The sequence below is a fragment of the Limnohabitans sp. WS1 genome, assembly GCF_003063265.1.
GTDB lineage: Bacteria > Pseudomonadota > Gammaproteobacteria > Burkholderiales > Burkholderiaceae_C > Limnohabitans_A.
Window position 1 is genome coordinate 1 of record NZ_NERU01000020.1, and the last position, 57,671, is coordinate 57,671.

27 protein-coding genes (1 of these 27 running past the window's edge) are annotated in these 57,671 nt (G+C 61.4%); 18 read left to right on the forward strand and 9 right to left on the reverse strand.

Annotated elements, in window-relative coordinates:
• Window positions 1–189 precede the first annotated feature (189 nt).
• Window positions 190–1,818, reverse strand: coding sequence for a 3-(methylthio)propionyl-CoA ligase (locus tag B9Z48_RS18515; protein WP_089951741.1), 1,629 nt, complete (start codon window positions 1,816–1,818; stop codon window positions 190–192).
• Window positions 1,819–1,941: 123 nt separating this feature from the next.
• On the opposite strand from B9Z48_RS18515, the gene B9Z48_RS18520 reads away from it, so the two are divergent.
• The 7 genes from B9Z48_RS18520 to B9Z48_RS18550 all read left to right on the forward strand — a co-directional run bounded on the left by B9Z48_RS18520 (window position 1,942) and on the right by B9Z48_RS18550 (window position 9,845).
• On the forward strand, window positions 1,942–3,489 hold the full coding sequence (locus B9Z48_RS18520; RefSeq protein ID WP_108380249.1) for a YdiU family protein: 1,548 nt from the start codon (window positions 1,942–1,944) through the stop codon (window positions 3,487–3,489).
• Window positions 3,483–3,893 carry a peptide-methionine (R)-S-oxide reductase MsrB gene (msrB, locus tag B9Z48_RS18525; RefSeq protein ID WP_194944569.1) on the forward strand — a complete coding sequence of 137 codons (411 nt, stop codon included), beginning with the start codon at window positions 3,483–3,485 and terminating at the stop codon, window positions 3,891–3,893. The genes B9Z48_RS18520 and msrB overlap by 7 nt, the downstream gene beginning before the upstream one ends.
• Window positions 3,894–3,937: 44 nt before the next feature.
• Window positions 3,938–4,480 carry a septation protein A gene (locus B9Z48_RS18530; protein ID WP_089951731.1) on the forward strand — a complete coding sequence of 181 codons (543 nt, stop codon included), beginning with the start codon at window positions 3,938–3,940 and terminating at the stop codon, window positions 4,478–4,480.
• On the forward strand, window positions 4,477–4,749 hold the full coding sequence (locus B9Z48_RS18535) for a BolA family transcriptional regulator (RefSeq protein ID WP_089951728.1): 273 nt from the start codon (window positions 4,477–4,479) through the stop codon (window positions 4,747–4,749). The genes B9Z48_RS18530 and B9Z48_RS18535 overlap by 4 nt, the downstream gene beginning before the upstream one ends.
• 85 nt (window positions 4,750–4,834) lie before the next feature.
• Window positions 4,835–5,608: a peptidylprolyl isomerase gene (locus tag B9Z48_RS18540; RefSeq protein WP_108380250.1), complete on the forward strand. Its 774-nt coding sequence runs from the start codon at window positions 4,835–4,837 to the stop codon at window positions 5,606–5,608.
• A 700-nt stretch (window positions 5,609–6,308) separates the two neighbouring features.
• Window positions 6,309–8,279 carry a U32 family peptidase gene (locus B9Z48_RS18545; RefSeq protein WP_089951721.1) on the forward strand — a complete coding sequence of 657 codons (1,971 nt, stop codon included), beginning with the start codon at window positions 6,309–6,311 and terminating at the stop codon, window positions 8,277–8,279.
• A gap of 120 nt (window positions 8,280–8,399) precedes the next feature.
• Complete coding sequence (locus B9Z48_RS18550; RefSeq protein WP_089951718.1) at window positions 8,400–9,845, forward strand: sensor histidine kinase; 1,446 nt, start codon at window positions 8,400–8,402, stop codon at window positions 9,843–9,845.
• A 329-nt stretch (window positions 9,846–10,174) separates the two neighbouring features.
• On the opposite strand, the gene B9Z48_RS18555 is transcribed toward B9Z48_RS18550, so the two are convergent.
• Entirely contained in the window at window positions 10,175–11,137 is a 963-nt protein-coding gene (locus B9Z48_RS18555) for a site-specific integrase (RefSeq protein WP_089951715.1), read from the reverse strand.
• A gap of 277 nt (window positions 11,138–11,414) precedes the next feature.
• On the opposite strand from B9Z48_RS18555, the gene B9Z48_RS18560 reads away from it, so the two are divergent.
• Genes B9Z48_RS18560 through B9Z48_RS18570 form a run of 3 tightly spaced genes read left to right on the forward strand, consistent with a single transcriptional unit; the run spans window position 11,415 to window position 14,178 of the window.
• Window positions 11,415–12,479: a DNA-binding protein gene (locus B9Z48_RS18560; RefSeq protein ID WP_089951712.1), complete on the forward strand. Its 1,065-nt coding sequence runs from the start codon at window positions 11,415–11,417 to the stop codon at window positions 12,477–12,479.
• Between the two features lie 30 nt (window positions 12,480–12,509).
• Complete coding sequence (trmB, locus tag B9Z48_RS18565) at window positions 12,510–13,259, forward strand: tRNA (guanosine(46)-N7)-methyltransferase TrmB (protein WP_089951710.1); 750 nt, start codon at window positions 12,510–12,512, stop codon at window positions 13,257–13,259.
• 1 nt (window position 13,260) lies between these two features.
• Window positions 13,261–14,178 (forward strand): pseudouridine synthase, encoded by a 918-nt coding sequence (locus B9Z48_RS18570; RefSeq protein WP_089951707.1) that lies wholly within the window; start codon window positions 13,261–13,263, stop codon window positions 14,176–14,178.
• 315 nt (window positions 14,179–14,493) lie between these two features.
• Here the strand turns inward: B9Z48_RS18570 and B9Z48_RS18575 are convergent, their stop codons facing one another.
• The gene (locus B9Z48_RS18575) at window positions 14,494–17,610 is read right to left on the reverse strand and encodes an FAD-binding and (Fe-S)-binding domain-containing protein (protein WP_199233552.1); all 3,117 of its coding nucleotides are present in this window, start codon (window positions 17,608–17,610) and stop codon (window positions 14,494–14,496) included.
• Window positions 17,607–18,332, reverse strand: a complete 726-nt coding sequence (locus tag B9Z48_RS18580) for a GntR family transcriptional regulator (RefSeq protein ID WP_108380251.1) — start codon at window positions 18,330–18,332, stop codon at window positions 17,607–17,609. The genes B9Z48_RS18575 and B9Z48_RS18580 overlap by 4 nt, the downstream gene beginning before the upstream one ends.
• Window positions 18,333–18,449: 117 nt before the next feature.
• Here B9Z48_RS18580 and B9Z48_RS18585 point away from each other — a divergent pair, with 117 nt between their 5' ends.
• From B9Z48_RS18585 to B9Z48_RS18595, 3 genes are all read left to right on the forward strand, one after another.
• Window positions 18,450–19,640, forward strand: a complete 1,191-nt coding sequence (locus B9Z48_RS18585; protein ID WP_108380252.1) for an alanine--glyoxylate aminotransferase family protein — start codon at window positions 18,450–18,452, stop codon at window positions 19,638–19,640.
• A 69-nt stretch (window positions 19,641–19,709) separates the two neighbouring features.
• Window positions 19,710–20,687 carry a tripartite tricarboxylate transporter substrate binding protein gene (locus B9Z48_RS18590; protein ID WP_108380253.1) on the forward strand — a complete coding sequence of 326 codons (978 nt, stop codon included), beginning with the start codon at window positions 19,710–19,712 and terminating at the stop codon, window positions 20,685–20,687.
• Window positions 20,687–21,475 (forward strand): enoyl-CoA hydratase/isomerase family protein, encoded by a 789-nt coding sequence (locus B9Z48_RS18595; RefSeq protein WP_108380254.1) that lies wholly within the window; start codon window positions 20,687–20,689, stop codon window positions 21,473–21,475. Before B9Z48_RS18590 ends, B9Z48_RS18595 begins: the two co-directional genes overlap by 1 nt.
• 877 nt (window positions 21,476–22,352) lie before the next feature.
• Here the strand turns inward: B9Z48_RS18595 and alaS are convergent.
• Both alaS and B9Z48_RS18605 read right to left on the reverse strand, forming a co-directional pair.
• The gene (alaS, locus tag B9Z48_RS18600) at window positions 22,353–25,004 is read right to left on the reverse strand and encodes an alanine--tRNA ligase (RefSeq protein WP_108380255.1); all 2,652 of its coding nucleotides are present in this window, start codon (window positions 25,002–25,004) and stop codon (window positions 22,353–22,355) included.
• 159 nt (window positions 25,005–25,163) lie between these two features.
• Window positions 25,164–48,680: an Ig-like domain-containing protein gene (locus B9Z48_RS18605; RefSeq protein WP_158273315.1), complete on the reverse strand. Its 23,517-nt coding sequence runs from the start codon at window positions 48,678–48,680 to the stop codon at window positions 25,164–25,166.
• A 153-nt stretch (window positions 48,681–48,833) separates the two neighbouring features.
• Here B9Z48_RS18605 and B9Z48_RS18610 point away from each other — a divergent pair, with 153 nt between their 5' ends.
• Entirely contained in the window at window positions 48,834–50,228 is a 1,395-nt protein-coding gene (locus B9Z48_RS18610) for a serine protease (RefSeq protein ID WP_108380257.1), read from the forward strand.
• Window positions 50,229–50,292: 64 nt separating this feature from the next.
• Here B9Z48_RS18610 and B9Z48_RS18615 read toward each other — a convergent pair whose 3' ends face one another.
• Window positions 50,293–50,826 carry a flavodoxin family protein gene (locus B9Z48_RS18615; protein WP_108380268.1) on the reverse strand — a complete coding sequence of 178 codons (534 nt, stop codon included), beginning with the start codon at window positions 50,824–50,826 and terminating at the stop codon, window positions 50,293–50,295.
• Window positions 50,827–50,866: 40 nt separating this feature from the next.
• Window positions 50,867–51,580: a pirin family protein gene (locus B9Z48_RS18620; protein ID WP_108380269.1), complete on the reverse strand. Its 714-nt coding sequence runs from the start codon at window positions 51,578–51,580 to the stop codon at window positions 50,867–50,869.
• Between the two features lie 132 nt (window positions 51,581–51,712).
• Between B9Z48_RS18620 and B9Z48_RS18625 the strand changes: the two genes are divergently transcribed.
• The 4 genes from B9Z48_RS18625 to B9Z48_RS18640 all read left to right on the forward strand — a co-directional run bounded on the left by B9Z48_RS18625 (window position 51,713) and on the right by B9Z48_RS18640 (window position 55,186).
• Window positions 51,713–52,651: a LysR family transcriptional regulator gene (locus tag B9Z48_RS18625; RefSeq protein WP_108380258.1), complete on the forward strand. Its 939-nt coding sequence runs from the start codon at window positions 51,713–51,715 to the stop codon at window positions 52,649–52,651.
• Between the two features lie 77 nt (window positions 52,652–52,728).
• Window positions 52,729–53,775, forward strand: a complete 1,047-nt coding sequence (locus B9Z48_RS18630; protein ID WP_089951674.1) for an NAD(P)/FAD-dependent oxidoreductase — start codon at window positions 52,729–52,731, stop codon at window positions 53,773–53,775.
• Window positions 53,776–53,781: 6 nt separating this feature from the next.
• Window positions 53,782–54,675 (forward strand): tRNA glutamyl-Q(34) synthetase GluQRS, encoded by an 894-nt coding sequence (gene gluQRS, locus B9Z48_RS18635; RefSeq protein WP_108380259.1) that lies wholly within the window; start codon window positions 53,782–53,784, stop codon window positions 54,673–54,675.
• Window positions 54,676–54,706: 31 nt separating this feature from the next.
• Window positions 54,707–55,186: a glycine zipper family protein gene (locus tag B9Z48_RS18640; protein ID WP_146186329.1), complete on the forward strand. Its 480-nt coding sequence runs from the start codon at window positions 54,707–54,709 to the stop codon at window positions 55,184–55,186.
• Window positions 55,187–55,832: 646 nt separating this feature from the next.
• Here the strand turns inward: B9Z48_RS18640 and B9Z48_RS18645 are convergent.
• Window positions 55,833–57,671 carry the 3' portion of a DEAD/DEAH box helicase gene (locus tag B9Z48_RS18645; RefSeq protein WP_108380260.1) on the reverse strand. 1,587 nt of this gene lie beyond the right edge of the window, so only the last 1,839 of its 3,426 coding nucleotides appear in the window; the start codon falls outside the window, past its right edge; the stop codon is at window positions 55,833–55,835.

Here is a 57,671-nt window from a genome sequence, read left to right on the forward strand (position 1 = left end):
TCAGCCTCGTAGTCCCTGAACCACAGTCACTGACCGAGAAGACAAAAGAAACAGAGAAAGCTGAAAAACAACCGGTACCTATTGACAGGTCAATCCATACCAGGAGCCCCGCCCCCGGGGCGATGTGTCGTGGTCTGCGAGGCTGATCGCGACGGGGGCGTCGCTCCTACAAACGGCCCCTGTTTTGCATCAAAGACCCGGCAACACGTAATCGGCCAATTGTTCGCGCAAACGGGTCTTGAGCATCTTGCCGGTGCCGCCCAAAGGAATGGCATCGACAAAGACCACGTCGTCCGGAATCTGCCATTTGGCGGTCTTGCCGTCGTAAAAAGCAATGAGCTCTTCACGGCTGAGCTCCGCGCCCGGTTTCTTGACCACACACACAATCGGCCGCTCGTCCCACTTGGGGTGGCGCATGCCAATGCAAGCGGCCATGGCGACCGCCGGGTGGGCCATGGCGATGTTTTCCACATCGATCGAGCTGATCCACTCGCCGCCGGACTTGATCACGTCTTTGCTGCGGTCGGTGATTTGCATGAAGCCATCGGCGTCGATGGTGGCCACATCGCCTGTGGGGAACCAGCCGTCCACCAAGGGGGTGCCGCCTTCTTGTTTGTAATAAGAGGCAATCACCCAGGGGCCTTTGACCAGCAGGTCGCCTGCGGCCTTGCCATCGTGCGGCAGGGTGTGGCCGTCGGCATCGACGATCTTCATGTCAATGCCAAAAATGCAGCGGCCTTGCTTCATGCGCAGTTTCATCTGCTGCTCGGCGGGCAGGCTCAGGTGCTTGTTTTTCAGCGTGCACACGGTGCCCAGTGGGCTCAGCTCGGTCATGCCCCAGGCGTGCAACACGTCCACTTGATAGTCTTCGCGGAAGGCATCGATCATGGCGGGCGGGCAGGCCGAGCCACCAATCACGGTGCGGTTCAGGCGGCTGAACTTCAGGCCTGCCGGCTTCATGTGGCCCAGCAACATTTGCCACACAGTGGGCACACCGGCGGCAAACGTCACGCCTTCAGATTCGATCAGCTCATACACCGATTTGCCGTCCAGCGCCGGGCCAGGGAACACCAATTTGGACCCCGCCATGGCCGCGCTGTAGGGAATGCCCCAGGCGTTGACGTGGAACATGGGCACCACCGGCAAGATGGCGTCGCGCGCCGAAATGCACATCGAGTCGGGCAAGGCAGCGGCATAGGCGTGCAGCACGGTAGAGCGGTGGCTGTACAAAGCGCCCTTGGGGTTGCCCGTGGTGCCGCTGGTGTAGCACAAGCTGCAGGCGGTGTTTTCGTCGAGCTGCGGCCAGGTGTAGCTGCTGCTTTGCTGGCCCATCCAGGCTTCGTAACTCACCAAATTCGGGATGCCGGTGTCAGCGGGCAGTTTGTCGGCGTCGCACAAAGCCACGTAGTGCGTCACTGTTTTGCAATGCGCGTGCAAGGCCTGCACCAAGGGCAAAAACGTCATGTCAAAGCACAGCACCTGGTCTTCGGCGTGGTTGGCAATCCAGGCCATTTGCTCCGGGTGCAGGCGCGGGTTGAGGGTGTGCAGCACACGGCCCGAGCCGCTCACGCCAAAGTACAACTCCAGGTGGCGGTAGCCGTTCCAGGCCAAAGTGGCCACGCGGGCGCCTTGCGGAATGTTTTGACCGTCCAGGGCATTGGCCACTTGGCGCGAGCGGCGAGCCACTTGGGCCCAATCACTGCGGTGAATGTCACCCTCTACGCGGCGTGACACGATCTCGCTGTCGCCGTGGTGTTTCTCTGCAAATTCGATCAAAGAAGAAATCTGCAGCGATTGTTGTTGCATCAGTCCCAGCATGGGGGGTCTCCTGTCAGGGCGGTGGTTGGGTAAAAAAATCATTGTGCACCGGCGACACAGCGCGCCCCTAGTTAAAACCCGCCAAACAGCGGGTGCTTGTCAAGGGCGTGACAATCGGTCCCCATGTCATCTGCCCCTTTGGAAACCCCCACCAACCCTGCCAGCCCCTTGCCCGTGCTGGACTGGACACACCGCCTGACCCAATTGGGCCCCCGTTTTTGGACCCCCTTGCAGCCCACGCCCGTGGCCGCGCCACGCTGGGCCGCCCGCAACACCGATTTGCTGGCCCAACTGGGCTGGCCCGACGCGTTGTTTGACGACGACCACCTGCAAGCCTTCGCGGGCAATGCGCTCATGGTCGGCTCTCACCCACTGGCCACCGTTTACAGCGGGCACCAATTTGGTCAATGGGCCGGGCAGCTGGGCGACGGGCGGGCCATCTGGCTGGGCGAGGCCCAATCTGTGCAAGGCCCGCAAGAGATTCAGCTCAAAGGCGCGGGCCGCACACCCTACTCGCGCGGCGGCGATGGCCGGGCTGTGCTGCGCTCCAGCATCCGCGAATACCTGTGCAGCGAAGCCATGCACGGCCTGGGCATTGCCACCACCCGGGCGCTGTGCCTGGTGGCTTCGCCCGAACCCGTGCGCCGCGAAACCCTCGAAACCGCCGCCATCGTCTCCCGCGTCGCCCCCAGCTTTTTGCGCTTTGGCCACTTCGAGCATTTTTCAGCCCAAGGCGACACCGACAGCCTGCGCACCCTGGCCGACCACACCATCGCCCACCACCTGCCCGAATGCCTCGAACGCGCCGAGCGCTGGCAAGGCAATGTGTACGCCGCCCTGCTCGATGAAGTGCAAGAGCGCACCGCCCAATTGCTCGCCCAATGGCAGGCGGTGGGCTTTTGCCACGGCGTCATGAACACCGACAACATGAGCCTGCTGGGCTTGACCATCGACTACGGCCCCTTCCAGTTCATGGACAGCTTTGACCCCGGTCACATCTGCAACCACTCGGACCACCAAGGGCGCTACGCCTACGGACGCCAACCCAACGTGGCCTATTGGAATTTGTACTGCCTGGCGCAGGCGCTGGCCCCCTTGATCGATGACCACGACATGACGCTGCAGGTGCTGGAGGGCTATAAAACCCTGTTCCCCCGCTACTTGGGCGATGCCATGCGGGCCAAACTGGGCTTGACCGGCGACTTGGCCCCCGAATCCGAGCGTGAAGCCGACTGGACCCTCGTTGAAGACGTGATGCAGCTCATGGCGGCTGAAAAAGTGGACTTCACCCTGTTTTGGCGGCAACTGAGCCAAGCGGTGGTGCATCAATCGACCGCTTCTGCTTTGAGCGATGCGGGCTGGAGCGCTGTGACCGACCTGGTCCTGGACCGCCCTCGCCTGCTGGCTTGGTTGGCGCGGTACACCGAACGGGCTGGACGTGCGCATTTTTCAGCCATGGGACCACAGATGTTGCGCACCAACCCGAAGTTTGTGCTGCGCAACCACTTGGCCGAGGTGGCCATTCGCCAAGCCCAAGCGGGTGACTTCTCGGAAATCGAGACCCTCTACAACTTGTTAAAGTCCCCCTTCGACGAGCATCCAGGCTGTGAGGCCTATGCCGACCTTCCGCCCGACTGGGCGGCCCAACTGGAAATCAGCTGTTCATCATGAACCAAATCACCAAAACCGACCAAGAGTGGCGCGAACTGCTGGCCGCCAAAGGGGCTGAGCCTGTGGCCTACGCCGTCACTCGCCAAGCCGCCACCGAGCGCCCGTTCACCGGCAAATACGAGGGCCATTGGTCCAGCGGCATTTACCGCTGCATCTGCTGCGACGCCGAGCTGTTCAAGTCGGGCACCAAGTTTGACGCGGGGTGCGGCTGGCCAAGCTTTTACCAAGCGGCCTCCGAAGGGGCCATCGAAGAGCGCGTGGACACCAGCCACGGCATGCGCCGGGTGGAAACCGTGTGCGCCCAATGCGGCGCGCACCTGGGCCATGTGTTCGAAGACGGCCCTGCCCCCACGGGCTTGCGTTACTGCATGAACTCCGCCTCGTTAGACTTCGAGGCTTCCTGACCCAACCGGCTGTGCATGACTGGCACGGCCTTGCGACCCATTTCATGAAATTCATCCTCGACTTTTTCCCCATCCTGCTGTTTTTTGGCGCGTACAAGATGGGCGACATCTACACCGCCACGGCGGTGCTCATGGCAGCCACCGTGCTGCAAACGGCCATCATTTACAAAATGGACGGCAAACTGCAGACCATGCACAAGATCACGCTGGTGCTTGTGCTGGGCTTTGGTGCCCTGACCCTGGGCCTGCACGACGAGCGCTTCATCAAGTGGAAACCCACCTTGTTGTACTCAGGTTTGGCCATTGCCTTGGCTGTGGCGCATTGGTTTTTGAAGAAAAACTTTTTGCACATGCTGCTGGGCGCGCAACTGCAGCTGCCCCATGCCGTGTGGAACCGCCTGAACCTGTCGTGGATGGTGTATTGCGTTTTCATGGCCACCATCAACGCTTACGTGGCGCACTACTTCAGCACCGAAGACTGGGTCAACTTCAAGCTCTGGGGTTACGTGTTCCCGGTGGTCTTTATATTGGGACAAGGCCTGTACATCTCGCGCTACTTGCCCAAAGACGAGGACAAACAGCCATGAACCAGACCACTTTGCCCCTCAGCGCCCAAATCCACGCCCGCCTGACCGAGCGTTTGCAACCTACCGAGTTGCGCGTCACCGACGAGAGCGCTGCACATGCCGGCCACATGGGGGCCAACGACAGTGGCCAAGGTACGCACATGCGGGTGTGCATTGCTTCACCTTTGTTTACAGGCATCAGCCGCGTACAGCGCCATCGCCTTGTGTATGATGCGCTGCAAGATTTCATTGACCAAGGCTTGCACGCTTTGGCCATCGAGCTGATCTGAATCCGGGCCGTCACCCACATCGGTGGCAGCCCCTTTTTTTGAACCCTTCACTTACACCTGACACAACGTCATTGAGGAAAAAACGATGAAAAAGCAAATGCTCAGCGCCGCTTTGGTGGCCTTGCTGGCGACCCCCGTTCTGGCGCAAAACCTGGCAGTCGTCAACGGCAAGCCTGTGCCTTCTTCGCGCGTCAAAGCGCTGCAGCAGCAAGTTGAGGCCTCTGGCCGCCCGGTCACCCCCGAAGTGCTGGCCCAGATCAAAGAAGAGCTGATCGCCCGCGAAGTGTTCATGCAAGAAGCCCGCAAGCGCGGCCTGGACGCCTCTGACGACTACAAAACCCAGCTGGAACTGGCCCGTCAAACCATCTTGATTCGCCAATTGTTTGCCGACTTCCAAAAGAAAAACCCCGTCACCGATGCCGACATCAAGGCTGAATACGACAAGTTTGCTGCGGCCAACGGTGGCAAGGAATACCGTGCACGTCACATTTTGGTCGAGACCGAAGCCGACGCTAAAGCCCTGATCGCCGAAATCAAAAAAGGCGGCAGCTTTGAAGAGTTGGCCAAAAAAGCCTCCAAAGACCCAGGGTCTGGTGCCAACGGTGGTGACCTGGATTGGGCCGCAGCGGGCAGCTACGTGCCTGAGTTTTCCGGTGCCATGACCAAGCTGGAAAAAGGCCAGATGACCGACACGCCTGTCAAGAGTCAGTTTGGCTTTCACATCATCCGTGTGGACGACGTGCGTGAAGCCCAGTTGCCCAAGCTCGACGAGGTCAAACCCCAGATTTCACAGCAGCTGCAACAGCAAAAACTGGCCAAGTTCCAGGAAGACCTGCGCAGCAAAGCCAAGATTCAGTGATCTGAGTTCTTGCTGCTTGCAACCCCAAAACGCGGCTTCGGCCGCGTTTTTTATTCGCTGTTAATCCGGCCTTGTAAGATTTGCAGTGAAGGTGGGTCTTGGGCTTGGCGATCAGTCATTGGACGAGTGTGGGGCCCCTGCCCTCGAGGCGATCGTGTTTTTGTAGGCCCCCCGCCCTCGGGGCGATGGTTGGTGGTCTGCGAGGCTTTTCGCGACGGGGGCGTCGCTCCTACGGGGACACTGCCCTGCATTTTGTAGGAGCCCCACCCTCGGGGCGATTCTTGGTGGTCTGCGAGGCTTTTCGCGACGGGGGCGTCGCTCCTACGGGGACACTGCCCTGGATTTTGTAGGAGCCCCGCCCTCGGGGCGATGGTTGGTGGTCTGCGAGGATTTTCGCGATGGGGGCGTCGCTCCTACAGGGACACTGCCCTGGATTTTGTGGGAGCCCCGCCCTCGAGGCGATTCTTGGTGGTCTGCGAGGCTTTTCGCGACGGGGGCGTCGCTCCTACAGGGACATTGCCCTGGATTTTGTGGGAGCCCCGCCCTCGGGGCGATTCTTGGTGGTCTGCGAGGCTTTTCGCGACGGGGGCGTCGCTCCTACAGGGACATTGCCCTGGATTTTGTGGGAGCCCCGCCCTCGGGGCGATGGTTGAGGGTCTGCCAGCGTTGCCAACTTCACAAGCTGGGATAATCCCAGCCCATGCAGCCTCACCACCTCGAACTCCTTGCCCCCGCCCGCACCTTCGACATCGGCATCGAAGCCATCAACCATGGCGCCGATGCGGTCTACATTGGCGGCCCGTCTTTTGGGGCGCGGTCCACGGCGGACAACAGCATCCAGGATATCGCCAAGCTGGTGCAATACGCGCACCGCTTTCATAGCCGGATTTTTGTCACGCTCAACACCATCTTGCGCGACGACGAGCTGGAAGGGGCCCGCAAGCTGGCCTGGCAGCTCTATGACGCAGGTGTGGACGCGCTGATCGTGCAAGACATGGGTTTGCTGGAGATCGACATGCCGCCGATCCAGCTGCACGCCAGTACCCAAACCGACATCCGCACGCCCGAGAAAGCCAAGTTTTTGCAAGACACGGGTTTGAGCCAGATCGTATTGGCCCGTGAACTCACATTGCCACAGATCAGTGCCATCCGCGATGTGATCGACACCGAACGCACCGTGATCGAATTCTTTGTGCACGGCGCTTTGTGCGTGGCCTACAGCGGCCAATGCTTCATCAGCCATGCCCACACCGGGCGCAGCGCCAATCGGGGCGAGTGCTCACAAGCCTGCCGCCTGCCCTACGAAGTCAAAGACGCACAGGGCCGCATCGTGGCGCACGACAAGCATGTGCTGAGCATGAAGGACAACAACCAGAGCGATAACGTGCGCGATTTGGTGGATGCGGGTATCCGCAGCTTCAAGATCGAAGGCCGTTACAAAGACATGGCCTATGTGAAAAACATCACGGCCCATTACCGCAAGCTGTTTGACGAAGTGCTGGCCGAGCGGCCAGAGCTGGCCCCGTCCTCGCACGGCCGCAGCACTTTCAGCTTCGAGCCCGATCCGAACCAAAACTTCAACCGCGAGTTCACCGACTACTTTGTGCAGGGCCGCAAGGAAGACATCGGCGCGTTTGACACGCCTAAAAACCCCGGTCAGCCCATCGGTTGGGTCAGCAAGGTGACGGCCGAGCACGTCGAAATCACCACCGAAGACCCGGCCACCGAGCTGCACAACGGTGACGGGCTTTGCTACTACGACCTGCAAAAAGAGTTGGTGGGCCTGCAAATCAACCGCGCCGAAGCCGCCAAAGGCAAAGGGGTGTGGAAGCTTTTCCCCAAAGACCCGATGGACGGCTTCAAGGACTTGCGCCAAGGCGTGCAGGTCAACCGCAACCGCGACATGAGCTGGGTGCGCACACTGGACAAAAAGTCTGCCGAGCGCCGCATGGGCGTGTGGATGCAGCTGGCTGAAAACGCCGATGGCTTGCAACTGACGCTGACCGACGAGGTCGGCCACAGCGCCACGGCGCACATGGCCGTCGCCTGGCAAGCCCCCAAAGACTCCGCCCAGGCCGAGGACAAACTCAAAACCGCTTTGGGCAAACTGGGGGACACCCTGTTCGAGCCACTGGACGTGCAGCTCGCCCTGCCCCGCCCCTGGTTTGTGCCGCCTTCCCAGCTCAACGCCTTGCGCCGCGACGCCGTTCAAGCCCTAGAAGATGCCCGTGCCCAAGGCCTGCACCGCCTGCCGCGTGCTGCGCCGGTGGAGCCACCTGTCGCGTACCCCGAAGACACGCTGACCTATTTGGCCAATGTGTTCAACCAAAAAGCCCGTGACTTTTACGCCAAGCACGGCGTCAAGGTGATCGCTGCCGCCTACGAGGCGCAAGAAGAGCTGGGCGAAGTCAGCCTGATGATCACCAAACACTGCGTGCGCTTTAGCCTCAGCCTGTGTCCCAAACAAGCCAAAGGCGTGACGGGCGTGCAAGGGACGGTGAAAGCCGAGCCCATGCAGCTGATCAATGGCAAGGAAAAACTCACCCTGCGATTTGACTGCAAACCCTGTGAAATGCATGTGGTCGGCAAGATCAAAAAGTCGGTACTCAACGCCGTGCCGGAAAGCCCGGTGCAGTTTTACAAGACACGGCCTGTGGTGGGACTGCACTGAACGGCTGAGATCGTTCAGCTCTAGGGGGCAACAAGGCGCATGCCTTGATGGTCGTTTTAAATTTGTTCATTCCATGCTTAAATTGATAAAAATTTTATTTTTATCAATAAATGACCCAGCATGGCTGCCTACAACGTCCAAAGTCTGTTCATCTTCTTTGGCCTGGTTTCCTTGCTTGGGGGTCTGGCGGCGAGTTTGTTTTTTCATCGCCTGGACGCCTCGGCCCGCTATTGGACGGTGGCGGCGTTGCTTTGGGGTGTGACCGGCATACCCACTGTTTTTCGCGATGTTTTGCCTCCGCTGTGGTCTTACAGCATCCCCATCGGTCTCAACAGCGCCAGTTTTGTGTTGATGGGCTTGGGGATCGCACGGCTGTATGACCACTCACCCCAACTACGCCGCTTGATGGCCCTGGCCGCAGGCACGGCGGTGTTCATTGTGCTCATGGAGTGGTGCCGCATCCACCTGGGGCCCAAGGCCAGCTTGTTCTTGTCGGTCATGGCGTTCGGGATTCCCTCTGTGCTGTCGATTTGGCCCGCCCGACAGGTGTACCGCCAAACCAGCAACCCTTTTGCTTGGCACATGCAATGGGTGCTGGGCGGCTTGGGCTTGCTGCATTTTGTTCGGCTTCAGGCCTGGATAGCCCCGTGGCGCATCGAAACCTTCACCCAGGACCATTGGACACTGGCCTTGTGGTCACTGATTTTTGTGTTCGGACTTTTACGCTACGTGATGTATGTGGCCATGCGCATTCAGGAACAAGCCCAAGATTTGTCACAAAAGGCCCTGGAAAGTGCCCGCTTGCAGGCCAACCGCCGCTTGCTTGAAGAGTTGTCACAACACGAACGACAGCGCAGTTTAGGTTTTATTTCGGGTGCCATATGCCACGAATTGAACCAACCCTTGACGGCCATTCAAGGGTACGCGGAGCTGGCGCAGCACCGGGTTCAGACTCAAATGCTGAACGATCCGGCCCTGTCCCAGTGTCTTGAGGGCATTGTCAGTGCCAACCAAAGGGCCAGCGAGATGGTGCGAAGCATTCGCCAATATGCCTCACCGGCGAGCAACACCACAGAGCGCATCAGTTTGCGCGACACGCTGAACAGTGCCTGCACATTGCTTCACATCGAAGCTCAAGAAAATGGCGTCACACTTCAAAAGCCCTTCAACATGCCACAGGCTTGGCTTCAGGCCGATCCGCTGCAGCTGACACTGGTCTGGCAAAACCTGATACGCAACGCCATCACAGCCATGGCGCATTCAACGCAGCGGCAACTGACCATCACTTGGATGCCAGAAGACTCAAATGGGGTTTTGAGCTTTCAAGACACCGGCCCGGGGTTTCCAGCCGACGCTGAAAAATTTGTCATGATGCCCTTCACCAACGATCGGTCCCCGGGCTGGGGCGTGGGACTGTCCGTGGTCCGCCACATCATTGCGGGTGCAGGCGGAAAACTCTGGTTTCACAACCTTCCAGGCGGCGGTGCCTGTGTCAAGGTGCAGCTGCCTTTGTCCGATGCACCCTCTCATGCCCTTGATGATCCTGCCCCGAGGGCGATAAAGTAGCTTTTGCCTTTGTGAGAGTCCCCCTGAGGACGATGACTTTTTGCTTTTGTGGAACCTGCCATCGGTGCGATTGGGCGTAGTCTGCGAGGGTTTTCGCGACGAGGGCGTCGCTCCTACAAGGGAAGGACCTGCATTTTGTAGGAGCCCTGTGCTCGGGGCGATGGCAGTGGTCTGCGATGGTTTTCGCGACGAGGGCGTCGCTCCTACAGGGGAAGGACCTGCATTTTGTGGGAGCCCTGCCGCCTTGGCGATGGGGGTGGCGCACGCCCTGCTTACCTGCGGGCAGAGGATTGGCTGCTGCAAAAAACATCGCTTGGTTTGCAATGTGTTCAGCTGTCTTTTGCCAAAGCGGGCAATGAAGACAGCGACGCTTCAAATTGGGCACGCAAGCTGGCATCGGACACCTCCAGATAACGCATGGCCGATTTGACATCTTTCCAGCCCACATAGGCCATGAGCGCCTTGAGGTCCCAGCCGCTGTCTCGGGCCCAACCGGCAAAGCCCCGGCGCATGGAGTGGCTGCTGTACGCCTCTGAGCCTTCGATGCCCACCTCACAAAACAGACTGCGCAGCAGAGGAATCAAGCTGTCGGCGTTCAAACCCTGCGCGGCAACACGGCCCCAACGGTCAATTTTTCGGTACACCGGCCCTTGGCTCAAGTTGGCCAAAGTGACCCAAGCCTGGTAGGCGCTCACCGGGCACAGTTGCGACAAAGCCGGGCAACTGTGATGTCGCCCCAGGCTTTGACGGTCGGTTTTGCTGCTGCCCAGGTAACACACCAGCCCCTCGCCTGCCGTGATTTGGACATTTTCCACGCGCAAGTTGACCAGCTCATCCGAGCGAAAACCGCGCCAAAAACCCAGCAGCAAGAGACTGCGGTTGCGAGTGTGCCGCAGCAACGCCGCCATGTCTTGCAAGGTCTGGGCCTGTTCAATGCGATCACCCAGCCACTGGTCAATGCGCTGAACCACCTCGATCTCCAGTGGGCGGGCCCTTTTTTCAGCCACCCCATGCAGCGAGCGTATCCCTTTGAACACTTGGCGCACTTTGCTGGCCTTGGTCGGATCAGCAAAGCCATGGTCGACATGCCAGCGCGACAGGGCGGCCAGTCGCTGGCGAAGGGTGTTGATCGCCAAGCTGCCCGCGTGATCGGCCAGGTATCGGCAGATCTCGTCGCTGGTGGTGGGCAACAAGCCACGCCACTCGACTTCGAAATGGCGCACTGCCGCCGCGTAGCTTCTGCGGGTGTTTTCTCGTTCGGCCGCGGCCAGGTACTGCTCGACACGGTCCACGTTCTCTCCAGTTGTGATGCGGGTTGCGCGGTGGCCTCGACCTGGCATGTTATTTGGGCTTTTGCGTCGGCTGACCCGTTTGGGCCATGGCGTGATGCGCATCCATGCCCAAAACCGCTATTTTTTCCATTTTTCCAAGACCTAAAAGGCCGTGTTGACGATCATACATGTGGTAATCCGCCATTACCCCATGTTAAAAATTTTGAATATATTTTATTTTTGACTGAAATTTAGTATGTAATATCATATTACGTACCACAGTACACAAAGAGACATCATGGCCAGATCAGGCATTTACAAGGCAGAAGTCCAGCGGGCAAGAGACGCGCTGTTGGCCATGGGGCGTCACCCCTCCATCGATGCGGTGCGCGAAGAACTGGGCCATACCGGCTCCAAAAGCACGATTCACCGCTTTTTGAAAGAAATTGAAGAGGAAGAAGGTCCCAAAAACGATTCCCCCTTGAGCATCAGCGAAACCCTGCAAGACTTGGTGAGCCGTCTGGCCCATCAGCTCAACGAAGAGGCGCAAACGCAAATCACCCGCGCACAACAAGCGCATGCGGCGCAGCTCAGCGTGCACCAGCAAGAGGCCGAAGCGCTCAGGGCAGAAACACTGGGCCTTCGGCAAGAATTGAAACAAACACACCAGTCTTTGGACACAGAAACAAAGGCACACGCCCACACCCGCCAAGACCTGAACGTCAAGATCCTGGAATGGACACAACTGACACAGCAAGTGATGGACTTGCAGGCCCAGCTTAAAGCCCAAGAAAAACACCGCCTGTCCTTGGAAGACAAGCACCAACATGCCCGCCTGGCGCTGGACCACTTCCGCGAATCCAGCCAAGCCCAGCGCACGCAAGATCAACGCAGGCATGAACAACAAGTCCAATACCTGCAAACCGAATGCCGAACGCTGAGCGAAAGCCTCGCGGCCAAACAGCAAGACCTGGCACTGGCAAACCAGGAAAATGTCCGTCTGTCAGGTGATTTGTCACACAGCCAAAGCGATGCACAACGCTGGCAAGACGAGGCCCTGGCGCTACCCCCCCTCAAAGAACAGCTCCAACAGGCACAAGCTCAAGCCGATTCACGCGCTCAACAACTCGCCGAACTGAGGGTGCTGCAGCAACAATCTGAAGCTTCAGCACAGGCCCTGCAACAAAAAAATCAGGAACTGAGCGCACTTCAACAGCAAGCCGAGTTGACGCAAGCCACGCTTCAATCGGCCTTGTCGGTGCAAGAGCACATGGTGAACAGTTTGCTGGCCAAACTGACGGTCACCACCGCACCCGACAACACCGAGCCCCTCAACCCAGCAGATCCGGCAGACCCGCGATAATCGCAGTCTTTGCGACACACCCAAGCCCCCATGACAAAGCCCGAAGAAAACCCCCGCGAAGCGGAACAGCCAACCCCACCCAGCCCACAGGCCCAGGACGCCCCGTTCATGCGCACCATCAAGACCTATGTGCTGCGGGCCGGGCGCATGGGCTCCGGTCAGGTGCGGGCTTTCGAGCAATTTGGCCCCCGGTTCTTGATTCCTTACGGCCCAGAGCGCCTGGATGTGCCCGCTGCTTTTGGTGGCACCGGCCCATTGATTTTGGAAATCGGATTTGGCATGGGTGATGCCACCGCCAAGATCGCACAAGTGCGTCCCGATGACCACTTTTTATGCTGTGAAGTTCACGAGCCCGGGGTGGGAGCCTTGCTCAAACGCTGCGGCGAGGAGAACATTGCCAACATCCGCATCGTGCAGCATGACGCCATCGAGGTCATGGACAACATGCTGGGACCCGACAGCCTGGACGGCGTGCACATCTTCTTTCCAGACCCCTGGCACAAAAGCCGCCACCACAAGCGCCGCCTGATCCAATCGCCCTTCATCGAGCGCCTGGCCCGGCACATCAAGCCTGGCGGCTACCTGCACTTGGCCACCGACTGGCAACCCTATTCCGAACAAATGATGGGCGTGCTGCGGGCCGAGCCTTTGCTGGTCAACACCAGCGATGCAGCCGACGGCTTTGCCGCCAAACCCGACTACCGGCCCCTGACCAAGTTTGAAAACCGGGGCCTGAAACTCGGCCATGGTGTGTGGGACCTGGTGTTTCGCCGCGTCTGAGATGCGCCATTCAGGGCCCCCCCGTCCCTTTCCCCTGCGCGATGGGGTCAGCGCCAGTGTGGTGTCGGTGCCGCAGGGCGCAGCCCATTTGCTCGATTTTTTGGCCCAGCGCATGCCGGGCATCTCACGCAGCGAATGGGCCGAGCGCTTGTCGCAAGGCTTGGTGCTGCATGAAAACGGCCAAACCGCCCAAGCCGACGAAACCTGCCGCCCCGGCCAACGCCTGTATTACTACCGCCATCTGGCCGATGAACCGGTCTTGCCGTTTCAGGCGCATGCCCTGTTTGAAGACGATCACTTGCTGGTGGTCGACAAACCCCATTTCATGCCAGTCACGCCTTCCGGGGCTTATGTGCAGCAAAGCCTTTTGGTGCAACTGAAAAGGCAAACGAGTTGCGCAGATTTGGTGCCCTTGCACCGCATCGACCGCGAAACCGCAGGTTTGGTGTTATTTGGCAAACGCCTGCAAGAGCGCGACGCCTACCACGCGCTGTTTCGCGACCACCGGATTCACAAGACCTACCACGCGGTGGCGGCGCATGCGCCCCATCTGAACTGGCCACTTGTTCACGCCAGCCGATTGGTTCCGGGTGAGCCGTTTTTCAGAACCCAGGAAGTGCCTGGGCCGACCAACAGCGAAACCCGCATCGCTTTGCTGCACACCCAAGGCCAACGGGCCCTGTACGCGCTGCAGCCCATCAGCGGCAAGCACCACCAGCTGCGGGTGCACATGAACGCCTTGGGCATGCCCATCGAAGGCGACCCTTTTTACCCCACCGTCTTGCGCGGACCAAACGCCCCCGAAGACTTCAGCCAGCCCTTGCAGCTTTTGGCTCAGTCGCTGCGTTTCACCGACCCGGTGACCGGCCAAGCCCGCCAGTGGACCAGCAGACTGCGTTTGTCACTCAGTCCGCCTTGATGCATTGAAGAGATGCGGCCCGCAGCGGTGTGCATGAACGGCTTTTGTGGGAACAACTCCCTTACCCCGATCGTGCCTCGCAGACCACCAAGAATCGCCCCGAGGGCGGGGCTCCCACAATATGCAAACATGCCCCTGTCATTGCAGGTTGCCCCCTGTAACTGCAGACATGCCCCTTGTAGGAGCGACGCCCTCGTCGCGATCAAGCCTCGCAGACCACCAAGAATCGCTCAGAGGGCGGGGCCCCCACAACATGCAGGATTGCCCCCTGTAAGTCCTGAACAAGCCTTTCACATCCAGCTTGACTGGGCCAGATCAATCACCTGGCAACAAACCCGCCAGCAACTGGCTCAAGTGCACGGCCTCGCGCTGAGCACCGTCGTGGATCTGGTGGCGGCAGCTGGTGCCGTCGGCCACCACAATCGCATCGGGCTGGGCCCGAACAGCAGGCAGCAAACTCAGCTCGGCCATTTGCATCGAGACTTCGTAGTGGCTGGCCTCGTAGCCAAAGCTGCCCGCCATGCCGCAGCAACTGCTCTCGATCAGCTGGGGCTTGGCCCCTGGAATCCAGCGCAAGACCTCCATCACGGGTGACACCGCGTCAAAGGCTTTTTGGTGGCAGTGACCGTGCAGCAAAACCGGGCGGTCCACCGGGGCGATCTGCGCTTTGAGCGCTTCCAGCTGCCCGGCTTGCGCTTCACGGGCCAAAAACTCTTCAAACAGCAAAGCCTGCTGTGAGATTTTTTGAGCCCCATCACCCAAGCCCATCACCAGCAACTCGTCGCGCAGGGTCAGCAAACACGAGGGCTCCAGGCCCACGATGGACAGCCCTTTTTCGGCAAAAGGCAGCAGGCTTTGCACGACTTCGCTGGCTTTTTCGCGGGCTTTGTCCACCATGCCCGTGGCCAAATAAGTGCGGCCGCAGCACAGGTGCTGGCCGTCGTCTTTCAGTTTGGTCGCCACATGCACGGTGTAACCGGCCGCCTGCAGCACCTTGACGGCCGCGTGGGCGTTGGCCGACTCCAAATAGCCGTTGAAGGTGTCTACAAACAAGACCACGCCGCGCGCGGCGGCCAACACCTCTTCGCGGCTGGCGGTGGCTTGTGCAGCGCTTGGCGGGGTGTTGAAGAAGTGACGCATTTGCCATTCGGGCAAGCTGCGTTTGGCCGACAGGCCCAAGAGCTTTTCAGTCAAAGCGGCCAGCAGCGGCATGCGGTTGCGCAGGTTCAAAACCGGGGCCAAGTGAGCCGCCCAGCGGGCGTATTCGGGCAGGTAGGCCACCAGCTTGTCTTGCAACGTGTGGCCGTGTTGGGCCTTGTAGTGCTGCAAAAACTCGACTTTCATTTTGGCCATGTCCACCCCAGTGGGGCAATCGCGTTTGCAGCCTTTGCAGCCCACACACAGGTCCATCGCGTCGTGCACCGCTTGGCTGGACAGGGCATCTTGCCCAGACAGACCGTCAATCTGGCCGCTGAGCGCCAAGCGCAAGGTGTTGGCGCGGCCACGCGTCAGGTGTTTCTCGTCGCGGGTCACGCGGTAGCTGGGGCACATGGTGCCCGCATCGAACTTGCGGCAGTGGCCGTTGTTGTTGCACATCTCCACCGCCTTGGCCAGGCCTTGGGCCGGGTCGCCGCCGGTGCCTGGGGCGCTGGTTTGCTCGGTGACCGGGTCGTTTTGCACGTTCCAGGCGCTCCAGTCGAGCGCGGTTTTGATGGGCACCACCTTGTAGGTGGGTGGAAAGCGCATCAGCGTGGTGTCGTCCATTTTGGGCGGGTTGACAATGCGCTGCGGGCACAGCAGTTGCTGAGGGTCCATCTCGCGTTTGATCTTTGCAAAGGCCTCGTTGATGCGCGGGCCAAACTGCCAGCCAATCCACTCGCCACGGCACAGCCCGTCGCCGTGCTCGCCACTGAAAGCACCCTTGTAGCGGCGCACCAGTTCACTGGCCTCTTCAGCAATGGCGCGCATCTTGGCAGCGCCATCGCGGCGCATGTCCAAAATGGGCCGCACATGCAAAGTGCCCACCGAAGCGTGGGCGTACCAAGTGCCCCGGCTGCCGTATTTGCGAAACACCCCGGTCAAGGCATCGGTGTACTCGGCCAAGCTTTCGAGCGGCACGGCGCAGTCTTCAATGAAGCTCACCGGTTTGCCATCCCCGCGCAGGCTCATCATGATGTTCAGGCCCGCCTTGCGCACTTCCCACAGGTTTTTCTGCGGCGCATCCTGAACCATCTCGACCACACTGCCGGGCAGGCCCAAGTCGCCCATCAACTCCACCAGCTCCTTGATCTTGTGCGTGATGTCGGCCTTACTGGGTCCTGAAAACTCCACCAACAACACCGCCTCGGGCATGCCGCCGTTGATGTGTGGCGACAAGGCGGTGCGGATGGTGGGCGCAAAGGCCGGGTTTTGCAAAGACAGCTCGATCATGGTGCGGTCCACCAGCTCGACCGCCGACAGCTGCCCCACGGGCATGCCCTGCCCCAGCTTGACGATGTGCTGGGCCGCGTCCATGGCTTGGTAAAAGGTCGGGAAATTCACCACACCCAGCACTTTGGCACGCGGCAACTCGGCCAAGCGCAAAGTCAGCGAACGGGTCAGCGCCAATGTGCCCTCGCTGCCAATGAGCAAATGCGCCAGGTTGACCGAGCCGTCCGCCGTGTAAGGCCGCTCGTTTTGGTTGCGGAAGATGTCCAGGTTGTAACCGGCCACGCGGCGCATGACTTTGGGCCAGTGGGCGTCGATTTCACTGGCGTGTTGCAGCGCCAAGTCGCGCACAAAGTCACCAATCTGGCGAGCGCGGCCTTGGGCTTTTTCATAGGCTCCAAATTCGAGCAAACTGCCATCGGCCAACCAAGCCTCAGCCCCCAGCACGTTGTGCACCATGTTGCCGTAAGCGATCGAGCGGCTGCCGCACGAGTTGTTGCCCGCCATGCCGCCCAAGGTGGCTTGGGCGCTAGTGGACACGTCCACCGGGTACCACAGGCCATGGGTTTTGAGGGCCGCGTTCAGGTGGTCCAGCACCAAGCCCGGCTCCACGGTGGCGGTGCGCTGCTCGGCATCGACCGCCATGATCTTGCGCATGTGTTTGGCGTGATCGATGACCAGACCCGCGCCCACGGTTTGGCCACACTGGCTGGTGCCGCCGCCGCGCGGCACGATGGGCACGCCCAAGTCCCGGCAAATGTCCAGCGCCGTGCGCACATCGGCTTCGTCACGCGGCACAAAAACCCCCACAGGCATGACCTGGTAAATCGAGGCATCGGTGGCGTAGCGGCCCCGGTCGGCCGCAGAAAACAAGACCTCGCCTCGGGTGTCCGAGCGCAGCCGTTGGGCCAACAAACCGGCCACCTCGTTGAAGTGGCTGGCCACGGTCTCGTAGCTTTGGTCTGGCGAGGCTTTGGACAGATCGATGAGCAAAGGGGCGTTCATGAGGCTTGTCCTTCTGTGAGGGATGGCGATGTCTTGTGGTCAGTGGTGGAGGCGATAGAAGCGCTGCGCAGCTGCTCGATCACCACGTTGCGCTTGTTGTCCAAGTGCTGCATCAGCACCTGGCGCAGGGCTGCAGCGTCGCGTGCCTCCAGCGCCTGCACCATGGCGATGTGTTCGTCCACAGCGCGTTGCCATTTGTCTCCGTCCTGGTTGGAGCGAAAACGCAGCGCCTGCAAACGGGCATTGACCTGGTTGTAGGTCGCGGTCAGCACCGGGTTCTTGGCCGCCGCGTTGAAGCTGCGGTGAATGGCCGCGTTGATTTGGTAATAGGCCGACAGGTCGCGCCGGGTGTAAGCGGCCAGCATCTCGTAATGCAAGGCCTTGATTTCATTGAGTTCGGCATCGGTCACGCGCTGTGCGGCCAGCTCGCCCGACAGACCCTCCAGCCCGGCCATCACCTCAAAGGTGTGGCGCACATCGGCCTCGCTCAGCTGCACCGCCACCGAGCCCCGGTTGGGCAAGAGCTCCACCAAACCCTCGGCCGCCAGCATTTTGATGGCCTCGCGCAACGGGGTGCGCGAAATGTTGAGCTCTTCGCACAAGGTGCGCTCGTTGAGTTTGCCGCCGGGAGGAATCAAGCCCTCGACCAACATCTGGCGCAGGCGCTGCGCGACCTGTTCATGCAAGACAGGACGGGCTATGGACAGGTGTTCTGAAGCCATGAAATTATTTTGAATACAAAAAATGATTGATATGACTCTAATTCTAGGACAATCACCCTTGACAAATGTATTTTGAATACAAAAAATAGTCCAAAAATTGAAAGGCGTTTTCAGCTCATGCTCACCACCAACTTCCACCCCACGGGCCGTCACTTTCTGCAGATCCCCGGCCCGTCTCCCGTGCCCGACCGCATCTTGCGGGCCATCAGTTCGCCCACCATTGACCACCGAGGCCCCGAGTTCGGCGCACTGGGCAAGAAGGTGCTGGCCGATGTGCAAAAGATTTTCAAAACCAGCCACCCCGTCATGATCTACCCCGCCTCGGGCACCGGGGCTTGGGAGGCGGCTCTGAGCAACGTGCTCAGCACCGGCGACCATGTGCTGATGTACGAAACGGGCCACTTTGCGTTTTTATGGAACAAGCTGGCCAATCAGCTGGGTCTGAAATCAGAGGTCATCAGCCTGCCAGGCTTGGAGGGCTGGCGCAACGGCGTGCAGGCCGATTTGATCGAGCAGCGCTTGAAAGCCGACACGGGGCACAGCATCAAAGCTGTCTGTGTAGTGCACAACGAAACCTCAACCGGTGTGACCAGCGACATTGCTGCCGTGCGCCGCGCGATCGACGCCGCCAAACACCCCGCCTTGCTCTTGGTCGACACCATCTCGGGCTTGGCTGCTACCGACTACCGGCACGACGAATGGGGCGTGGACGTGACCATCAGCGGATCACAAAAAGGCCTGATGCTGCCACCCGGCATCAGCTTCAACGCCCTCTCGCCTCGCGCCATCGAAGTCAGCCAAAAAGGCGGCATGGCCCGCAGCTACTGGGCCTGGGGCGAGATGATCGAGATGAACAAAAACGGCTACTGGCCCTCCACCCCCAACACCAATTTGCTCTATGGCCTGAGCGAGGCCTGCGACATGCTGCTGGCCGAAGGCCTGGACCAGGTCTTTGCGCGTCACCAGCGCTGGGCCGCTGGCGTGCGTGCGGCCGTCAACGCTTGGGGCCTGCCCATCCAGTGCGCCGACCCGGCTGTCTACTCCCCCATCCTGACCGGTGTCATGACCCCTGAGGGCGTGGACGCCGACGCGGTGCGCAAAGTCATCCACGAACGCTTTGACTGCTCGCTGGGCACGGGCCTGGGCAAAGTCAAAGGCCGCATGTTCCGCATTGGCCACCTGGGCGACAGCAACGACCTGACCTTGATCGCCACCGTGGCGGGCTGCGAAATGGGCCTGAAGCTCTCGGGCGTGGCGCTGCAAGGCAGCGGCGTGCAGGCCATCATGGACCACTTTTCGAGCCACTGAAACCAGGGCACAGAACCCAGGGCTATCCGTTTTCTCGCGTGCATTTCCAACAAAACCCAAGGAGACAACATGAAACGCAGAACCTTTGTGGCCGCTACTGCCGCCACCGCCGCAACGATGGTGGCCCCGTCGATCCAGGCCCAAACCTTGCCCGCCGGACCGGTGCGAATCTTGGTGGGATTTGCACCAGGCGGCGGCACCGACATCCTGGCCCGCATCGTGGCGCAAAAACTGCAAACCATGTGGGGCGTCACGGTGCTGGTTGAAAACCGCGCTGGTGCCACTGGGGTGATCGCTGCCGAAGCGGTGGCCAAGGCGGCCCCTGACGGCAACACGCTGCTCATGGCCCACATCAACAGCCATGCGCTGGCCCCTGCCCTCATGCCCAAGCTCAGCTATGTGGTGGACCGCGATTTCACGCCATTGACCTTGGTTGGGATCACGCCCAATTTGCTCATCTGCAACAACGACCAACCCGCCAAAACCGTGGCTGAACTGGTCGCGCAGTGCAAGGCCAACCCCGGCAAAGTCAGCTTTGGCTCTGCCGGTCAAGGCTCGGCCCAGCACATGGCGCTCGAGTCCTTCAAATTGGCAGCGGGTGTCGACACCATTCACATTCCCTACAAAGGATCGGGACCGATGTTGGCCGATTTGATCGGCGGGCAAATTGCTTACTCTTTTGACACCATGACCGCAGCGACACCCCACGTCAAAAGCGGCAAGGTGCGTGCGATTGCACAAACCCGTGCCAAACGGGCGTCAAGCTACCCCAATGTGCCCACCATGGTCGAAGCAGGTTTCCCCAACTTTGAAGCCACAACTTGGTACGGATTGGTCGGCCCTGGCAAGCTGCCCCCTGCCATGGCGCAACGCATGAACGAGGACATCAACAAGGTCTTGGTCATGCCCGATGTGGTCGAAAAATTGGCCCAATACGGCGCAGAAGACGGTGGCGGTTCGGCCCAACGCTTTGCCGACTTCATCCGGACCGAACAAGTCAAGTGGGCCAAGGTGGTCAAAGACAGCAACGTGAAGCTGGACAGCTGATGACCGATACCCTGACCGCTGGAACGGTGGACCTGGCTGTCGAGCATGGCGTGGCCACCGTGACGTTCAACCGACCTCAGGCGCGCAACGCCATGACCTGGGGCATGTACCAAGAGCTCAGTCGCCTTTGCCACAGCTTCAAAGCCGATGCAAACATTCGTGCGGTGGTGTTTCGAGGTGCGGGTGGGCGGGCCTTTGTAGCAGGCACTGACATCGAGCAATTCATTTCATTTCGCACGGGCGATGACGGTGTCGCCTACGAGGCCCAAATCGAGGCCTGCGTCGACTTGCTTTGCTCACTGCCCATGCCCACGGTGGCGCTCATTGAAGGCTGGGTCGTGGGCGGCGGACTGGCCATAGCAACGGCATGCGACTTTCGACTGGCCACGCCCGATTCACAACTGGGTGTGCCGATTGCCAAAACTTTGGGCAACTGTTTGTCAGTGGCCAACGTGGCCAGGCTCAGTGCCGCTTTGGGGCACCAACGCGTCAAACGCATGCTCATGCTGGCCGAGATGATCGGGGCCGAAGAGGCCCTGGGCTGCGGTTACCTGCACCAACTGGCTGCGCCAGAAGACATCGTCGAAGCGACAAACGCCTTGGTGCAGCGCCTGACGGCTTTGGCCCCGGTGACCCAACAAGTGAGCAAACAAGCCCTCAACCGTCTGGTCAAACACAGCGCCCCCGAAGCCGAAGACCTGATTCGCCAAGCCTATGGCAGCGAGGACTTCCACGAAGGCGTCAAGGCTTTTGTCGCCAAGCGCAAACCCATTTGGAAAGGCCTTTGACCCTCTACAGGGCACAGCGCTGAACGCGGTGATGCATGTGGGAGCCCTTCGCCCGGGGCGATTGCTGGGGTTTGCGAGGCTTGATCGCGACGGGGTGTCGCTCCTACGGGGGGCAATGCGCTGCATTTTGTAGGAGCCCCGCCCTCGGGGCGATTGTTGGGGTCTGCGAGGCTTGATCGCGACGGGGGCGTCGCTCCTACAGGGGGAATGCGCTGCATTTTGTAGGAGCTCCGCCCTCGGGGCGATTCTTGGGGTTTGCGAGGGTGATCGCGACGGGGGCGTCGCTCCTACAGGGGGAATGCGCTGCATTTTGTAGGAGCCCCGCCCTCGGGGCGATTCTTGGGGTTTTCGAGGCTTGATCGCGACGGGGGCGTCGCTCCTACAGGGGGAGATGCCCTGGATTTTGTAGGAGCCCCGCCCTCGGGGCGATTGCTGGGGTTTGCGGGGCTTGATCGCGACGGGGGCGTCGCTCCTACGGGGGGCAATGCGCTGCATTTTGTAGGAGCCCTTCGCTCGGGGCGATTGTTGGGGTCTGCGAGGGTGATCGCGACGGGGGCGTCGCTCCTACAGGGGGAATGCGCTGCATTTTGTAGGAGCCCCGCCCTCGGGGCGATTCTTGGGGTTTGCGAGGGTGATCGCGACGGGGGCGTCGCTCCTACGGGGGGCAATGCGCTGCATTTTGTAGGAGCCCCGCCCTCGGGGCGATTGTGGGTGGTTTGCGAGGGTGATCGCGACGGGGGCGTCGCTCCTACAGGGGGGTGCGCTGCATTTTGTAGGAGCCCCGCCCTCGGGGCGATTGTTGGGGTCTGCGAGGCTTGATCGCGACGGGGGCGTCGCTCCTACGGGGGACGCGAGACGCGCCATCAGGCCGTCACATTCAGACCCGCTCGGTCACCCAGGCCTGCACGCTGGACAGCGCTGCGGGCAAGGCCGCCGCGTTGGTGCCACCGGCCATGGCCACATCGGGCTTGCCGCCGCCTTTGCCGCCCACCTGACCCGCCACAAAGTTGGCCAGCTCACCGGCTTTGACTTTGCCCACAGTGTCGGCGGTCACGCCAGCGACGATCTGCACCTTCTCACCGTCCACAGCGGTCAAGACAATCACAGCCGTTTTCATCTTGTCTTTGAGCTTCTCCACGGTATCGCGCAAGGTCTTGGCGTCGGCTCCTTCGAGCTTGGCCACCAGCAGTTTGACGCCCTTGACGTCCACGGCCTGGGTCATCAACTCATCGCCCTGGGCAGAAGCGAGCTTGCCTTTGGCGGCGGCCAGTTCTTTCTCGAGCGCCTTGACCTGGTCGAGCACCTGCGCGATGCGGTTGTTCAGCTCGGCAGGCTGGGCTTTCAGCGTGCCAGCGGCTTGCGTCACGGTGTCTTCAAGGGACTGCAAATAAGCCAAAGCATTCACGCCAGTCACGGCTTCGATGCGTCGCACACCAGCGGCCACGCCGCCTTCGCTGACGATCTTGAACAGGCCAATGTCGCCCGTGGCTTTGACGTGGGTGCCGCCGCACAGCTCGCGGCTGGAGCCAATGTCGAGCACGCGCACGGTCTCGCCGTATTTCTCGCCAAACAGCATCATGGCGCCCGTTTTCTGGGCGCTTTCGATGTCCATGACACGGGCTTGTGCCGCAGCGTTGGCCAAGATTTCGGCGTTCACACGCGCTTCGATCTCACGAATTTCAGCGTCGGTCACAGGTGCGTTGTGCGCAAAGTCAAAACGGGTGCGCTCGGCGTTGACCAAGCTGCCCTTTTGCTGCACATGGCTGCCCAGCACTTCGCGCAGGGCTTTGTGCATCAAGTGGGTGGCGGAGTGGTTGCGCACAGTGGCAGCGCGTGCGGCCGTGTCCACATGGGCTTGCACCGCGTCGCCCACCTTCAGGCTGCCGGTTTTGACTTCACCGTGGTGGCCAAACACATCGGCCTTGATCTTGAGCGTGTCGGCCACGTTGAACTGGCCGCCCGCGTTGTGGATCATGCCTTGGTCGCCCACCTGACCGCCCGACTCGGCGTAGAACGGGGTCGTGTCCAACACCACCACGCCTGATTGGCCAGCTTTCAGCTCGGTCACGGCGTTGCCGTCGGCGTACAAGGCCAGCACTTTGGCGTTGGCCGTCAGGTCGTCGTAGCCCACAAAGTCGTTGCCCTCGCCCGAATAGTCGAGCGCCTTGTCCATCTTGAACTTGCCTGCCGCACGGGCCTGGGCCTTTTGCTTTTCCATGGCGGTGGCAAAACCAGCCTCGTCCACGCTCAGGCCACGCTCACGGCACACGTCGGCCGACAAGTCGAGCGGGAAGCCATAGGTGTCGTGCAACTTGAAGGCCACTTCGCCCGGCAGCACTTTCACGCCGTCATGAAGGGCCGCGTCCAGAATTTGCATGCCGCTTTGCAGCGTCTCAAAGAAGCGCTCTTCTTCCACACGCAAGATGTCTGCGATGCGCTCGGCCTGATCGGCCATGTTGGGGTAAGCCGCGCCCATGAGCTTCACCAAATCAGGCACCAGCTTGTGGAAGAACGGGGTCTTTTGGCCGAGCAAATAACCATGGCGAATGGCGCGGCGCACGATGCGGCGCTGCACATAACCCCGGCCTTCGTTACTTGGCACCACACCGTCGCTCACCAAAAACGCGGTGGCACGGATGTGGTCGGCGATCACGCGCAGCGACTTGTTGTTCAGGTCGGTGCAGCCGGTTTCGCGCGATGCGGCTTTGATCAGCGCGTCAAAGATGTCGATTTCGTAGTTGCTGTGAACGTGCTGCAAGATGGCCGCCAGCCGCTCCAGGCCCATGCCGGTGTCCACGCAGGGCGCGGGCAGCGGCGTGACGGCACCGGTCTCGTCCATGTTGAACTGCATGAACACGTTGTTCCAGATTTCGATGAAACGGTCGCCGTCTTCATCGGGGCTGCCGGGTGGGCCGCCGGGGATGTGCGCGCCGTGGTCGTAAAAAATCTCGGAGCAAGGACCGCAAGGGCCCGTGTCGGCCATCATCCAGAAGTTGTCGGACTTGTAGCGGCCACCTTTGTTGTCACCGATGCGGATGATGCGGTTTTCTGATTGGATGCGCTCAGGCGTCCAGCCGGCTTTGACAAAAATGGCTTCCCAAATGCCATGGGCCTCGTCGTCTTCCATGTAGACCGTGGCGTACAGCTTGTCGGCAGGCAGTTTGTAGACCTGGGTCAGCAGCTCCCACGCCCACTCCAGCGACTCGCGCTTGAAGTAGTCGCCAAACGACCAGTTGCCCAGCATCTCAAAAAAGGTGTGGTGGCGGGCGGTGTAGCCCACGTTTTCCAGGTCGTTGTGCTTGCCACCGGCACGCAGGCAGGCTTGCACAGAGGCGGCACGCACGTAACTGCGCTTGTCCGAGCCCAAAAACACGTCTTTGAACTGGACCATGCCCGAGTTGGTGAACATCAAGGTCGGGTCGTTGCCCGGCACCAAGGGGCTGGACGCCACCACGGTGTGCCCTTTGGACTCAAAAAAGTCCAAAAAGGTCTTGCGGATGTCGGAAACAGAAAAAGTGGCTTGGCTCATGGGGTTTGTGATCGCTCAAAGTGCAAGCGCACATTATAAGTTTCAGGCTTGTCTATCGATTCGCTGGCAAGGATGAGCCCCGTTCGACCTGGTGGGCGGGAACCGGGGGAGACCCCAAGGCCCCGACCTGCACAAAACCATGCAGGTCGGGTCGGGGCATCAAATGCCCGTGAAGGCCACATCGCTGTCGATCAGCAGGATCATGCCGTTGAAAGTAGCGTTGCCACTGCCCGCTTGCCAGATCTGGTAGGTCTGGTTGCCTCGGAAACCGTTGTTGAAGGTGATCAGGCCCGTGGCGTCAGACGTTGCCGTTTCACCAATGTCAAAGGTGCCGTTGCCGTTGAAGTCCATGCTGATGCTCTTGGCCGAGGTCAACTTGTTGAGCGCATTGACCGCGCCCACCGCCAAACCAAAGGAGGACATGTCGAGCGCGTCACCCGCATTGCCGTCAATCATCAACACCGCCGTGGCCGCCGTCATGTCGGTCAAGTCCAGCACATCCTGCGCCGCCAACTTCAAGGTGTTGTTGCCTGCGCCGGTCAAGTCGATGCGCTCAACAGAAACCCAGTTGGCATTGGCATGGATGGCTGCAGTCAAGTCCAGCGCTTGGTTAACACCCGTGAAGAACACGGCGTCAATGCCCGCACCACCATCGACCGTGTCGGCGGCCGCGAGGTCTGACGCCCAAGTGGCGTCGTAGACAAACAGGTCAGAACCCGTGCCACCTTGAACCACGTTGGAGCCATCGCCCATGGTGATGGTGTCGTAGCCCGCGCCGCCCAGCAAAGTGTCGTTGCCCACGCCACCGTCCAGACGGTCATCGCCCAGGCCACCGTCCATGCTGTCGTTGCCTCCATCGCCCAACAAATAGTCGCCGCCTTCACCCCCGAACACCACGTCATTGCCTGCACCGGCGGACACGTAATCGTCTGCGCCCCCTGAGTTAATGCTGTCAGTGCCCGAGCCGCCGTAAATGCTGTCCTTGCCATCGGTCACCAGGATCGAAGCGTCGTCACCAAAAATGGTGTCTCCCAGGGTGTCAAATCGCATGTCGATGAAATCGTCTGCAGCCCCGCCCCAGACAGTGGACGATGCGACACCGCCGTTGGCGACGATTCGGTCGTTGCCAGCGTCACCAAAAATGCGCGAACCGCCCCCAAAGCCCAACGTATCGTCGCCGTCACCAGCCCGCATGGTGTCGGCACCCCCAGCACTGAACAAGCTGTCATTGCCGCTGCCGCCTTCGAGTGAATCGGAACCAGTGCCCGAAATCACCGTGTCATTGCCTGCTTCACCGAACAAATAGATGGCCGATGTGCCGCTGTGCACCAACTGGTCATCACCGGCACCACCTCGCAAGGTGCCCGTGCCCGAGGAAGTGACCACGTCGTTGCCGTCCCCTGCGTCCACCGTGTCGGTACCCGAGAACACCGCAATCGTGTCATTGCCCGCCCCGCCCTTCATGGTGTCGGTGCCCGTGCCACCGACCATGGAGTCGTTGCCCAAACCGCCGTCGATGACGTTGGTGCTGCCGCCGGTGGATGACAAGGTGTCGTTGCCTGCGCCGCCCATGATCGAGTTCGAGTTGTAGCTGCCACCGGATGACGAATAGTACGCAAAGACTTGGTCATCACCATCCCCGGCGTCTACCACTTGCAATTCAATGCTCTGTCCTGATGGGTAGTTATAAGCGTATGCACCACCCGCATACACCGTGTCGTTGCCCGCGCCGGAAAAAACGGTATCAGACGCAAACTCATCTAAACGGCCACCCGTCACGTCAATGTAGTCATTGCCAGAACCTGTCGTCACGTTTTCAGCAAAGTAATAGGCCCCAGATGCGCTCTTGATGTAATTGTTGCCATCACCAGCGTTGACAAAACCAGAGGCCGTTTGAGCACCGTAATAAGCCGTCGAGTATGAACGGTTGTAATAACCTCCCCAAATACCCAAGATGGTGTCGTTACCCGAACCGCTGGTGATGGAGTCTCCATAACTGGTGGTGCCATTCACATCGATCAGGTTGTTGCCGTCGCCAGCGTTGATCAGTTCATATACACCACCACCAGTGATGATGGTGTCATTTCCCGTACCTGCGATCACCGTATCAGCAGACCCATCGTTGCTGCCGCTCAAGCTCTTGCCCACGTCAATGTAGTTGTCGCCTTGCAAGTCGCTCACATAGTCGGCACCGGCACCGGCCAGAATGGACGAGTTGCCACTGCCGCTCCAGATCCGGTCGGCCCCCGCATCGGTGAGGATGTGTTCAAAGCCTTTGACATAGTCGATGTAGCTGCCACTGCCCCCAAGGGTCACGGTCTGCCAGGACGTGGAGCCACCCTCCAGCGTGACCCATACCGAGGTGCCCAGCGATTGGTAAGACAACCAGTCTTCTCCAGGGCCTGCGTCCATGGTGTCCAGATCAGCCGTGTCCACCGTGCCCGTCAAACTGCCGTTGATCGTGTCGTTGCCAGCCCCGGACATGATGTAGTCCCTGCCGTTGCCCGTCCAGATCGAGTCATTGCCGCTGCCGGTGATGACGGTCTCGTTCCAGGTGGTGTTGCTCAAACCCGTGAGGTTGTTGAAGGTGATGTTGCCATTGCCAAACTTCCACACATCGATGTAGCTGGCCCGGTCTGTGCCGGTGCTGCCACCCGAGATGGTCAGGTCAGACGTTGGGCTGGAGCCCAAAACCACATAATTGCCATTGAAAGCGCTCAGGTTTAGGGTGTCGTTGGGGCCGCCGTTGCTGGTGTCGCCGCCGGTGTAGGTGTCGTTGCCCAATTCGGCCTCGAACAAATCGGCCCCGGAGCCGCCCACCAGGCTGTCGTCGCCGTCTTGGCCCGACAAGGTGTCATTGCCGCCGGTGGCCTGCAAGGTGTCAGCGCCCAAACCACCGATCAGGTAGTTGGCGTTGTTGTCACCCACCAAACGGTCGGCGGCCACACCGCCAATCAGGTTTTCGATGCCACGCAAAGTGTCCACACCATCGGCACCCGAGGTGGTGGCCGCGCCCGCTGTGGCTGCGCTCAGCGACACCGTCACCGCGCCTGTGGCATTGGAATAATCGGCCCAGTCGGCCGTGCCCGCCTCGGCGTCCAGCCAGTCGTTGCCCAAGCCACCGGTCAAGGTGTCGTTGCCCGCACCCGACAGGATGGAGTCGTTACCCGTGCCACCTTTGAGCCAGTTGTCGGCGGTGGTGCCCACGATGGTGTCGTTGCCTGCGCCGCCTGAAACGTGCTCAAAATTGCTCACCAGATCGTTGCCCAAAGCGGTGCTGCTGAACACGCCGGTGCTCAAATTCACATTGACCGATGCGGTGCCCAAACTGGCGTCGCCAAAATCGAGCCAATCGTTGCCTGCGCCGCCGTCAAGGGTGTCCAGACCCAAGCCGCCCCGGATGGTGTCGTCGCCACCCAAGCCGTTGATGCTGTCGTTGCCCGACATGGCGTCGATGTAGTTGGCTTTTTCGTCGCCCGAATAGTTGTCATTGCTGGGGGTCAAGGTGGTCGGGTAAGTGACCTCAATGCCCTGTTTGACCGCCAAGGTGTCGTTGCCCGAAACCACGGCGTTGGAGTACAGGTCGTAGGTTGAGCCGCCAATGACCGTGGTGACACCCGTGCCCACCGAGGACCAACCGGCCGCCAAAAACACCTTGCCGTTGTCGCCATCGATGCGCAGCAAAGAGGCTGTGCCTGCGCCATTGACCAAAAACTCCACGGTTTCCAGGGAATCGGCCAGGTTCAACTGGTTCAACCCGTTGCCCAGGTCAATGACCTCGATCTTGCTGATGGGGGCGGCCACTCGGTTGCTTGAGCCGTCCAAACCAAACACGTTGAAGGTCTGGTTGAAACCCGACAAACGCAGCACATCGGTGCCCAGGCCACCGTCGATCGAGACATTGCTGAAGTTTTGCCCAATGTTCTCGAACATGATGGTGTCGTTGCCAGCCCCCCCAATGACCTGACTGCCTGCACTGGTCACGATGCTGTCGTGGCCCGAACTACCCACCACCAAGTCGGCACCACCACCACCGATCAAGGTGTTGTTGCCGGCACCGCCATTCAGGGTGTCGTTGCCCATGCCGCCATCAAGGATGTTGGCCAAACCATCACCGGCCAGGTAATCGTCGGCCGATCCGCCTTGCAGGTTCTCAATGGCGACCAGGAAGTCGCTGCCCGCATTGCCGCTGGCTGTGCCGGCCACCAGGTCCACGGTCACGCCCAGTGTGTTTTCTCCATACAAGGCCCAATCGTTGCCAGCGCCGCCTTCCAAGGTGTCGCTGCCCTGACCGCCTTGCAAGCTGTCGTCGCCCGCGCCACCCACAAAACGGTTGTCACCTGCATCGCCCACCATCACATCGTCAAAGGCAGTGCCTGCGACGTTTTCGATTTGCGACAGTGTGTCCACACCCCCACTGCCATCGGCTGCGATCGAGGTGCTCAGGTTGAGTTTGAGCCCACTGGGCGCGGCACTGTAATCGGCCCAGTCGATGTTGGTGCCCCCGATGAGCACGTCGTCACCGATGCCGCCGTTGAATGTGTCATTGCCACTGCCACCATCGAGCGAGTCGTTGCCCGTGCCCCCGCCCAGCGAATCGTTGCCCGCCCCGCCGAGCAAGGTGTCGTTACCGGCCTCGCCCAAGAAGATGTTGTCCGAGCCATCACCCCCCAAGTTGTCGTTGGCGGCGCTGCCCAAGATGTTTTCAATATTGCGCAGTTTTTCTGCCGTGCCGCCATCGCCATCGGTAAAGACGGCGTCCGATGCACCGGTCAAGGTGCCTGAGACGGCCCCAGCAGCGCTGCTGTAGTCCATCCAGTCGGTGCCACCCCCGCCGTCCACGCTGTCATTGCCCAGACCACCGATCAGGGTGTCGTTGCCCAGACCGCTGTCCAGGCTGTCGTTGCCTGCGCCGCCGGACAAGACGTTGGCCTGTGCGTCACCCACCAAGGTGTCGTTGCCGGTGCCGCCCGAGGCGTGTTCAAAGCCCACAATGCTGTCGATGCCGATGTCTCCCCCGCTGGCCACGCCTGTGGCCAAGTTCAGGCTGAAGCCCAGCGCAGAGCCGCTGTAGTCCATGGTGTCCGAACCATCCAGACCGTTGTAGTCGTCGTTGGTGCCCGTCCCGCGGGTCATGCCGTCGATCTGGTCATTGCCCGTGGTGCCCATCAGGCCCCAACGGATCGAGATGTCCTTGTTGTCACCAAAATTGGACAAACTGGGAATGGCGGCTGTGGTCGAGGTATTGCCCGCCAGATCGGTCAGTGCCACTTTGACGATGTCCACCACATTCAAATCGGTCGAGGACTCGTTGGAGCCGACCGCGTAGGTACCCGTCAGCGTCGAGCCATTGGTGGCAGCGGTGACCACCACTTTTTGACCGGTGTCGAACTTGACGATCATGTAAGAGCCCGCCACCACGGCTTCGTTGAGGTTGATGGTGACGTTGAAGGTGTCGCCCACACCAAAACCGCCAGAAGCAGTCAGGATGTCATAGGCCACGTTGGGGCTGGTGCTGGTGACGTTGTTGATGTCTGCACCGGTGGTGTCACGCACAAAGCTGAGCGTGGTGTTGGGGCTGATGTTGCCAAACTCATCGATGCGGCGCACACGCAGGTCATAGGCGCCGTCCACGGTGGGGGCGGTGTAGCTGCTGGCCCAGGTGAAGCCGTCAAAGCTGAATTGGAAGCTGTCGGTCGAAGCAGCGTCGGTGACGCCCACAGCGCTCACGTTGGTCAGCTTGTCGCTGCTGCTGTAACCCGAGTCCATTTGCAGCACGATGCTGGGGGCCAGCGCCGCGTTGTTGTAGTCAAAGCTGAAGGCGGTGGCGTTGCTGTTGTTGCCTGCCAAATCCTTGATGCGCACCAACAAGTTGTTGGGGCCGGTCTGAGCGTTGAAGGAGCTGGTCCAGGTGGTGCCCCCGTTGATGCTGTACTGGTAAGTGTCACCAATGCCCGTATCGCCGCCGGTGATGACCAAAGTCGGGTCGTTGGTTTTTTTGTCGCTGGCATTCACACCGTTGTCATCGTACAGGGCCACCACGGGTGCATTGGGCGCGGTGATGTCGTAGTTGAAGGTGAAGATGTCACTGACCACCTGGTTGCCCACCACGTCGGTCACACGCGCTTGGACCAAGTAAGTGCCACTGGTGGTGGGCAAGAACAGGCTGTCGTAAGCGGTGAACGTGACACCCGAGTTGGTGCTGTAGCGGTATTCCACCGTGTCGGTGGGGGCGAAAGTCTGGTCGAGCTTGATTTCGCTGGTGTAGGTGACCTTGTCGGCGCTGAAGGTGCCGGTGTCGCAGACCAGTGAAATCGTGGGCTTGATGGGGGCTTCCAGGTCGAGCGTGAAGGTCAGGCTCTCGGTGGACACGTTGCCGGCCGCGTCGGTGCTGCGCACCACCACGGTGTGCACGCCATTGGTGCTGGGCGCGGTGTAACTGGAGCCAAAGCTGCCGCTGTCGACTTTGTATTCGACGCTGGCACCACTTTCAATGCCGGTGATGGCGCTCAAGCCCGCTTGCTTGGTGATCAGGTCGGAAGCCGAGTTGCCTGAATCGCAAGCCAGTGTGAAGACGGGCTTGGTGGTGCTGGTGTCAATGACCAGGGTCAGGGTCTGTGCACTGCTGACGTTGCCCGCCGGGTCTTTGACCACGGCGCTCACGGTGCGGCTGCCGTCAAACAGGCCCAGCGTGGGGGTGACCGACCAGCTGCCATCGGCGGCCACCACGGTCGAGAGGATCTCGCCCGTGTCCTGGAAGGTGACGATGATGGTGTCATCGGCGGTGCCCAAACCCACCACCGTCGGGGTGGTGTCGCTGGTGATCAGGTCATTGGTCAGGCCACTGTTGCTGGACGTACCCAAGGCCATGGCAAAGCTCGACGGTGTGGTGTCGATGCTGTAGGTTTTGGTCTGGTTGGTGACGTCGTTGTTGCCTGCCGGGTCCGAGCCCAGCAGCTTGGCGGCGATCTTGGTGTCGCCATCGGCCATCAGGTCGGCGGTGTCGACCTCGATGCTGAAGGCCAAGGCGCTGTCCAGGGTGCCGGTATAGGGGGTGTTGTTGATCATCAACTCCACCGTGTCGCCTTCGCTGGCATTGGTGGCGCGGCCGGTGATGCGGGTGGTGGCTTCACCCGATTCACTCAGGTTGAGGGTGTTGGCGTTGGTGACGTCATCGATCGTGAAAACCGACACCGATTTGCTGGTGTCCAGCAAGAAGCTCAGGCTGACGGTGGCGCTGATGTTGCCTGCCACATCGGTCTGGCGGGCCATGACGGTGTTGCTGCCTTCGGTGGCGGCAAAAGTCACATCCCAGGTGCTGCCGTCGGTGCTGTACTCCAGCAAAGCCCCGCTTTCCAGGTTGCCAGTGGTGATGGCACCCTGGTTGGTGATTTTGTCGCTGCTGCTGAAGCCGCTGTCGCAAGTCAGGCTCAAGGTGGGCGTGGCCACGGACTTGTCGATGGTCAAGGTCAGGGTCTGCGCGGCGCTGATGTTGCCCGCAGCATCGGTGGCGACCACGCTGACGGTGCCGCTGGCCATGGCTTTCTGCGCCGTGACCGACCACACGCCTGCAGCCACCACGGTGGTCAGCACCTCGTTGGTGCCGGGCAGGGTGACCTTGATCTGGTCACCGTTGCTGCCGGTGCCACTCAGGGTGGGGGTGTCGTCGCTGGTGACCAGATCGGCGGTGCTGCCGCTGTTGCTGGACGTGGCCAACTGCACGGTGAAACTGGGTGCCAAGGTGTCCACCGCATAGGTGGCGCTGGCAGCGGTGCCGGTGTTGCCGGCCTCGTCGGTGTAGCTGGTGGCCAGGCTCAGGCTGTTGCTGGCCGACTCCACACCCTGAGTGGGGGTGAAGGTGGCGGTCCAGACCAAGCCGTCGGTGCTGGCGGTGAAGTCCGACAGACTGCCATTGGGCGAACTCATGTCGGCTTTGCTGAAGCCCAGCACTTTTTCGCTGAAGGTCACGGTCACGGTGGCGGTCTCACCCACCTTGAGTGCGGTGTCGCTGATGGCGATGCTGGCCGCAGGGGCCTGGCGGTCGATGGCGTAGTTGGGGCTGGTGGCGCTGCTGCCTTGGTTGCCCACCAAGTCGGTGTAAGCCGCCGACAGGCTGATGGTGTTGGTCGCATCGACCACACCGGCGTCGGGGGTGAAGGTGCCCACCCAGGTCTTGCCACCGTCGGTGGTGCTCAGGGTGCTGAGGGTGCCGTTTTGCACCGTGACATCGCTGTTGTCAAAGTCCTTGACCTTTTCATTGAAGCTGATGGTGACCACGGCGGTCTCGCCCGCTGTCAGGGCGGTGTCGCTCAGACCAATGGTGGCTGTGGGGCCTTGCGTGTCCACCGCGAAGTTGCCACTGGCGGCGGTGCCGCCTTGGTTGCCGGCCAAGTCGCTGTAAGCGCCCGAATTGACGGTGATGCCGTTGGCTCCCACTTCCGTGGCGCTGGTGGCCGTGAAAGTGGCCGTCCAGGTTTTGCCGCCGTCAGCGCTGCTCAGGGTGCTGAGGGTGCCGTTGGGGGCGCTGACGTCAGCGTTGCTGAAGTCTTTGACGGCTTCGTTGAAGGTGATGGTGACGTTGGCACTTTGACCCGCCGTCAGGCTGGTGATGTCTGCGCCCTGCCCGTCCTTGAGCGTCACGGTCGCAGAGGGTGCCTGGGTATCGATGGTGTAGTTGCCACTGGTGCCATCGCTGCCGGTGTTGCCCGCCAGGTCGGTGTAGGTGTTGGCCAGGGTGATGACGTTGGTGACATCTTCCAGGTTGGCCGTGGGCGTGAAGGTGCCGGTCCAGGTGATGCCGCCGTCAGCGCTGGACAAGGTGCCCAGGCTGCCGTTGGCCACGGTGACGTCGGTGTTGCTGAAATCGGCCACTTTTTCGCTGAAGGTGATGGTCAGTGTGGTCGCGTCACCGGCCTTGAGGGCTTCGTTGGCCAGTTTGATCGTGGCCGTGGGGGCCTTGCTGTCGATCACGTAGTTGCTGCTGGTGTTGCTGGCGCTGCTGATGGCGGTGTTGCCGGCCAAGTCGGTGAAGGCGGTGCCCACCTGCACCACGTTGGTGGTGTCTTCCACATTGGCGTTGGCGGTGAAGGTGGCGCTCCAGGTCTGACCGCTGTCGCTGGTGGCCAGGTTGCTCAGCACGCCGTTGTCGGCGCTGATGTCGCTCAGGTCAAAGGCCGTCACTTTTTCGCTGAAGGTGATGGTGACGGTGGCCGTATCGCCCGCCTTGAGGGCAGGCTTGCTGATGGACAGGCTTTGCACGGTGGGAGCACCGGTGTCCACGCTGTAGACCTGAGAGGCGATGCCGGTTTTGGTGTTGCCTGCTGCGTCGGTGGCGTCCACCACCACGCTGATGCTCTTGTCGGAGTCGGCCACCAGGTTGGCGGTGGTGACCTCGACGCTGTAGTGGCCCGAGGCGTCCACGGTGCCGGTGAAGGTCTGACCATGCACAAACACGCTGACTTTGTCACCGGCCAAAGCGTTGGTGACCTCGCCCACAATGGTGGTGGTGGTGGCTTGCGCGTCCACCGGGCCAATGGCGTCGTCCCCGGCAATGGGGCTGACGGTGACCACGGGGGTGGGCGCTGTGGTGTCGAGCGTGAAGTTCAGCACGCTGGAAGTGGCCACGTTGCCTGCGGCGTCGGTCTGGCGCACGCTGACGGTGTTGACGCCTTCGGTGGCGGTGAAGGTGGTGCCCCAAACGCTGCCGTTGGTGCTGTATTCGACCACCGCACCGGCTTCAACGCCGCTGACCGTGAGGCTGGCGCTGCTGCTGACCTTGTCGCTGGCACTGTTGCCGCTGTCGCAGGCCAGGCTCAGGCCCGGGGTGGCGATGGTTTTGTCGATGGTCAAGGCCAGCAACTGGGGCAAGGAGCTCACGTTGGAGGGGTTCTTGGCCACGATGCTGACGTTGCCGCTGCTGATCGCCTGGGTGGGCGTGACGGTCCAGCTGCCATCGCTGCCCACCACGGTGGACAGCATTTCATTGGTGCCGGGCATGGTCACTTCGATGCGGTCACCGGCAGTGCCGGTGCCGCTGATGGTGGGCGTGTCGTCGCTGGTGATGAGGTCGGTGGTGACGCCCGAGTTGCTGCTGACGTCCAGCTTGGCCACAAACGCGGGGGCGCGGGTGTCCACGGCATACACGGCGCTGGCGGCGGTGCCGGTGTTGCCCGCTTCGTCGGTGTAGCTGGTGGCCAGGCTCAGGGTGTTCACAGCCACCTGGGTGCTGGCGCTCGGGGTGAACTGGGCGGTCCAGGTGATGCCGTCGGTGCTGGCAAAGGTGCCCAGCGTGCCGTTTTCTGCCGTCACGTCGGCATTGGTGAAACTGCTCACCTTTTCCGAGAAGGTGATGGTCACCGTGGCGCTCTCACCGGCCTGCAAGGCGGTGTCGCTCAGGCTGATGCTGGCGGTGGGGGCCTTGCGGTCCACGCTGTAGTTGGCGCTGACCTGGCTGCTGCCCTGGTTGCCCACCAGATCGGTGTAAGCGTTGCTGATGCTGACGGTGTTGCTGGCCGCCTGCACACCGGTGGTGGGTGTGAAGGTGCCCACCCAGGTCTTGCCGCCGTCGGTGGTGGCCAGGGTGCCCAAAGTGCCGTTTTGCACTGTGACGTCGGTGCTGTCGAAGTCCTTGACCTTTTCGTTGAAGCTGATCGTGATTTGCGCGGTTTCACCCGCGTTCAGGGTGCTGTCGCTCAGGGTGATGGTGGCGGTGGGGCCTTGGGTGTCCACGGCGAAGTTGCCGCTGGCGGCGGTGCCGCCCAGGTTGCCGGCCAGGTCGCTGTAGCCGCCCGCATTGACGGTGATGCCGTTGGCGCCCGACTCCACAGCGCTGGTGGCGGTGAAGGTGGCGGTCCAGGTCTTGCCGTCGTCGGTGCTGGTCAGGGTGCTCAAGGTGCCATTGGGGGCTGTCACGTCGGCGTTGCTGAAGTCCTTGACGGCTTCGTTGAAGGTGATGGTGACGCTGGCGCTTTGGCCGGTGCTCAGGCCGGTGATGTCAGCGCCCTGCCCGTCTTTCAGGCTGACCACGGCCGTGGGAGCCAGGGTGTCGAGTGTGTAGTTGCCACTGACACCGGTGCTGCCGGTGTTGCCCGCCAAGTCGGTGTAGGTGTTGGCCAGGGTGATGACGTTCGATGCGTCTTCCATGTTGGTGGCAGGTGTGAAGCTACCGGTCCAGGTTTTGCCCTCATCGGCGCTGCTCAAGGTGCCCAAGCTGCCGTTGGCCACGGTGACATCGGCGTTGCTGAAGTCGGCCACTTTTTCGCTGAAAGTGATGGTCAGCGTGGTGGACTGTCCCGCTTTGAGGGCCTCATTGGCCAACTGGATGGTGGCTGTGGGGGCCTTGCTATCGATGGCGTAATTGTTGCTGGTGTTGCTGGCACCGCTGAGTGCGCCGTTGCCCGAGATGTCGGTGAAGGCCGTGCCCACCTGCACCACGTTGGTGCTGTCTTCCACATTGGCGTTGGCGGTGAAGGTGGCGCTCCAGGTCTGGCCACCGTCGCTGGTGGCCAGGTTGCTCAGCACACCGTTGTCGGCGCTGATGTCGCTCAGGTCAAAGCCCAGCACTTTTTCGCTGAGGGTGATGGTGACCGTGGCGGTGTCGCCGGCCTTGAGGCTGGCCTTGCTGATGGACAGGCTTTGCACAGTGGGTGCGCCGGTGTCCACGGTGTAGCTGTGGTTGATCGAACCCGTCTGGGTGTTGCCCGCGGCGTCGGTGGCATACACCACCACGCTGAGGGTCTTGTCAGAGTCGGCCACCAGGTCGGCGGTGGTCACGTCCACGCTGTAGTGGCCCGAAGCGTCCACCGTGCTGGTAAAGGTTTTGCCACGGACAAACACGCTGACTTTGTCGCCTTCGCGGGCATTGGTCACCGCCCCTTCAATGGTGGACGTGAGCGCCTGTGCATCGACCGGACCGATGGCGTCGTCACCCACGACCGGGCTGACCGTCAGGGTGGGTGTGGGGGCCGTGGTGTCGAGCGTGAAGTTCAGCACGCTGGAGGTGGCCACATTGCCTGCGGCGTCGGTCTGGCGCACGAACACGGTGTTGGCCCCTTCGGTGGCCGTGAAGGTGGTGCTCCAGGCACTGCCGTTGGTGCTGTATTCGAGCGTGGCACCCGCTTCTTGGTTGCTCACCGAGAAACTGGCGCTGTTACTGATCTTGTCGCTGGCACTGCTGCCGCTGTCGCAGGCCAGGCTCAAGCCAGGCGCAGCGATGCTCTTGTCGATGACAAGCGCCAGTGTGCGGGTGCTCGTGGTCGATGGACCGGTGTAGACCACCGACACATCACCCGAGGCGATGGCGGTCAGGGGCGTCACGCTCCACTGGCCGCTGGCGTCCACGGTGGCGGTCAGGATTTCGCCCGTGCCGGGCAGGGTCACCTGCACGCGGTCACCTGCTGTACCTGTGCCGTTGATGGTGGGGGTGTCGTCGCTGGTGATCAGGTCCAGCAAGCTGCCGCTGTTGCTGGTCGTGGCCAGGGTGGCGGTCAGGTTGTTGCTTTGGGTGTTGAGCACAAAGTTGAAGACGTCGGACACGGCGCTGTTGCCTGCCACATCGGTGGCGCGGACATACAGGGCATTGGCACCTTCAGCGGCCATGAACGTGTTCGACCAGACTGTGCCGTTGGTGCTGTAGCTGAGCACCGTCTCGGCATCGGCACCGGACACGGTGAATTGGCCATTGGCGGTGATCTTGTCGCCTGCCAAACCGGTGTCAGACACCAGGCTGACGGTGGGCTTGGACACCTGCGTATCCAAAGTGAAACTCAGGGTCGAAACAGCCCCTTCGTTGCCAGCGGCATCGACCACACGCGACTTGACGGTGTTGCTGCCTTCCACGGCCGCAAAGGTGGTGCCCCATGCACTGCCGTCCAGGCTGTACTGCACACTGGCACCCGATTCGAGGGTGGTGGAACTCACCGCGCCGTTGTGGGTGACTTTGTCGCCGCCCAGACTGCCGCTGTCGCACACCAAGGCCAAAACAGGGGCTGCGGGTGCGGCGGTGTCGAGTGTGAAGCTGTAGGTGGTCAGGCTGCTGACATTGCCAGCGGTGTCGGTCAGGCGTGTCTTGACGCTGTTGAGGCCTTCGGCCGCCGTGAAGGTGGTGCCCCAGGCACCGCCGTTGACGCTGTACTCGATCAAACCGCCGGTTTCGGCCGTGTTCACGGCCAATGTGCCGTTTTGGCTGATTTTGTCGCTGTTGTTGCTGCCGCTGTCGCAGGTCAGGCCGATGGTCACCGGCAAGGGGGCGGTGATGTCGAGCGTGAAAGCCAGCACGCTGGTGTCACTCAGATTGCCCGCAGCATCCACCGCACGGGCGTACACCGTGTTGGCACCTTCGATGGCGGTGAAAGTGTTGCTCCAGGTAGAAGCATCGGTGCTGTACAACAAGGTGGTGCCCACGGACGTGCTGATCTGCAAAGTGTCGGTGTGCGTGATGGCATCGCTGCCCGACAGACCGCTGTCACACACCAGCGTCAAAACGGGGGCCAAAGGCTTGGTTTTGAGCCAGCTGAAGGCCAGATCCTGGATGCGCTCGTTGCCCGCCACATCGGTGGTGCGCACGCTGACGCTGTTGGCGCCTTCAACGGCTGCAAAGGTATTGGACCAGCTGGTGCCGCCATTGGTGCTGTAACTGACCACGGCACCGGCTTCGACGCCGGACAAAGCCAATGTGCCGTCGCTGGAAATTTTGTCACCCGCCGTGGCAGTGTCACAGGCCAAGGCCAAGGTGAAGGCGCTGGCGGCGGTGTCCAGTGTGAAGCTCAGGCTGCTGGATGCGCTCACGTTGCCTGCCGTGTCGGTCTGGCGCACGTACACCGTGTTGACGGTCTCTGTAGCTGCGAAGGTCGTGCCCCACGTTGTGCCGTTCGAGCTGTATTCAACGGTTGAGCCTGCTTCCAGGTTGCCCACCACGAGGCTGCTGTCTCGGCTGATCTTGTCGCTGCTGCTCGCGCCACTGTCGCACACCAATGCCACTGTAGGTGTGGCCACTGCCGTGTCGATCACCAAAGGCAGTGTCTTGGGCGCACTCACCACGCCCGCTGCGTTGGTGGCCGTCACGCTCACGCTGCCGCTGGCCACGTCCATCGTGGGTGTCACGCTCCACTTGCCGTCAGCGGCCACCGTGGTGCTGAGCACTTCGCCTGTGCCGGGCATCGTCACCTGGATGATGTCGCCCGTGGTGCCCGTGCCGCTGATCGTGGGGGTCACGTCGTTGGTCACCAAGTCGGTCTGGCTGCCGCTGTTGCTGGTGTTGTCCAGCTTCAGTGTGAAGACCGCGTCCAGCGTGCGCAGCTGAAACACCAGGGTGTCCGAGGTGGCCACGTTGCCTGCCGCGTCCGTCACTTTGACGCTCACGCTGTTGCTGCCCTCCACCGCCGTGAAGCTGCTGGTCCAGTTTTGACCGTCGGTGCTGTATTGCACCTGCGCGTCGCTGTCCACGTTGTTCAGGCTCAGCGCACCGCTGCGGGTGATCTTGTCGCTGCTGCTGGCACCGCTGTCGCAGCTGAGCGCCACGCTGGGTTTGCTGATGAGTGTGTCCAGCGTGAAGCTCAGCGTGCTGGCTGCACCTGCGTTGCCTGCGGCGTCCATCACCCGTGCCTTGACGGTGTTGCTGCCTTCGGCCGCCACAAAGGTGTTGCTCCAGGCCACGCCGTCTGTGCTGTATTGCAGTGTCGCGTCCACTTCGCTTGTGGTGGCGCTGAATGCGCCGTTTTGGGTGATCTTGTCGCTGCCCAACAGGCCGCTGTCGCACACCAGGCCCAATACGGGCGCTGCAGGCGCTTGGGTGTCCAGTGTGAAGGCGTAGTCGGTGACTGCGCCCAGGTTGCCTGCCGCATCGGTGACGCGCACTTTGACGTTGTTCACGCCTTCGGCTGCGGCCAAGGTGGCGGCCCAGCTCAGGCCGTCGGTGCTGTATTCAATCAGCCCTGCGGTTTCCGCTGTTTGCACCGCCAGTGTGCCGGTGTGGCTGATTTTGTCGTTGTTGGCCACGGCGTTCAGGCCGCTGTCGCACACCAGGCTGACGCTGGCAGCCACGGGCGCTGCTTTGTCCAGCGTGAAGCTCAGGCTGGCGGTGCTGCTGACGTTGCCCGCCTTGTCGGTCACGCGCACGCTGACGGTGTTGGCACCGTCTGCGGCCGCAAAGGTGCTGTTCCAAGTGCTTCCGTTGGTGCTGTACTCCAGCGTGGCACCAGCTTCGGCCACCACGTTGAGGGCTCCGTTGTTGGTGAGTTGGTCGCCCGCTTGGCTGCCGCTGTCGCACACCAAGGTGAGCACGGCCGCTGTGGGCGCTGTGCTGTCCAGGGTGAAGCTGTAGTCTTGTGTGCGTTGGTTGCCTGCCGCGTCCATCACGCGCACTTTGACGTTGTTCACGCCTTCGGCTGCCGCGTAGGTGCTGTCCCAGGTGCTGCCGTCGGTGCTGTAGGCCACGTTGGCTCCGACCTCGGCACCGGTGATGACCAGGCTGGCGTCTTGGCTGACTTTGTCGCTGGCCGTGCCGCTGTCGCAGCTGAGCGCCACCGTGAAGGCACTCATTTGGCTGTCCAGCGTGAAGTTGAAGGCATTCGAGGTGGCCACGTTGCCTGCGGCGTCCGTCTGGCGCACTTGGACCGTGTTGCTGCCTTCTGAGGCTGCGAAGGTCGTGCCCCATGTTGTGCCGTCGATGCTGTACTCGACGGTAGCGCCCGCCTCCAGGCCGCTCACGTTGATCACGCCGCTTTGGCTGATCTTGTCGCTGCTGCTGGTGCCGCTGTCGCACACCAAGGCCACAGTGGGTGTGGCCACAGCCGTGTCAATCACCAAAGCCAGGGTTTGCGCTGGGCTGGTGTTGCCAGCCGCGTCTTGAGCCGTCACGCTCACGTTGCCGCTGGCGATCACCAAAGTGGGCGTCACGCTCCACTTACCGTCTGCCGCCACCGTGGTGCTGAGCACTTCCAGTGTGCCGGGCATGGTCACTTGGATGATGTCGCCCGTGGTGCCCGTGCCGCTGATGGTGGGGGTGCTGTCGTTGGTGAGGCGGTCGGTCTTGGCCGCGCTGTTGCTGGCATCGTCCAGTTGCACGGTGAACACAGGCGCTTTGGTGTCCACGGCGTACGTGGCGTTGGCCACGGTGCCGGTGTTGCCTGCTTCGTCGGTGTAGGCAGTAGCCAGGCTCAGCGTGTTGCTGGCCGCTTCGGTGTCCACGGCTGGCGTGAAGGTGGCTGTCCAGATCAGGCCGTCTGCGCTGGCGGTGAAGCTGCTGAGTGTGCCGTTGGGGGCCGTGATGTCCGCGTTGCTGAAGTCTTTGACTTTCTCGCTGAAGGTGATGGTGACCGTGGCGCTCTCGCCTGCTTTGAGGGCGTTGTCGCTCAAGGCGATGGTGGCGGTGGGGGCCTTCAAGTCGATGGCGTAGTTGCCGCTTGCGGTGCTGGCGCCTTGGTTGCCCGCCACGTCGGTGTAGCTGTTGGCCACGCTCATCAGGTTGCTGGCGTCGGCTGTGCCTGCGGTGGGTGTGAAGGTGCCTGTCCAGGTCTTGCCGCCGTCGGTGGTGGCCAGGGTGCTGAGCGTGCCGTTCTCCACCGTGACGTCGGTGTTGTCAAAGCCGGTGACTTTCTCGCTGAAGCTGATCGTCACTTGGGCGGTCTCGCCTGCAGTCAAGGCACTGTCGCTGATGCTGATGCTGGCGGTGGGGCCTTGGGTGTCGACGGCGTAGGTGGCGCTGGAGGCTGCGCTGCCTGCGTTGGCGGCCAAGTCGCTGTAAGCACCGGGGTTGACGCTGATGCTGTTGGCGGCGACTTCGACGTTGGCGCTGGGCGTGAACGTCGCCGTCCAGGTGGTGCCGCCGTCTGTGCTGGCCAGGGTGCTCAGGGTGCCGTTGGGCGCGGTGACGTCGGCGTTGCTGAAGTCTTTGACCGCTTCGCTGAAGGTGATGGTGACTTTGGCGCTTTGACCGGCGGTGAGGCTGGTGATGGCCGTGTTGGTGTTGTCCGTGAGGGTGACGCTGGCCGTGGGGGCCTTGGTGTCTACGGTGTAGTTGCCGCTGTCGGCGCTTTGGCCTGCGTTGCCGGCCACGTCGGTGTAGGTGCTGGCCAGGGTGATGACGTTGGTGGCGTCTTCGAGGTTGACGCTGGGCGTGAAGGTGCCGGTCCAGACGATGCCGTCGGTGCTGCTGAGCGTGCCCAAGCTGCCGTTTTGTACGGTGACGTCGGCGTTGCTGAAGTTGCTGACCTTCTCGCTGAAGGTGATGGTCAGCGTGGTGGTCTCACCGGCCTTGAGGGCTTCGTCGGCCAGTTGGATCGTGGCCGTGGGGGCTAGGGTTTCCACGCTGTAGTTGCCGCTGGTGGCTGCGGTGCCCAGGTTGTCCGACAGGTCGGTGTAGTTGGCCAGCACTTTGACCACGTTGGTGGTGTCTTCAATGCTGGCCGTCGGTGTGAGTGTGGCGGTCCAGGTCAGGCCGCTGTCGGCGGTGGCCAGGCTGCTGAGCGTGCCGTTCTCAGCCGTCAGGTCCGACAGGTCAAAGGCTTTGACTTTCTCGCTGAAGGTGATGGTGACGGTGGCGGTTTCGCCCACTTTGAGGGCGCTCTTGTCGAGCACGATGCTTTGCACCGTGGGCACGGTGATGTCCACCGCATAGGCTCGGGTGGCCGATGCCATCTGGGTGTTGCCCGCCGCGTCGCTGGCCATGAGCACGACTTCAAGGGCGCTGCCCGTGTCGGCAATCAGGTCGGCCGTGGCCACGCTGACGCTGTAGTTGCCCAGCGCGTCCACGGTGGCGCTGAAGGTTTGGCCGTTGACCAGCACTTTGACCAGGTCGCCTTCGCGGGCGTCGGTCACGCTGCCGGTGATGCCGGTCTGGGTTTGCACGGCGTCCGCAGGGCTCAGAGCGTCATCGCCGCCAATGGCGTTGATGCTGACGGTGGGTGTGGGCGCTGTGGTGTCCAGGGTGAAGCTCAGGCTGCTGGCTGCGCTGACGTTGCCTGCCGTGTCGGTTTGGCGCACGTACACCGTGTTGGCGTTTTCTGAAGCGGCGAAGGTTGTGTCCCAGGTTGTGCCGTTAGTGCTGTACTCAACCGTGGCACCCGCTTCCAGGTTGCCCACCGTGATCGTGCCGTCTCGGCTGATCTTGTCGCTGCTGCTGGTGCCGCTGTCGCACACCAAAGCGATGGTGGGTGTGGCCACGGCTGTGTCAATCACCAAAGCCAGGGTTTGGGCCGGGCTGGTGTTGCCTGCCGCGTCTTGGGCCGTCACGCTCACGTTGCCGCTGGCGATCACCAGGGTGGGCGTCACGCTCCACTTGCCGTTTGCATCCACGGTGGTGCTGAGCACTTCCAGTGTGCCGGGCATGGTCACTTGGATGATGTCGCCCGTGGTGCCCGTGCCGCTGATGGTCGGGGTGCTGTCGTTGGTGAGGCGGTCGGTCTTGGCCGCGCTGTTGCTGGCATCGTCCAGTTGCACGGTGAACACAGGCGCTTTGGTGTCCACGGCGTAGGTCGCGTTGGCCACGGTGCCTGCGTTCCCTGCCTCGTCGGTGTAGGCTGTGCCCAGGCTCAGGGTGTTGCTGGCCGCTTCGGTGTCCACGGCTGGCGTGAAGGTGGCTGTCCAGATCAGGCCGTCTGCGCTGGCGGTGAAGCTGCTCAAGGTGCCGTTGGGGGCGCTCACATCAGCGTTGCTGAAGTCTTTGACTTTCTCGCTGAAGGTGATGGTGACCGTGGCGCTTTCGCCTGCTTTGAGGGCGTTGTCGCTCAGGGCGATGGTGGCTGTGGGGGCCTTCAAGTCGATGGCGTAGTTGCCGCTCACCGTGCTGGCGCCTTGGTTGCCCGCCACGTCGGTGTAGCTGTTGGCCACGCTCATCAGGTTGCTGGCGTCGGCTGTGCCTGCGGTGGGGGTGAAGGTGCCTGTCCAGGTCTTGCCGCCGTCGGTGGTGGCCAAGGTACTGAGCGTGCCGTTCTCCACCGTGACGTCGGTGTTGTCAAAGCCGGTGACTTTCTCTGAGAAGCTGATCGTCACTTGCGCGGTCTCGCCTGCCGTGAGGGCGCTGTCGCTGAGCGTGATGCTGGCGGTGGGGCCTTGGGTGTCGACGGCGTAGGTGGCGCTCGATGCCGCATTTCCTGCGTTGTCCGCCAGGTCACTGTAAGCCCCAGGGTTGACGCTGATGCTGTTGGCGGCGACTTCGACGTTGGCGCTCGGCGTGAACGTCGCCGTCCAGGTGGTGCCGCCGTCGGTGCTGGCCAGGGTGCTGAGCGTACCGCTGGGCGCGGTGACGTCGGCGTTGCTGAAGTCTTGGACGGCTTCGCTGAAGGTGATGGTGACTTTGGCGCTTTGACCGGCCGTGAGGCTGGTGATGGCCGTGTTGGTGTTGTCCGTCAGGGTGACGCTGGCCGTGGGGGCCTTGGTGTCCACGCTGTAGTTGCCGCTGTCTGCGCTTTGGCCTGCGTTGCCGGCCACGTCGGTGTAGGTGCTGGCCAGGGTGATGCTGTTGGTGGCGTCTTCCAGGTTCACGCTGGGCGTGAAGGTGCCGGTCCAGACGATGCCGTCCGTGCTGCTGAGCGTGCCCAGGCTGCCATTGGCCACGGTGACGTCGGCGTTGCTGAAGTTGCTGACCTTCTCGCTGAAGGTGATGGTCAGCGTAGTGGTCTCACCGGCTTTCAATGCTTCGTCGGCCAGTTGGACCGTGGCCGTGGGGGCCTTGTTGTCAATGACGTAGTTGCTGCTGATGTTGCCTGGGCCACCCACGGCGGCGTTGCCTGCCAAGTCGGTGTAGGCCAAGCCCACTTGGATCGCGTTGGTCAGGTCTTCCACATCGGCGTTGGCGGTGAAGGTGGCCGTCCAAGTCAGACCGCCATCGGCGCTGGCCAGGTTGCTCATGATGCCGTTGTCGGCGCTGAGGTCACTCGCATCAAAGGCGGTCACTTTCTCGCTGAAAGTGATGGTGACGGTGGCAACATCTGCCGCTTTGAGCGAGGTTTTGCTGACCACCAGGCTTTGCACGGTGGGGGCGGTGATGTCCACGCTGTAGCTGCTGTCGACCGACACGTTTTGGGTGTTGCCTGCGGCATCGGTGGCAAACACGACCACACTGAGGGTCAGGTCGGCATCGGCGATCAGGGCGGCCGTGTCCACCTCGATGCTGTAGTGACCCGAGGCGTCCACCGTGCCACTGAAGGTTTTGCCGTGGACGTAAACATTCACCTTGTCGCCGTCTTGTGCGTTGCTGACCTCGCCCACGATGGAGGTGGTGGCCGATTGCGCGTCGCTGGGGCCCATGGCGTTGTCGCCGGAGACGGGGCTGATGCTCAACGTGGTCGCCGGGGCGGTGGTGTCGAGTACAAAATTCAAAGTGCTGGACACTGCCACATTGCCTGCGGCATCGGTTTGGCGAACGATGACGCTGTTGGCCCCCTCTTTGGGCGTAAAAGTGGGGCTCCAGCTGCCACCGTTGGCGCTGTATTCGACCAAGGCCCCGGTTTCAAGGTTGGCCAGTGCGAGCGTGGCATCTTTGCTGAGCTTGTCGCTGGAGCTGCTGCCGCTGTCGCACACCAAGGTCAGGCCCGGTGTGGCCATGCTGGTGTCAATGCTCAGAGCCAAGCTTTGGGGGGCACTGGTGTTGCCGTGCGCGTCTTTGGCCACAGCCGTGACGTTGCCACTGGTGATGGCTTGGGTGGGTGTGACTTGCCAGATGCCACCTGAAACCACCGCCTTGAGGACTTCCTGGGTGCCGGGCATGGTCACTTCGATGGTGTCACCGTTGCTGCCAGTGCCACTGAGGGTGGGGGTGTCGTCGTTGGTCAGGCGATCTGTTTTGGAGGCGCTGTTGCTGGCGTCATCGAGTTGCAGCGTGAACACCGGGGGCCGGGTGTCCACCAGGTAATTGGGCCCACTGCCTGCAGCGCCCGGGTTGTTCACCAAGTCGGTGTACTGGCTGCTCAGGGTGACGCTGTTGCTGGCAACTTCCAAGTCGCTTGTGGGGGTGAAGATCACGGTCCAGGTTTGGCCGCCATCGGCGCTCGAGAGTTGACTCAACTGACCGTTGTCGGCCTTCAAGTCGCCCAATTCCAGGCCCTGCACCTTCTCACTGAACTGCAGGGTCACCACCGCAGTTTCACCCATTTTGAGGGTGGTTTTGTCCATGACCATGCTGCTGAGGACAGGCCCCACGGTGTCGAGCACGGCGCTGTCGGAGCCCGAAGCCGTGTTGTTGCCACCGCTGCCGTCCTGCAAACGCGCGGTCACCGTCAGCGTGCCCCCTTCTGCAGGCTTGTCCAAACTCACCAGCACATGGCCATTGGCCATGTCCGCATCTTTGATGACCACGGTTTGTGTGGCGCTGCCAGCGTTGATCACGACCCGATCACCGACCGTGATTTTGGAGGCGTCAAAGGCAACCTTGACGGTCAAATTGCTCGCGGAGCCCATTTCGGCGGCGTTGAGCTTGGTATCGTTGTTGGTGTCCGCCAAGATGCTGACCTCCGGGGCCAGGCCACCATTGGGCACGGGCTGGGCCAGCAAGTTGAATTTGAAAGTGTCCGAGACCTTCAGGCCAGCCAAGTCGGTGGCAGTGACCACGATGTCCAAGATCGCAGGGGCTGTGCCACTGGGTGCCAAACCACTGAAGCTGCCGGTGCTGGCGTCAAAACTCAACCAAGCCGGCAAAGCACCGCCATCGGCCAAGGTGGCCTTGAGGGAGATCACATCGTTGCGGTCGACATCCAAAAAATTGGCCGCCAAACCGCTGATGGCAATGCTTTTGCCGACGGCAAATGACACATCCCGCAAGGGGGTGCGCATGGAGGGGGCGTCGTTCTGGCCTTGGACCGTGATCGTCAGCGTTTCCATCACCGAGTCACCGGTCAAAACGTCTTTGACCGTGATGAAGAACTTTTCAGTCAAGGCGTCACTGGGGTTGCGCAGAACCTGCACCGTGTCCAGCTTGTTGTCCACTTTGTAGCTGTACGTGCCATCGCTTTGCAGGGTCAGGCTGCCATACAGGCCCTCCATCACGATGCCGCTGCCGACCGGGGTTTTGCTGCCCGTCTCGGACAAAGCCACGTCCATGATCGTCAACTGCGCCCCTTTGTTGTTGGCCAGCAATTGGCCTTGGGGTGAAATGCCAGCTTGCGTGTCGCCGGTGCCGCCCGACTCCTGAGCGATGGCGGTGTCCGATGCGGCCTGGATGCGGGCAATGGTCAGGCTTTGAACGTCTTGAACCAAAGGCTGGCCCTTGTCACCCAGCAGGGGCTTGCCCTGTGCGTCCACCAAAGTGGCCTGCAGGCTGTATTGGCCGTTGGCACGAACGCTGGGGTCCGTCCAGGTCCAGCGATCGCCTGTGGGCTCGACCGTGGCGCTGGCCTGCACCTCGTTGGCTGCGTTTTTGAGCACCAGCAAGACGCGGTCACCATTGTTGGAATAACCCGTCAACGAACCCGAGTAGGTCAGGGTTGAATCTGAAGTGATGAAGTCTTTGGCGCTGCTGCCGGTGTCCTCGCTGATGGCCAGGATGTCGAGCACGGCATTGGCATTGGCCGAGGTGTTGAGCTTGATTTGAACCACATTGCTGGGCTCGGCGTTGGGGTTGCCAGCCACATCGGTCAAACGCTCGCTTTGCACGCTCAGGCTGGCGAGCACCACTTCGGTGGCTGTGGCCGTGAAAGTGGCCGTGAATTGCTGGCCGCTGCCTTGCAGATTTGACAAGGTGCCGCCCGAGACGGTCACATCGTCCAGGGTGAAGTCGCTCACAGCCTCGCTGAAGGTGAAGCTCAGGGTGGCGCTTTGGCCTGCGAGCAAGGCATTTTTGTCGCTGCTGACCACCAAGCTGGGGGCCTGCGTGTCAATGGTGAAAGTCGCCCCGGTATGGACCACCGGGGTGGCACCGTCCGCCGAAACCGTGAGCACCGGGGTGTAGGTGCCATCGCCCAAAGGCTCAGCCGATGCCATGCTGTAAGCACCGGTGGCGTCGGCCGTGGCCGTGTAGGTGGCCACCACTTCATTGGCTGCATTCTTGATGTCCAGGACCAAACGGGCACCGGGCGCGGTTTGTCCAGTTAGCACAGGCTGAGCGTTGCGCGTGATTTGGTCACCCACCAAGCCGGTGTCAGCGCTGCCCGCCAACTTGAGCACCGTGACCGAGGGGGTTTCGGTGTTTGTGGCATTGCCTGAGGAACCCGCACCTGCAGCGGCACCGGCAGCACCCACCAAGCCCAAAGTGGCCAACAAGGGGTTAAAAGCCAACACCCCCACAGCGGCACTGGACGTCACCACCGCCTGACCCCCCAAGACCGCATTCATTTCCTGACCGTCGAGTGGCCATGGCGAAGTAGCGCCAGAGGCCTGAGTGGCCGAGGCAAAGTCTTCCGCCGCGTATTCGTACAAATTGCCGTTTTCTGCCTGACCGATCACGCCGTTGTAGCCCTCGGGCATGACGCTGTAATAGTCCTCCACGATCAGACTGGCATCGGCGGCCTCGTCCAAAGCAATGTGCAAATTTGAACCGACACGCTTGAGTTTGACCTTGTCGGGCGCAACGCGCTGGTCTCCCGACAGGGCCTCCAGTTGGTACTTGTCGCCCGCTTGGGCCTTGACGCGAGCAGGCGATGGCTGCCCGTCTGCGGGACTCGGCAGGTCTTTGCCCTGCTGGGTGCCACTTTGACCATTTTTGATGGTGACTTTGTACGTGTTCTGGCTAGACTTCGCGGTGTTCATTTTTTCCCCTTGGACAATTCGACAGGTAACAACTTCAAGTTGAAATGCAACTTTTATTGTTATTATTGTTTCTCGCATTTTGAGGAATTGAATACTCTCATTGGCGTACAAAACAACAATTAACACAATACTTACAAGAAAAACTGTTAAATCATGAATACAAAAAAAGCACTCAAAACTAGTCTTTTGTGCTGGAGCTTCATCACAGCGGGGGTCATGGGCCTGATGGCTTGTGGCGGCTCAACGGCCAAGCCTGGCGTTGAGACCGGTGGGGAAACGATGAACATCTCAGGCATTGCACGTTTTGAGGGACCTCAGCACTGCACAGCTTTTGCGCTGGACTGGGGTCAGGATCAGGCACCGGCCTACGCCCTGACCAGCGGGCATTGCGTGCAAAACTATTCAGACCCCGAGTCGGTTTACCAAGTGGTGCAGAACCAGCCTGGCCAAGGACAGCTGGTTTTTAAATACGACAACAGCACAGCCAGCCAACAAATCACGGTGCCCGTGCGTGAAGTCGTCTACAGCACCCTGAACCAAACCGATCTGGCGGTGCTGCGACTCGAAGGCACTGTGGCCCAGCTGCGGGCCCAAGGCATTGCGCCCTTGAAACTGCAAAACACCCCGGCCCCCGCCCTCAGCAGCGTGACGGTGGTGGGTGCCCCCATGGGTCAATTTTTGAAAAAAATACAGTGCGCTTTGGGCCAGCGCACCGACGTGACCGAATTCACTTGGGTCTGGCAAGCCTTGCAAGCCAACGATTGCCAAGGCGTAGAACCGGGCATGTCGGGCTCACCCGTGATCAACCGACTGAATCAAGAGGTCGTGGGTGTCATCAACACCACCACACAGGACATGGTGGACACGGTGACCTGCTATTTGGGCTCACCTTGTGAAATCACCCCCTGGGGCACAGCACCTCAGCGCCAACGTGCCTACAGCGTGCCAACCGACACGCTGTCAGGCTGTTTTGACAATGGGCTTTGGGATGTGTCGCAGCCGCGCTGCACTTTGCCCCGGTCCGGCCCTGCCCTGACCTTGGACGGCCTGTACAGCCCCCTGCAAAACACCTTGCCGGGGCGTCGCTGGCAGTTTGGGGGAACGGCCGATGCCAACACGCGCATCAAAATCGTCAAAGCCGGGTCCGACAGCTGCCAAAACCCCAATGGCTATCAAAACTACAAAGATGACCCCCATCCCTTGATCGCCACGGAAGAAGGCGTTTACCTGGCCTGCTTGCAAAACGAGACCGGGCTGACCACCTGGCCCTTGCAGGTGGACAACACCGCGTCAACGCTCGAACCCCGTTTCAAAGTCTTGGAGGCCAACGAGCGCAGCACTTATATAGAGCTGCTCTATGCCGTGCCCGAAATCACCCGTTTTGAATACACCACGGCACGCAGCACTTTGGCCTGCCAGACGGCCCGTGGTTTTCAGGCTTACTGGAACGTGCCGGTGGATCTGGGCCCCAGGCCCGTGGTGTTGTGCACCAAAACCTTTGACCGGGCTGGCAATGAAAGTCGGGTTTGGGCACACGCCTTGAACTGATCAACTCAAAAAAAAGCCCCTCACCCAGGTGAGGGGCTCAAGGGCATGACAAGCCCCTGATCGATCAGCCGCGCAATTTGGCGGCCACGGCGGCCACGCGCTCACCGTAGGCTTTGGCGGTGTCCAGATCGCCTTGGGGAATGTCTTCGGCCGGGCTGGTGGGGCCCACTTGCGCCATCACACCGGAATTGGAGCCGATGCGGTTGATGGTGCCGTCGTTCATGGCCGGCTGGCCCACCCAGACCATGCCTTGCTGCATGGCCAGGGTGATGAAGTACTGGATGGTGGACAGCTTGTCACCACTGGGGCTGGCCGAGATGGTGAAACCGCCCGCCACCTTGTCTTTCCAGGCGCTGCTGAACCAGCGTTTAGACGTGGCGTCGGCAAACTTCTTGAACTGCCACGAGGCCATGCCCATGTAGGTGGGCGAGCCAAAAATGATGGCGTCGGCCGCGTCCAGGGCCGCCCAGTCGGCCTCGGTGATGTTGCCGTCGGCGTCGATGGCGATGCTTTGGGCGTTGGCACCTTGGGCCACAAACTGGGCCACACGCTGGGTGTGGCCGTAGCCGGAATGGAAAACAACAACGGTTTGGGTCATGAAAAACTCCTTGAAACGATGAAAAAAAGACTGAAAAAAATCAGGGGGCCAGATCGAACACCAGCACTTCGGCATCCTCACCCTGGCTCAAACTCAAAGCCGACTCGCCTTGCAGCAGGGCCGCGTCACCGGCCTCGAGCGACTGGCCATTGGCCTGCAAGCGGCCACGCACCAAAAACACATAGGCCTTGCGGGCCGGGTCCAAACTCAAATGGGCCGTTTCTGCGCCTTCCAACAAACCCGCGTACATGCGGGCATCGGCGTGGATCTGCACCGTGTGATCGGTCGCTTGCGGGTCGGCGGGGGGAGCGGCCACCAAGGCCAGTTGCCCGCGCTTGACACTCTCGGGCACGGTTTTTTGCTCGTAGCCGGGGTCAATGCCCGTCACGTTGGGCTCGATCCAGATTTGCAAAAAGTGCGTCTGCTCACCTTGGGCATGGTTGAACTCGCTGTGTCGCACACCGCTGCCCGCGCTCATGCGCTGCACGTCGCCCGGCGGAATACCCTTCACATTGCCCATGCTGTCTTGGTGGGCCAAATTGCCCGAAAGCACATAGCTGATGATTTCCATGTCGCGGTGGCCGTGGGTGCCAAAGCCGGTGCCGGGCGCGATGCGGTCTTCGTTGATGACGCGCAGGTTGCCAAAACCCATGTGGGCCGGGTCAAAGTAATTGGCAAAAGAAAAGCTGTGAAAGGACTTGAGCCAGCCGTGGTCGGCGTAGCCGCGTTCGGTGGATTTGCGCAAGGTGAGCATGGGATTCTCCTGGTCAGCGGTGTGCGGCAAGGGCCGCACAAACAAGCCTGAACTTTAACGAAGGACAGTCCCCGCAGGGTGGCCCGCATTTGCTGGCATCATTCAAAATATTTCAATAGTCAGACCACCACCATGCAAACGCCACGCGACTGGCTCACACCCGAGGCCCTCTTGATGCTGCAAACCATTGGCCAACAAGGCAGCTTTGCCGCCGCCGCCCGCACGCTGAACCTGGTGCCCAGCGCCCTGACCTACCGGGTGCGCCAAATCGAAGATGCGCTGGACGTGCTGCTGTTTGACCGCAGTGCCCGCCAGGCCGTGCCCACCGCCGCAGGCCGCGAGTTGTTGCGCGAGGCCAGCCGCTTGCTCGACGACATGGACGCCGTGGCCAACCGGGTGCGCCGTGTGGCCACGGGCTGGGAAGCGGTGTTCACGGTGGCCGTCGACACCATCGTCTCACGCAGTGTGGTCATGGACCTGTGCGCCCGTTTTTTGGCGCTGGGTGCGCCCACCCGGCTGAGGCTGCGCTACGAGACCTTATCGGGCACCCTGGCCGCCCTCACCTCAGGTCAGGCCGATTTGGCCTTGGGCGTGGTGCTGGAGCCGGGCTTGCAAAACGACATCCGTCATGCGGTGCTGGGCGACATCGCTTTTGTGTATGCCGTGGCCCCTCACCATCCACTGGCCCAAGCCCCCGAGCCGCTGAGTGACCTCAGTTTGCAGCAGCACCGCGCCGTGGCGGTGGCCGACTCGGTCAGCCGGGGCACGGGCCTGACCATGGGTTTGCAAGGCGGGCAAGACGTGTTCACCGTGCCCGACATGACCAGCAAACTGGAGGCGCAGCTGCGCGGTTTGGGCGGTGGTTTTTTGCCAGAGACCTTGGCCAGGCCCTTCATCGACAAGGGCCTGCTGGTCCCCAAAAGCGTCCACACCCCACGCACCAACACCTGCCACCATGCCTGGCGCGACACGCCCCAAGCACCGGCCGGACAAGCTTTGCGCTGGTGGTTGACTCAACTGGAAAGTCCGGCGACACGCCAGGCGCTTTTGCGGCCGTCGCAGCGTGTGTGAAGCCGTCCACCAACACCCGCATCGGGGATAACCCACCCGGGTGGTTTCAAGCCCCATTTCTCAGCTAAAGTGATTACATGAACACACAACACATCGCCATCATTGGAGTCGGCATGGCCGGCGTGACTTGCGCACGCACTTTGCGCCAGGCCGGACACAACGTCACCTTGTTTGAAAAAAGCCGGGGCTTAGGCGGGCGCATGTCGACCCGGTCCAGCGCTTTTGGCAGCTTTGACCACGGAGCGCAGTATTTCACGGTGCGCGACCCGCGCTTTGAGCTGGCCATCGGCACCGCCCCCGGCGTGTGCAAACCCTGGAGCGCCAACGCGGTGCGTGTGCTGGACCCCAATGGCCGCGTGATCGAGGCGGGCCTGCCCGGTGGTGAGCGCCATTGGGTGGCTGCACCCGGCATGAACGCTTTGGTCAAGGCCTGGGCAACGCCCTTGGTGGAAGACGGCAATGTGCAGCTGCAAACCCGGGTCACCCTCATGTCGGCCGACCCCCTGAAGAAAAACGGCTGGCAACTGCACACCGAAGGTGAAGACGGCGGGCAGCAGGTGTATGCCGGTTTCGACAAGGTGATTTTGGCCATCCCACCCGCCCAAGCCGCCGCGTTGCTCAGCGCCTCGGGTCTGAGCGACTTGGCCGCGCCATTGAGCTCGGTGACGGTGGACCCTTGCTGGACACTGATGTTGGCCTACCCCCAGGCCGTGCAACCGGGCTTGATCACCATTGGCCCCCAATGGAATGCCGCCCGCAGCACGCACCACCGCATTGCCTGGATGGCGCGTGAATCGTCCAAACCCGGGCGCGAACGCATTGAACGCTGGACCGTGCAGGCCAGTGCCCCATGGTCGGCCGAACATGTGAACGACACCCCCGAGCGGGTCAAAGGCAAGCTGATCAAGGCCTTTGCCGAAATCACCGGCATCCGTGTCACCCCGGCCCATGCCGAGGTGCACCGCTGGCTGTACGCCAAAACGGCACAACCCTTGGGCCAAAGCTTTTTATGGTCCAAAGACACAGGCGTGGGCTTGTGTGGCGACTGGTGTTTGGGCCACCGGGTCGAAGACGCCTTTGTCTCGGGCCTGGAGTTGGCTTTGGCGGTGCTCCAAAAACGCTGAGCCTGCATGCCCGGGGACTACACAGGCCGGTTTGCACCCTCGCCAACCGGCCTTTTGCATGCGGGCTCACTGGTGGCGGCACTGGCCAGTTGGCTGGACGCACGCAGCCGTGGCGGCCGGTGGCTCGTGCGCATCGAAGACGTGGACACACCACGCTGTGTGCCGGGGGCTGACCAGGCCATCTTGCAACAGTTGGCGGCCTGCGGTTTGGTGCCCGATGGCCCCGTTGTGTGGCAAAGCCAGCGCGGCGACGTTTATGCCGACGCCTTGCAAACCCTGGTGAATAAAGGCTGGGCCTATCCGTGTGGCTGCTCACGCAAAGACATTGAATCGGCCCAAACCGTGGCCCGGCACAGCGCTGCGGTGTACCCCGGAACTTGCCGCGAAGGCCTGGGTGGCAAACCCGCACGCGCCTGGCGACTGAATGTGCGGGCCGTACAAAATGCCTTGGGCTTGTCCGCCCTCACCCACTGGACCGACCGTCGCCTGGGGCCGCAACAACAAAACGTGAACGAAGACGTAGGCGACTTTGTGCTGCGCCGCGCCGACGGCCTTTGGGCCTATCAGTTGGCCGTGGTGGTGGACGACGCCGCCCAAGGCATCACCCATGTGGTGCGCGGCCAAGACTTGGCCGACAACACGGCTCGGCAAATCGTGCTGCAGCACGCCTTGGGTTTGCCGTCACCCCAATACCTGCACACCCCCTTGGTGCTGGGCAGCCATGGCGAAAAGCTCAGCAAACAAAACGGAGCCCTGGCGCTTGAGCTGCACAACCCGCCAGCTGTGCTGAAAGCGCTCAACACAGCGGCGCAGGCGCTGGGCCTGCGCCCCACGACCACACACAGTGCAGAACGTGCGCTGCACCAGTGGCTGGCGCAACAGACCTCACAAGACTGCTAGGATCGACGCTGAACAACCCGTTGAGACGATTGTGAACACCCCAAGACCCTGCCCCCACCCCAGCAGCCGCATCGCCGCAGCCAGCCTTTTCATCAGCGGGTTGCTGGTGGGCTGTGCCAGCACCGACAACGCCAGTCCCAGCGCCCCGGTGCTTTACCCCAATGCCGCTTACAAGAGCATGGGCGAGCTGGCCGCCAAACAACACCTGAGCCAGTGCGTGGCCCAAGCCCAAGCCAGCGGGCTGAGCCCTGGTGACGAGCGCCATGGCGTGGCTGCAGGCGCCAAGATGGGCGCCGCTGTGGCCGGTGTCACGGGCGCGGTCACGGGCCTGGTTTTGGGGCGCGGTCATGTGAACGATGCCTTGAAATACGGCGCACAAAGCGCTGTCATTGGGGCCGCAGCAGGCGCAACCCGCGGTGCCATGAGCCCACAACAAGCCAACCCCGTGTTTCGCCAGTTCGTGCAGCGCTGCGCCTCAGAGCGAGGTCTGGAAGTCATTGGTTGGCAATGAGCCAGCATCCTGGCCGAAGCCCCCTTTTGTAGGCCCGGCACCCTCGCCGCGATACAGCCTCGCAGCCCCCCTCATCGCCCCGAGGGCGGGGCTCCCACAAGAATCGCCGCCCCCCCTTTTAGGAGCTGCGCCCTCGCCGCGATTGAGCCTCGCAGACCCCCACATCGCCCCGAGGGCGGGGCTCCCACAAGAATCGCCGTCCCCCCTTTTGTAGGCCCGGCACCCTCGCCGCGATTGAGCCTCGCAGCCCCCTCCATCGCCCCGAGGGCGGGGCTCCCACAAGAATCGCCGTCCCCCTTTTGTAGGAGCGGCGCCCTCGCCGCGATTGAGCCTCGCAGACCCCCACATCGCCCCGAGGGCGGGGCTCACACAAGAATCGCCGTCCCCCCTTTTGTAGGAGCGGCGCCCTCGCCGCGATTGAGCCTCGCAGACCACCCCCCATCGCCCCGAGGGCGGGGCTCACACAAGAATCGCTGTGACCATTTTGTAGGAGCGGCGCCCTCGCCGCGATTGAGCCTCGCAGACCCCCACATCGCCCCGAGGGCGGGGCTCACACAAGAATCGCTGTGCTCATCAAACATCACTGGGCCATGTCAATCGATGGCCATGCCATGGCACGGCGCATCTGCCGACGTCAGTGCCCCCATCAATCCCCGAGAGGCTTGAACAACTCGTTCAAATCGGCTTCGCCAAAAAGGGGTTCTTTGCGCTGAACAGCCCCCTCGTACATGTCTTTGGCCAATTGGGCTTTGCGCTCCTGCAAGGCCAGCATGCGCTCTTCAATGGTGCCCTGAGCCACCAGTTTGACCACCCACACACTTTGGGTTTGCCCCAGACGGTGCGCCCGGTCAGTGGCTTGATTTTCGACAGCCGGATTCCACCAAGGGTCGTAATGGATCACCGTGTCGGCCTGCGGCAGGTTCAAGCCCACGCCGCCTGCCTTCAGGCTGATCAAAAACAAGGGCACCTGGCCAGTGGTGAACTGGTCAATGATGGCATCGCGGTTTTTGCTTTGCCCGGTCAGTTTGACCCATGGAATGTTCAAAGCCGGCAAGGCTTCTTCAATCAAAGCCAGCATTTCGGTGAACTGCGAAAACAACAAAATCTTGCGTCCTTCGGCCACCATTTCCGGCAACATGTCCAGCAATTGCGCCAACTTGGCCGAGGTCTTGACCTGCAGACCGGTGTTCATTTTGAGCAGCCGTGGGTCACAACAGACCTGACGCAATTTGAGCAGCGCATCGAGGATGGTGATTTGCGATTTGCCCAAACCTTGTGTGCTCAAGGCCTCGCGCACGGTTTTTTCCATGCCCAGGCGAATGGTTTCATACAGGTCCGCTTGTGGCCCAGACAACAAGACCGGCATCAAGGTCTCGATCTTGGGTGGCAGTTCGCTGGCCACCAGGTCTTTGGTGCGCCGAAGCATGAAGGGCGTGATGCGGTCACGCAGCTGGGTCATTCGCCCGGCGTCGCCGTGGCGCTCAATCGGGTTGCGAAACAGTTCAGTGAAACGTTTTTGGCTGCCCAAAAAACCCGGCATCAAAAAGTGAAACTGACTCCACAACTCACCCAAATGGTTTTCAATGGGCGTGCCCGACAGGCACAAGCGGTGTTGGGCTGGAATTTCGGAGACAGTCTGGGCAGCATAACTGTTGGCGTTTTTGATGTTTTGCGCTTCATCCAGCACCAAAACATGCCAGGCCATGGACACCCACAACTCACGGTCACGCGAGAGCAAGGAATAGGCCGTGATCACCACGTCGTAAGCCCGGAGGTCGGCCACTTCGCCGTGCCGTGTCAAACCGTGGTGCACATGGGTGGTCAAGCTGGGGCAAAAGCGTGCGGCCTCGCGCTGCCAATTGCCCAACAAACTCACCGGTGCCACGATCAAGGCCGGCTCGGTCAATCGACCCGCCTGCTTTTCCGTCAGGATGTGGGCCAGCGTTTGCAAGGTTTTGCCCAAGCCCATGTCGTCCGCCAAAATGCCGGCCAAACGGTGTTCGCGCAAAAACTGCAGCCAATTGAGGCCTTGCTGTTGGTAAGGCCGAAGCGTGGCCTGCAAGCCTTCTGGGCAAGGCACATCGGGCAGCGTGTTTTGGCCGCGCATTTGCAGCATCATGTGCTGCAAGCGTTGAGCGCCCTGCCAAACGGCCCCCTCCCCCAAAGAGGCGGCGCAGCGCAAAGCATCCATGCGCGACAAACGCAGCACATCACCGTCCCAATCCCGACCGCGCTCGCCATGCAGCTCCATCAAGGTGGCCAGCCAAGGTCGGATTTTGGCGGTGGGCAGCTTCACATAGCCCGGTCCCTGCAAATCGGGCAAGTAAAGGTAGGGGGCCAACTCAGGGGCATCGGCCCCATCAGAGGCCTCTGCTGCCACCGCCGCCGTGCGGGCCAGTGCCGCCACAATGGCCGGCACCCAAGGCAAGATGTTCACCCTTTTCCCGTCCAAATCCATGCCCAAAGACAAGTCAAACCAGGGCGA

Excerpts from the sequence above, each read along its gene's own strand:
- B9Z48_RS18620 (WP_108380269.1), bottom strand. The coding sequence starts at position 51,580 with ATGCTCACCTTGCGCAAATCCACCGAACGCGGCTACGCCGACCACGGC.
- B9Z48_RS18595 (WP_108380254.1), top strand. The coding sequence starts at position 20,687 with ATGACCGATACCCTGACCGCTGGAACGGTGGACCTGGCTGTCGAGCAT.
- alaS (WP_108380255.1), bottom strand. The coding sequence starts at position 25,004 with ATGAGCCAAGCCACTTTTTCTGTTTCCGACATCCGCAAGACCTTTTTG.
- B9Z48_RS18625 (WP_108380258.1), top strand. The coding sequence starts at position 51,713 with ATGCAAACGCCACGCGACTGGCTCACACCCGAGGCCCTCTTGATGCTG.
- B9Z48_RS18605 (WP_158273315.1), bottom strand. The coding sequence starts at position 48,680 with ATGAACACCGCGAAGTCTAGCCAGAACACGTACAAAGTCACCATCAAA.
- B9Z48_RS18610 (WP_108380257.1), top strand. The coding sequence starts at position 48,834 with ATGAATACAAAAAAAGCACTCAAAACTAGTCTTTTGTGCTGGAGCTTC.
- B9Z48_RS18580 (WP_108380251.1), bottom strand. The coding sequence starts at position 18,332 with ATGGCTTCAGAACACCTGTCCATAGCCCGTCCTGTCTTGCATGAACAG.
- B9Z48_RS18570 (WP_089951707.1), top strand. The coding sequence starts at position 13,261 with ATGCGCCATTCAGGGCCCCCCCGTCCCTTTCCCCTGCGCGATGGGGTC.
- B9Z48_RS18585 (WP_108380252.1), top strand. The coding sequence starts at position 18,450 with ATGCTCACCACCAACTTCCACCCCACGGGCCGTCACTTTCTGCAGATC.
- B9Z48_RS18530 (WP_089951731.1), top strand. The coding sequence starts at position 3,938 with ATGAAATTCATCCTCGACTTTTTCCCCATCCTGCTGTTTTTTGGCGCG.
- B9Z48_RS18520 (WP_108380249.1), top strand. The coding sequence starts at position 1,942 with ATGTCATCTGCCCCTTTGGAAACCCCCACCAACCCTGCCAGCCCCTTG.
- B9Z48_RS18535 (WP_089951728.1), top strand. The coding sequence starts at position 4,477 with ATGAACCAGACCACTTTGCCCCTCAGCGCCCAAATCCACGCCCGCCTG.
- trmB (WP_089951710.1), top strand. The coding sequence starts at position 12,510 with ATGACAAAGCCCGAAGAAAACCCCCGCGAAGCGGAACAGCCAACCCCA.
- B9Z48_RS18540 (WP_108380250.1), top strand. The coding sequence starts at position 4,835 with ATGAAAAAGCAAATGCTCAGCGCCGCTTTGGTGGCCTTGCTGGCGACC.
- B9Z48_RS18550 (WP_089951718.1), top strand. The coding sequence starts at position 8,400 with ATGGCTGCCTACAACGTCCAAAGTCTGTTCATCTTCTTTGGCCTGGTT.
- B9Z48_RS18515 (WP_089951741.1), bottom strand. The coding sequence starts at position 1,818 with ATGCTGGGACTGATGCAACAACAATCGCTGCAGATTTCTTCTTTGATC.
- B9Z48_RS18615 (WP_108380268.1), bottom strand. The coding sequence starts at position 50,826 with ATGACCCAAACCGTTGTTGTTTTCCATTCCGGCTACGGCCACACCCAG.
- B9Z48_RS18575 (WP_199233552.1), bottom strand. The coding sequence starts at position 17,610 with ATGAACGCCCCTTTGCTCATCGATCTGTCCAAAGCCTCGCCAGACCAA.
- B9Z48_RS18545 (WP_089951721.1), top strand. The coding sequence starts at position 6,309 with ATGCAGCCTCACCACCTCGAACTCCTTGCCCCCGCCCGCACCTTCGAC.
- B9Z48_RS18560 (WP_089951712.1), top strand. The coding sequence starts at position 11,415 with ATGGCCAGATCAGGCATTTACAAGGCAGAAGTCCAGCGGGCAAGAGAC.
- B9Z48_RS18590 (WP_108380253.1), top strand. The coding sequence starts at position 19,710 with ATGAAACGCAGAACCTTTGTGGCCGCTACTGCCGCCACCGCCGCAACG.
- gluQRS (WP_108380259.1), top strand. The coding sequence starts at position 53,782 with ATGCCCGGGGACTACACAGGCCGGTTTGCACCCTCGCCAACCGGCCTT.
- B9Z48_RS18630 (WP_089951674.1), top strand. The coding sequence starts at position 52,729 with ATGAACACACAACACATCGCCATCATTGGAGTCGGCATGGCCGGCGTG.